Raw genomic sequence first — 57,671 nt, 5'->3', positions numbered from 1 at the left:
TGCCACTGAAAAATCTCCTTTCATATTCCTGAATAATCAGCCAATTTAAAATGACATCTAAATGTTTATTATTTATTAACCGCTTTCATTTTACGAAAAAAAATTTTCTATGTCAAATCATTTTACAAAAAAAGATTTTTTTGGTAACTTTAGTTATATCAAAGATCAAATTGATTCTTAAAGAATTAAACCGTTGCATAAAATAAGGGGGTAGTACTATTAAACAATCCATCCAATTATTAATTAAAAAATTGTATCGAGAAATGAGCTCAACTGAACAAACAATTGCTGACTATATTATTAAAAACAAAACCAAAATTGGCCACCAAACAATTAGTGAAATAGCAAATAATCTTGGTGTTGCTGACTCTACTATATTCCAGTTCACCAAAAAATTAGGTTTTAGTGGGTTTAAAGAATTTAAAATCGCTTTACTGATTCACTCCAATGAATTTAGCAGCGAAGATATCCACGAAAACATTTCAAAAGATGATACTGAGTTTTCGATTGCAAAAAAAGTTTTTAAATCCAATATTTCTACTTTGACTCTGACTCAAGAATTATTAACTGAAGAAGACTTTACTCGTGCGGTCTCTATTTTAAATACCTCACGACGGATGTTTTTATTTGGTATTGGTGGTTCCGAAATCATTGCAGCAGATGGTCACCATAAATTTCTAAGATCCTCAATGGATGTTTTTCACAATGCCGATTATCATGTCCAATTGATGGAAGCGACTCGCCTAACAGAAAATGATTGTGCCCTCATCATCTCTCACACTGGACAATCCCGTGAAATCATTGAAATTACAAAAATTATTAGAGAAAGTAAGGCGAAAATTATAGCTATTACAAGTTATCCCAGCTCTAAGCTTGCAAAATTAGCCGATGTTTCTTTAATTTCTGTTTCATCCGAAGCAGAGTATCGTACAGAAGCCTTAGCCTCTAGAATTTCACAACTGAGTATCATTGATTCACTTTACATCGCCTATCAATTTCAAAACCAAGATCGGTCTGCCCAATCTCTTTCCAAAATTCGAAAGGTCATTTCAAAATTTAATGAACCACAGAATGAATCTTGATTTTTATTTTCAAAAGACTAGCTACATTTGGTAGCTAGTCTTTCCTTAAATTTTTAATGAGTATTTTGTTGCCTTATTATTTAAATAAATAATTGTCATCTGAAAGGACTCCTATTCCAGACAAGAAATATTTAAGAATATTATAAATTTAGTTTTGCTAACATTTTTAAAAATAAAAATTGAAGCGTTTTCTTTGAATTATAGACCTATTTACTATAAAATTAGAATTAGTAAAAATAAAATATGAGAGGATGGTTTAAATGAAAAATGTTGATAAAATAGCTTTTATTCTTTTAATTATTGGTGGTATTAACTGGTTATTAGTAGGTTTATTTGAATTCGATTTAGTTGCTACTATATTTGGAGGTTCTACAACCTTATTAGCTAAAATTGTTTATGTATTAGTTGGAATTAGCGCATTGTATTCTATAAAACTTTTTGGTCCAATTTTAAATAATAATTCTACAAATAATATACATTAAAATATCATTCCTAGTTAAGAAAGATATTATATAAGGACCTGCTAAGTTCCTGTCGGAATTTAGCGGGTCTTTTATCTTTTTGCTAGTCTTTCACTTGTTGTTTTAAATTAACAGTTAGTAACGCATAAATCTTGAACGAAAGTTTTTTAAGTCAACTTAAAATGTTGAATTTTTTAAGCAACACCCCCTGTAGTAAAAATACATCCGATAATTTTTTAGATTCTAACGATTTCCTAATTAAATTTCTTTCTTATTTTTTACTATACTCTATAAATCGAATCTCTATCAATTACATTCATCTAAATTAGATCGGTTGCTTTTAAAAAATTAAAAATAGTCGTTATAGATATATTGATTCGCTTTTCATTTACTCCGATTTGTTCAAACATACTACTAAACGGAGTTAGTCTTATCCAATAAACTTATATCTTATCAAAATACCTTTAAGATCCTATTCCCTATTAAGATAGATAATTATAAACCCCTCTCAAAATTCTGAGAGGGGTTTTCGTTCGTCAGATGAAGTTTCAAATTTTTAATAATTTAAACTCACTTTAAATCTTCTCATTCCTTCAACTAACTTTTGTTTAGGACAACCAATATTTAATCTTAGAAAATTTTTACCATTACCTCCATAAACGCTGCCATCCATGATGGCTACCTTTCCTATATTTACTAGTCGATGCTGAATTTCATCCATTGATAAATAATAGTTTGAAGTATCGATCCACATTAAGTAAGTAGATTCAGATGGAACTACATACATTTCAGGAAAATTTTCTTTAATAAATTCACTAATAAATTTTATGTTTAAATCTAAATAATGATTGAGTTCATCGACCCATTGAGAATTATTATTATATGCACTAATTGTAGCTTCCATTCCTAAGATACTGGCTGAGCTTACCCCATCTTGTTCCTTCAAACGTAAACTAAACCTCTCTATATCATTTTTATTCGATAAAATTACGTAAGAATAAATTAATCCAGGAAAATTAAAAGTTTTAGAGCCTGAACTGACTAGAGCAACATTGTCTTTGGCCAATTTAATAATCGGTTTGTGTTGAACACCATTGCGCAATATATCCATATGTATTTCATCTGAAATAATATAAACGTTATATTTTTTACATAGACTCACGATTTGACTTAACTCTTCTTCCGTCCATACACGCCCTGTGGGGTTGTGCGGAGAACATAATAAGAGAATTTTATTTTCATCATCAGCTAATTTTACTTCCAAATCTTTAAAGTCAATCGAATAATACCCATCTGTATAATTTAAAGGATTTTCAACAATCTTTCGCTGATTTGCCTTAATTGTTTTAAAAAAGGCATCATAGACGGGTGTTTGAATAATTACACCTTCATTGATATTTGAGTGCATATCAATTAACTTCGATATAGAGTACATTACAGAAGGGCTGTATAGTATCTCTCGATTTTCTAAATGAGTTTGAAAGCGTTGACTAAACCACTTTCGAACAGAGTCTTTAAAATAGGAGTGGTTCCATCGTGTATAGCCAAATATCCCATGATCCAATCTTTTTCTTAAACTATCTCGGACATTTTCAGGCACTTGAAAATCGGTGTCTGAAATTGAAAAAGGTAATAGATCCGGATGTCCAAATCTATCTTCTATATAGTCCCATTGGGTACTATATGTTCCTTTGCGAATTTTTACCTTATCAAAATCCATGGCTAACTCCTTATCGTGATATTACAGATTTTTTTCAATATCTTGTCTCAGCGATTCTACATGTGTACCAATTATTACTTGTACGTTATTATTGTCTAATTTAATCACACCCAGTGCGCCTAAATCTTCTAATTTCTGTGAATCAACATTTTCTGAATTTTTAACGGACAAACGCAAACGAGTAACACAATTACTGATAGAGTTAATATTTTCAGATCCACCTAATGAATGAATCATTTCTTTTACATTATAATCTAAATTATTTGATTCATAATTCAATTCTTCTGTAGTATAATTTGTTCCTTTGACACGCGGAGAGCGACGACCTGGTGTGGCTAAATCTTTTTTAAGTATGATCATTTTGAAGAAGAAATAGTAAATTGCAAACCAAATCAAACCAACAAATATTACCATCCACCACCGAGTTTGTGTTCCTTGAAGAACGCCGAATATAATAAAATCGAATAAGCTTCCATCAGTATTACCAATGACAACACCTAAGACAGACATCGCTAGAAATCCTGCTCCTGTCATAATCACATGAAAAATCCATAAGAGTGGGCTAATGAATAAAAATAAGAATTCAAGCGGTTCGGTTATACCTGTAATTGCTGTAGCCACAACCCCTGAAATCAACAGACCTTTTACTCGATTTCTATTTTCGGGTAGAGCCGTATGATACATTGCTAACGCCGCTCCCGGTAAACCAAACATGAAGGTCGGCATCTTCCCCTGAGATAAGAAAGCTGTAGCTTCTCCTGAAATTTGTAAGCCAGATTCTAATTGCGCAAAGAAAATATTTAAGGCTCCAGAAATAGTCTCACCATTGATTATTTGCGTTCCACCTGCATCTGTAAATCGAATCATTGCGACTAGGATGTGGTGCAGACCAAAAGGCAATAATAATCTTTCAGAGGCTCCAAATAAAAACGGTCCAAAAACACCAGCACTACCAATCACCTTACCAATACCTTGAATAAAAGATGCAAAAAATGGCCAGAAAATCGGAAGAATTAAACCAACGATTGCCATAACCAAAGAAGTAATGATTGGTACAAACCTCGTGCCTGAGAAGAAAGCAAAAGCATCCGGTAATTTTGTCTTATAAAATTTAGTATGTAGTCTCCAAACAATAATACCGGAAATAATACCGCCTAAGACCCCCATTTGTAACGATTGAATACCTAAAATCATTCCTTGACCTGCTTCAGACATCATTTCTGAATTTGCAAGAGAAGCTGTTTCACCCAAATAAAAGTTGATTGATATATTCATGATAATATACCCAACCACTCCTGAAAATGCAGCAATGCCTTTTTCCTCACGTGCTAATCCTAAAGGGATGGCGATTGCAAATAGCAAAGGAAGATATGAAAAAGCAAATGCTCCGATTGTTGTTATAAATCGAAATAATACTTGCAGAAGATTATTATCTAAAAAAGGCAATGTTTCAATGGTAGCTTGACTTGTAAAAGCACTACCCAATCCCAACAATAAACCCATAAATGCTAACAAGGCTACGGGTAGCATGAAAGTTCTACCCAACCCTTGCAGAAATTCCATCATTCTGCCTGTTTTATTATGATTAGACATTATTTTTCCTCCGTTTCATTTAATACATTCATATTATCAGAATGCAAATGCTTACAAAAGTGTTGTCAATGGAATGTAAGGTCTTACATTTTATTGTGAGAGGATTCAGTCAAATATAGTTTTGAATAGATATCCAATATATAATCAATAATAATTAACATTGGTACACGGGAAGACATATCAATTTTTCCAATATAATTTGGTTTCGAGACTGCTATAATTGTATTTTTAGTTATTTTTTCTAAAGTAGAGTTTTTTGTCCCAACAATTGAAAGGACAGGTGTACGATTCGAAACTAAATTTTTAGCATAGTTTAAAATTCCTTTTGTTTCACCACTTAGACTGATTAAAATGGCTAGATCATTCGGATTTAAGTTTTTGCTAATAATTTCCAATTCATCCCAATCAATTCTGGCAGCTGCTTTTTTATTAAGAGTTAATAATTTGTAACTAAGATCGTTACCAGCGCTTGTGCTAGCTCCCATTGAAATTATTTCAATTGAATTAGCTTGATGGATCATATTTGCGGCTGTAATAATTCGTTCTCTATCAATGTGTTTAAATACATTTTCAATTTCCTCGTGAAGATGCTTTTTATATAACAATTCATTTGCTTCTTTTCTTTTAATATCAAACATATAATCATTAGTTTCAATAGTTTGATTGACAAAGAATTTGAACTCTCTATAACCTTCGAAGCCTAGCTTTTTGGTGGTTCTTGAAATAGAGGCTGTTGAAACATAAAGTTCTTGAGCAATATCTTCGATTGATAAATCATTGATTACTTGTAAATTATCTAATAGAAATTCAAGAATCTTATTCTCTAACTCGCTTAGTTCTCCACTTCGCTTTACTAACTGATTTTTAAAGTTTTTCATTTTTACTCCTTCTCGTTGTCTTATCAAAGGGAATATTTTGATCATGTATTTAAATAAATCATCTTTACAAATTACATAGTAAGGAAATTGATCCTACTTTATAGCAATATCACCAATTTTTGTAAGGAAAATTACTTATGATATCCCCTGATATCCATAAGAAAGAGACCCCTTATCTGTAAGTTTGTAAAAACTAAAATTCCTTCCACTTACAAGAGGTCCCTCAAAAGCTTTTACTAAATTAATCAATTAAAGAAAATTTTTAATGGTCTACTATTTTCTAAACGAATCTTTATTAATTTTAGTTGCACCAATGCTAAACTAGAAAAACCTATTAGTAGATGGAAAATCAATAGTCTTGGCATATATAGTGGCAATACAATAAAAAATAGACAATTCATTAGAAAGATGAAAATGCTTAATATTAGCTCATATTGCAAAAATAAAAGCGTTTTGGCTAATAATTGTTTTAAATTGCCCTCCACGAATAGTGATAAAGGAAAGATAATTATTATTATCAATAAAAAATTCGAAAATAGAAATAATAATAGGAAAGTCATAAATGTGAGTCGATTTATAACCATAATATTGATAAGACTAATTAGCATTAGAAGAAATATAAAACTAAAAGCAAATAATTTTGTTCCTTTTTTAAAATACGCTTTAAAAGAATGAATATAGACATCAATTACTTGTGCAAAATTATCTTTTGCTAAACCTTTAACAGAGGCATATAGGGCGATATGCGCTGCTCCGATTGTGACAATTGGCAAAAGAGAAAGAATAAAAAGAAGATTAAGAATAACTAAATTTGAAATCAACATGAACAGTTGATAAATTTTCGTTTTGAACCATACTTCTTCTTTCATATTTTTCCTCTTTTCATCTATTACTATAGATTGGTTTAGTCTTTCAATCGCTCCATGTTTCCTTGTATTTTTTGATTAAAGACTTTAACGATATCTTCCCAGCCATGTTCTCGTCTAAACTTCTTGAAATCAGCAATCTTTTGGTCGAATGTTTCTTTATCTTCTGATCGAATAGCACTTATGATTGTGGTCGTAAACTCATCATTAATGGCAGTAAGGTTTCTTGCTTCCACTGTACCGTGATCGGGATCGATTCCATCTATTTCAAATTTTGGAACCAACTTCCCTTTCCCCCATTCTTGGAAGGGTAGTATCGCTTTGACCCAACCAATATCTTCAGGGTCTTGATATTTCACAGCATTCCCATTGTCGTGGCCAAAGAATGGAATTTCTCCGATACGCGTCTTCTCTTTAAAGGCATCTAAGTCATCATTTTTCATTTTTTGGTACTTATCGTTTAAGTGGTAATAACCTACCTCGTCTTCATAAAACGACTCATCTTTAACACCAAAATTAACGGTAACGGCTCCCTCTTCACTAATCATATAAGTGAAGAACTGAATTGATTTGGCTGGATCCTTATTTTCTTTGGTAATATAAGTTGTTGTATAGCCGGATAACCCGCCTTGCGATAAAGCAGGCCCGTCATATTTGTCGCTTTGGAAAGCATCAACAGGTTTATAGGCAGATTCTGGAGCTTTATCCATTAGTCCCTGGAAAGAGGGCTGGTAAGCATGTGTCCCTTGCACAAACATTGCTGCATATTTGCCTATTTTTATCTTTTCTAAAACGGTATCGTAATCGTCAGCAAAACTATCATCACTGATAAAGCCATTTTTATGCGCTTCTCTTAAAACATCAATCCATTTCAAGTATTCTTCGTCCATATTCCGATCATAATAATTATTTTCTTCATCAACCCATGGCACACCAATCATGTCCTGAAGTGCACCTCCTATCGATCCTAAATGATTTTTCATTTCACCAAAACCAAGAGGAATTAACTCTGGAAACTTTTGATTGATTTTTTCTAATGATCGCTCAAATTCCGAAGGCGTAGTGAAGTCTAAATCTGGTATTTCTTTAAGCACGTCTCCTCTAACCACAAAAGCATTATGAGAAGGAATAACACCACTGAGTAAATCCTCTTCAGTATTTGAGAAACTTGCGTAACCATAGGTATTTCCATCATCCATTTTGTACCATTTGAGAGTATCTTCAGACGTTACTTCAAAGAAATAAGGATCATATTTTTCAGCTAATTTATTCAAAGGTAAAGACCACTTCTGTGCACTTTTAGATAGTTTTGACTTTCCTCCATCATACAATGAAATAATGTCAGGGATATTATCACTAGCGAAAAAGGTATTTAATGCCTGCTCGTCACCTGCTATGATTTCAATATCTAAATTTAAATCCTCTTTAATCTTTCGCGTGACAATGTCTTCTCCCCAAGGACTATCATTAAATCCAGCATTTTCAATAAACCATGTTAACTTGGTTGGCTCTTCTTTTGTATCTAACTTCCAAGCTGGAGTCTTTTCATCTATTTCATACCGACCATTTAGATCAGGTAGACTCTCAAGATCATTTGAATCCTTTTGTGCTTGATTACCACAAGCTGCCAATACTAGACTGGTTACACAGAGTATAGTCATTGATATCAACTTTTTCATTTTTATTCCTCCAATTTATAAGGCACTAAACTGACTCCATTAGACAACAACTTGTTTTTGTACTTTAAGTATCACCTTGCTCATTACAAATACTACTTATTTAAATTTTTTTAAGTTTATTACTCTTTAATCGATCCTGACATCGCTCCCGAAATAAAATACTTCTGGAATAAAGGATAAATGATTACTATCGGTAGAGCTGTAATGACAATCGTTGCCAATTGAACCCCTTTCGTTGTCGTAGCAGCCGCGTCAAAGCTAAAATCCTTTAAAGACCGCGTTTGCGAATTGACAATTATTTCATATAATTTCATTTGTAAAGGGTATAATTCTTCTCGTGAAATATATAATTTGGCTGTAAAGAAGTCATTCCATTGATAGACAGCATGCCACATTCCAATTGTAGCTAAGGCAGGTTTTGAAAGAGGAAGATAAATTTTAGAAAAAATCTGCCAATGACTCGCTCCATCTAACATGGCAGACTCTTCAAGAGAAGCTGGTATATCGCGATAGAAATTCATAAGAATAATCGCCGCATAATAGGTAAACATGGATGGAATTATATAGACCCAAAAGGAATCCAGTAAACCTAAGCTACGAATCAATAGATAAGTCGGTACCAAGCCACCTGAAAAGAACATTGTTCCTATTCCGATTGATTTATAAATACTTTTTCCTTTTAAATAGTGTTTACTAAGAGGATAAGCAAATAGTGCGGTAAAGAACACGTGAGTGAACATTCCAATAATCGTTTTTAAGATAGATATTATAAACGCTCGGAAAATCGTCTCGTCTTTTAGGACCGCTCGATAATTATTGAGGGTTAGTTCTTGAGGAAATAAGATATAATTTCCTTTAGCTATTACCTCACTTGTTGCAAAGGATGATGCAACAACATTCCAAACGGGAACCGCAATAATAATGGTGAATAATATCAATAAAATAGAGTTGAAAAAAGAAAAAAGATAGTCATCATGGAAATATTTTTTTATCGTTTTCATTCATCTTCTCCTTATAAAATAGATTGCCCATCATTTAACTTTTTGGTTACATAATTTCCTATCAAGAGTAGAATGAGTGAGATAACCGAAACCCCTAAACCGACTGCTGTTGCATAAGAAAAATCACCTTGAACAACTCCCATCTTATAAACATAGGAATTAATAACTTCGGCTTTTGAACGATTTTGAGAATTCATGAGTACTAAAGTTTGATCCAAATTTGAACCTAATAATCCACTAATCGTAAACAAAAAATTCAAGCTAATAATATTTTTTATACCTGGTAAAGTGATATATCTAATTTGAAGAAGCCGATTTGCCCCATCTATCTTAGCTGCTTCATAAAGATTCGGATCAATTCTAGCCATAGCCGCTAAATACAAGATCGTTCCCCAACCAGAGCTTTTCCATATATCTGATAAAACAGCTATCAACCAATACTTATCCGGATCTAGTAACCAGTTTGGATGATTATGAGTAATATTTAAACTTGTTAAGATTTGATTAAGCAAGCCATTCGTTGAAAGCCAACTAATCAACATTCCTCCTAAAATAATCCAAGAAAGAAAATGTGGCAAGTAAGTGATTGTTTGGATCACTTTTTTAAATTTCATATTAACCACTTCATAGATCATGATCGCTAATATAATCGGAATAACAAAACCAATAGCCAACTTCAAAAGGCTGATCCCTAATGTGTTTTGGACTGCATCCCAGAAGATAGGGTCATTAAGAATAATTTTGAAATTTTCTAAGCCTACCCACTCCGCAGAGGAAAAAGAATCCATCACGGTATAGTGTTTAAAAGCAATTAACAAACCATATATAGGTATATAACAAAAAATTAACATATATATAAGACCTGGAAGAAGCATTACTTGTAGTGGAAATTGTAACCTAAATTTTTTAAAAGTTTTTTTAAATTGAGTCATAAATTTATCTCCTAAGAAGTTTTGATAGTGTTAAACATTCTCATGATTGATATTTGATAACGCTATTCAATAAATTGATGGATTGAATGTGGAAATTTTACTATAATATTAAATTTAAAAAAACGCTTACACTAAATTAAAAAAATTATAACATATTTTTGTATAATATGCTCTCTTTTTTATTAGACTTATCTTCATTATTTTACTCTTAGGTAGAAGTTACGGAACTTCGAATATATACTATAAATTTCAAAATGTTGAAAAGCAAATGAATGAATGGTAAATTCTAATTCACCGATTTCATACTAGTCGTAACTCATTCAGCGTGAGGTAATATCCATACATATAAATAGTTAAAAAATATTTAATGTAATTCTAAGTAATCCAAATTATCTCATATATAAAAGCAGTAACTTAAAAAATTAAAAAAATTTTTAAACCTTTTTTAATGTTATTCATACCAAACGATTTAATTAATCATTATCAATTTTCTAAAAAAACTGGGAGTAACTGAATTTTCTTTAAAATTCATATGAATGATAGTACAATAAATTTATCAATTACAATTGATTATAAAGTATGATTTATTCAAATAATCAGGAGATGATTTAATATGTATGATCAGAGCGACCGTAATTTTCATTGTGATCACTGCCATAAAATAATCGAAACAGGTGAAATGTGTTGGACTAAATGGGCATTCCCACCTAGCCATCTTAAGGCTCAAGTAAAACCTCGAAAAGAATTTGAATGGAAAAACGCTCCGATTCTTTGTAGCCAGTGTTCAGATAAAGAACTGGATCTTTCTAAATTTTAAATTTACTTTTGCTAAAAACACTATTAAAAGTATTAACTCAAAGAATGAATGAAAGATTTTAAAATATTTTCTTTGCATCAACCATTTTTATTTAGGAGGTTGACCCATGAAAAAGAGAAATTTTACAAAAAATTCTATAAAGATGTAACCTTCTTTAAATTTCTTTTTTAAGTGCTTTTTACTACCCTCGTCTATTCTATCTATGACTATAATGAAACTTTTCATAAAATGATTTTGTTTTTTATGATAGGATTATTAGCTTAACCTTCTATAGGGCACTCTTTAAAAGTTGAACCCTAAAAATATATTCTAAAAAAACTTGAAATCTAATTTCAAGTCTTTAATAATTCTAAACTGATTACTAGGCTTTTCTTTGTGTTTTTAAGTCAACGGTAAGCAATTCGCAATTCTCGCAAACATATGCTTCTGTTTTAGGCCGACTAAATAAAGAAGATTCATCTTTTAAAGCAAAGCCCCCTCTAGCAAAAATACCTCCAACTAACTTTTTATCGGCAGGTTGCCATTTAATCGCATAACGGTCCCCTAGTAAACTTCCTTTTAACATTTCATTGCCACACTTTGGACATTGCATTTTATCATCTCCTTTTGAAAAAATTATAACATACCTGTTCCATCTGATTAAATAATAAAGTAGTCTCCAAAAGTTAAAAAAGAACTTCAACACTCAAAAATAGAAATGTTGAAGTTCTCTAATTATTGAATCAAAATTTTATTCACCAATAATTGTCACTGTGTACTTTCGAGTTCGCTCTCTTGTTCGATCAAAGTCAACAAAATAAACATACCCAGTGATCCCAACTGACAACTCATTCTTCCTAACCACTAAAGACTCACTTGAGCCAATGATTGAAGCTTTGATATGGGCATCAGCATTCCACAAGTTGGAACGATCCCCTCCGGGTAACCATTTTTCTAAATCGGGCCAGGATTCAATTTCGCAGTAATGTTCTTCACCTGGATAGCGATATCGGTCTGCACGATCATGATTAGGCACTATTTTTTGCAGACATTCATCCATATCTAGCAAGAGAAATTCGGTTCCATTTTCATCCCTATCGTGTGTGAATTCTTCAAAGAAGACGGAACAGGTGGTGTGACTGGTTGAAACGATACAAATTCCATTTTGCACACCACTTAAGTGGATTGTCTCTTTGACTTCTTTAGTGATATCGACGAAAGTCACTTGGTCTGCTTTAGTATCTACTTGATAATCTTTTATAAAGACAGTCATTTATTACCCTCCAATCCCTTTATTTACAGCCTCAATCATATCAATGATCATTTGTTTAGGATCAGAGGCTTTAACTATTCCACTGGTGCATCCTGTTCCATCAGCCCCTTGAGCAATGATTTGATAGACATCTTCTGCTGTACTTACTCCGGCTGCCTGCATAATGAGCACTTCGGAGTTAATTGTTTTAATTGCATGATTAGTTTTTTCAATATACGAACGATCGCTAGTCTTACCTGTTCCTATCAACTCTGTCGGTTCGCATAAAAGAATATCGACATCTAAGGTCGCTATTGCTTTGGCTTCTTCAACTGAATCCGCACAGACAATTGTAATTATGCCAAGTTCTTTAGCGCGTTTAATGGCAGCTGATAAATCAGCTAATGATAGAGGATGTTCTGCGTGATTCAAGAAAGTAGCTTTCACTCCGACATTGGCTAATGAATCAGGTAAAACTGCACCCATACCGCGCCCCGGTTCAATACCATCAAAATGTTGAGCGGTCACTATTATATTTTCTGTTTCTAAATTTAATCTGTATAAATCAGCATAAGGAGCCGTTACAAAGACTTGAATATGCGGATATTTTTTAGCCATTTGATCGGCAACTTTTGCATACTCTATTAACTTATCTCCAAACAAATAGGATTTTGGATTAAAAACAAAGAAGTGATTCTCTAATTTTAATTTCATTAATTTTCCTACCTTTCAATTAAGCCAAATACTGCATAATACTCCTCTAATTGTTTTTCAATACTCTTCTTCATCTGAATAATTAATGAAGGGTAATCTTTTACAGAAGGCATGTTTATTGCATTAAATCCCGCATTGATCATATCCGAAAATAAATTAATTTTAGTGATTCCTTCTCGTGCACATCTATTAAGATTTTCATATCCGGTCGAGGATCCACCATGAAGAACAAGGGGTATGTCAATTCTTTCTCTTATTTGGGATAAACGCTTGAAATTAATTTTAGGTGTTCCTTTATAGATTCCATGAGCTGTGCCTATGGAAATAGCCAAGGAATCAACCTTTGTCTGATTAACGAATTCAATAGCATCTTCAACTTCTGTATAAATCGACTCAACCAGTTCATGGTTTTCTAAATTTTCATTTGCTCCTACAAACCCTATCTCTGCTTCAACATCCACTCCGTGATCATGAGCATAATTGACAACTTCTTTGGTTCTTTTTACATTATTAGCAAAAGTTTCAGTTGAAGCATCGATCATAACAGAGTTAAAGCCTAAATCAATGGCTCTTTGGATGAAGTGAATGTCCTGACCATGATCTAAGTGTAGAACAATGGGGACAGTGGCTTTTTCTTGAATATGGGTACCGATCCAAGCCGCCTCTTCCAAAGAAAGCCACTCATTATGCGCTTGAGCAAAAGCTAAAATCATTGGCATATTTAGTTTTTCAGCGACTGCTAAATAGGCATTGGCCGTCAATCCGTCAATAAAATTAACGGCAGGAACAGCATAATGATTATTCTGTGCCTTTTTTAGCAGTTGGCTAGAGGATACTCTCATTTTATTTCTCCAACTCCGCTTTCAATTGAGCCCATAAATCATCAATTCCGACATTCGTTAACAAGGGTAAACCAAAAATTACCTTATCCTTGATTTTATCTGGAACTGTAGTCGTAGAAATCACCGCATCATATTCATCAATATGATTTACTTCCTCGGCAATTTTTGATTGATAAATTTGTACTTGATCATCCATGTTATTTTCTTTGAGCCATTGTTTGACTTTACCGGCTACAACGGTCGAAGTAGCAATTCCTGAACCACACATAATTAATAATTTTTTCATAATACTTATTCCTTTCTCCTAATTCGCTTTAGTAGGTCTAACTTTATTGACATAGTACAAACCGGCTAAACTAATAATTAAGATGACACTGATCATCACCCATGGCATATATTTTCCAGATAAAATAAATAGCAATGTTGGCCACAATCCCCCTTCAGCCATTGCGGTTATACTTTCGTTACCTCCTAAATCAAAGTTTGCTGCTTTAGCCGCCATTGTCACTAAAGGTGCTGCCCAAGAAGTGATGTATAAAATGGTTGCCATATAAATACTCCCACCAACAACTGTCCGAACAATATTGCCATTAAAAACAGCTGCCATTAAACAGACCACAAAAGGAATAGTTGCCAAGTCTCCAAATGGTAAGGTTGTATTGCCCGGTAAAATAACAGCAAGGAAAATAGTTATGGGTACTAAAAGTAAAGAGCTTGATAGAACAGCTGAGTGACCAACTGACAATGCAGAGTCCATACCAATGTTCACTTCTCTACCAGGGAAGCGATTTTGAACAAAAGTGTTCGCTGCTTCAGAGATTGGAGTCAAGCCTTCCATTAATAACGAAACCATACGAGGCATTAATACCATTACTGCTGAAGTCTTAACACCTAATTGTAATACTCCTCCTAGGTCATAACCAGCTAGTAATCCAATCACTAAACCAATCACTAAACCAACCACGGTACTTTCACCAAAAACACCAAATTTTTCTTGCACTGTCTCAGGGTCCGCTTGGATTTTGTTAAATCCTGGTATTCGATCAAAAAGCCAGTTTAAGGGTATAGCAAACAAGAAACCTGGAGCTGAAGTTCCATGAGGGAATGTGATATTTGGATATCCATAGAATTCTTTGATTTTTGGTGCAATAATATCAGCTAATAGATAAATCATTGTTAAGTAAGCGATCGTTGCGTAAATTCCCAATGCAAAATTTTGCGTGATCGCATAAACCAGCGAAGCCACAAAGGCTGCATGCCAGAAGTTCCACATATCCACCATTAATGTTTTAGTAAGTCCTAAAAATAACAGTAATATATTCACACCAATCCCGATTGGAATAGCCAAACTCCCTAAGACCGTACCATAGGAAATAGCAGCGGCAGCTGGCCAGCCTACATCAATGGTGGTTAAGTTTAAGCCGAATCTTTCAACCATGTGTTGGGCAGCTGGGCCTAAACTACCCCCGAGTAAATCGATCACCATATTTAATCCAACAAAACCAATCCCAACAATAATACCTGAGGTAAAGGCCTTTTTAGGGTGTGTTCCCAGTACCATACCAAAAATAAAAATCAAGATTGGCAAGACTACAATTGCGCCTAAATCAACGAATTTTTGAAAAAGTTCTAACATCTTATTTCCTCCTTTTAATTTAATCCATAGTCACTTAATAATTTAATGATTTGATCGACATTACCTGGTGCATCATCAAAACTTTCGATTTTTTTCATCACTTCTTTATTTTGAAGCAATTCCATTACTTTCTGCAAAATAGCTAAGTGTTGCTGACTGTCTTTGAGCGCTAACATAAACACTGTTTTAACTTCAATTTCTTTATCCGCTGTCGCCATTTCGTAAAAAGTTACGGGCTTATCGAGTGTCATAATGGCAATTTGGGATTGAATAACGTGTTCACTCTCAGTATGAGGTAGAGCAATACTATAGTCTTCAAACTGTAAACCGGTTGGATAAGTTTCTTCTCGTTCTAAAATAGCCTGCTTAAAGGAGGGCTTAACGACTCCTTCTTCAATTAAACGTTGCGATAAATTATTTAAGACCTCCTCTTTTGTATTTAAGTTTTTGACCTTTAAACGAACAATTTTATTTTCTAACATCGTCTTCCCTCCAATTAATCAATGTAAATACCAATTCTTCAGCTGTACTTGCCTTCCATAATTCTTCAATATAATTTTTATATTCTATTTTCCGATATAAATTGATTAGGATTTGTTTGGTGCTTTCTATATCTTCTTCTGCGATCGCAATTAAAAAAACGACCTTGATTAAATTCTTACCCCATAACATGGGCTGTTCTAAAGTAATGACACCTAATTGAGATTTAGTGACTTGCTTAGGATCACAATGGGGTAAGGAGATTCCTGTATATACCCCCGTACTGCCCATGCTTTCTCTTTTTTTAATGGATTCTATAAATAAGGGATTATTAAGGTTTTCTTCATGAGCAATTTTCGTCATATCTTCATAAATGGCTTCCATGGTTTTGGATTTTGAATGGATGAGAATGTTCTCCCCAATAAGTTCTCGAATCAGGTTGTTTTTTAATTCTGATCTTTCCCCAAATTTTGCCAATCGATTATTATTTAAGCTCTTGTAATAAAATGATTGAATCAGATTCATTTCTTGTGCCGTAATGACAGGACTCACTTCGAATACAGGTATACTCACCTCGTTTAACTTAACGGATGAGACAATGAAATCAATATTAGATAATTTAGCACGATCTAAATCTTCATAATCTGCTTTAACAATTTTATCAGTGTCTGAAATGACTCGTTTTAACTTACTAATGAGTAATTCAGAAGTAGCAATACCGTGGGGACATATGACTAAGATATTCATGGGTTTATGGATTTTTTCAACCGCAATTTGGAAATGAATGGCCAGAAAAGCTGCTTCATCATCTGTCATTTTGATATTAAATGCTTCGGTCAGCTCTCGAACTGAAAGCCAGACAATGTTATAAAGCACACTGTATTCTTTTTTCACTTCTTCTACGACAGGATTATTGACTGAAATTGACTTTTGCAATCTAAAAATCATTGGCCCAATATGGCTGATCAACATGTCTCTTAAGTGAAGGTCATGGGATAAATCAATGTCTAAAATTTTTGAAACTTTTTGAATAAGTGATTCGACACTTTTGTTTAACCTTGTATTGTAATCAATATTATTAATCTTGAACCCAACTGCTAATAAGGTAAAAGATAAGGCCTCAATTTCTGCACTAGGTATCTCTTCTTTTGTTTTTAAAAGCTGAGTTAAAACTTCCCGAGCATAAAAAAATACTTCAAAGTGATTCATATCAAAACTTAAACTGTTTTTAGAGGGTTCAAGAAAATATCCGATTTGAATCATGTTTATTTGAACGAGTAAATCAATTAACAGGGTATTGAAATAGCGTTGACTGAGATCGTAATTATACTTTTTACCCAATTGAATAATGACATTTTTACAGTCTAAAATCGTTTTGAGATCAAAAAATCGAGAAAGTGTCTCAATGTCTTCAAAATTTGAGCTATCAATTAAAGAATGTAGATAGTCTTTTGTAAATTTTCTTACATATGATTCATTTCCCATTAGTGAAAAAAGGCCATTTTCTCTATGGAAAGACAATTTTGCTTTGGCTAATAGTTTTTCGAATTTTTTGATATCTCTTCTCGCTGACCCTTCACTGATATATGCATTGTCTTCATAACTAGTAATATTCAATTTATGTCGGTTGATAAATAGCTCTTTAAACAAATATTCTTCGCGATCTTCTACTTGAGGATCAAATGCTTTACTGTTTTCTAAATCGTTTAATACGGAAGCTAATTTTTGGAATTTATTATTATCATTTATTATGATACCTTTTCGAGGTGTTTTTTCGATTGTGATATTAAACTTACTTATGAAAGCATTTATTGAATCGATATCGTTATAAATGGTTTTAGTGGATACATTATAAACCGCTGCTAGATCTTTAGCTGCAATATGTTCAGATTTTGAACGAAGGGTCTTAAGAATCATTATCTGTCTATTATTCAACTTTTCACCTCCTTTATAAATGGATCTATTCTTTATATTAATTATACCGTAAGCGTTTTTATTTTTGGAATCGGATTACTTCCACATTAATGTGGAAGTAGTAATTACTGCCTTTTTTAAGCATCAAAAACCCCACCTTTTGATAGAAGGTGGGGTTTTCTTAGAGTAAGTTTAACAAGCAATCTTTTATTCTTGATCTATAAATTTTAATTATTAAATATTTCATAAATTACAATATCGTAAAAGCTGAAATTGAATACACCATTATAGGAATATTTCAATAATTTTTTATTTTTAAATTATTATATTCCCATTAATTAGATACTTTTGCGGGTTTGGAAGCTGAGTAACCAAAGAGTGCAAGAAGTAAAATAACCAACCCATAGATTCCCACTTTACCAAATAATTGAGACAAGTAGCCGAGTATAATCCCTACTGTTGCAAAGTCCGTATCTCCAAAGGTAGTATTGGCAAATCCTAAATCACCTAATAAAGGTAACATTAAGGCTGGTAATAGGATAAGTGAAACACCATTAACAAATCCGCCAATAATTGTTCCGCGCAGACCTCCTTGACCATTATTTAAGACACCAGACCCTGCTCCAACGAAGAAAAGAGGAATTAAACCAGGGATAATCAGTGGCAAATTAGTAAATGGTAAAACTAGAAATGCTGCAAAGCCTCCAACTAAAGCTGCAAAGAAACCAATAATTACAGCGTTTTGACCATAGGGGAATATGGCTGGAACATCAAGTGCTGGTGTGGCATCAGGTACAATTCTTTCTGAAATACCTTGGAAAGCTGGAATAATTTCAGCCAACATCATCCTAACCCCTTGCAGAACGATTACAAAACCAGCTGTAAATGTTAGGCCTTGTACGATCGCATACATAATATAGTTATCTCCTCCTGCTAATTCAGTCACTAATGTCGAATCAGCGGCTAAGAAAACAACGAGATAAATAACGACCATCACAATCGCTGTGGTAATCGTACTATCGCGGAAAAAGCCGAATTTATCAGGCACATTGATATCTTCTGTTGACTTCTCTTCGTCTCCTACATATCGAGCAATGAGAGCTGTAAGGGAATAAGAGACTGCATTGAAGTGACCCATAGCAATATCATCACTTCCGGTAACTTTACGATAGAAAGGCTGTACAATTGCCGGTGATAATACCATTGCGCTTCCTAATAAGAATGAGCCAATTAAAATTAATTCTATCCCTTTAAAACCAGCCGTACCTAGAACAGCTGTAACAAGGGCAGCCATAAATAAGACATGGTGACCAGTTAAAAAGATATATTTATATTTCGTAAAACGGGCCAGAATAATATTAAAGACAAAACCTAATCCCATAATAATGGTCATTTCAGTCCCTAAAAGATCTTGGGCAAGACCAATGACCGCTTCATTATTGGGAATAACACCTTGCACATTAAATGCATTTTCAAAGGCAGGTGATAATGTTTCAAGTGATCCAGCAATAATACCACCACCTAAAGACATAATTAGAAAGCCAATTATGGTTTTGGTTGTTCCCGTTAAAATTTTACTGAATGAAGCCTTTTGTGCGATTAAACCGATTAATGCAATCAAACCAATAATAATTGCCGGCTGATTAAAAAAACTGTATATGAAATTCATCATTTTATTTCACCACTTTTAATTGTTTTCAAAATACGCAACTAATTGTGCTTTTAAATCTTCTTTATCCATGACATTATTTACATAAATGACCTCTTTATTAATGGATTGAAGATTATTTTTAAATTGTGAGGTTGTTACAATTAAATCTGCTCCACTGCTTCCAGCCGAACCAACATCTGTGGCCTCTACTTCAGCAGTTTTCCCTATTTCTTTTAAAATTTTATCGACATTAATTTTCAAAATAAGACTTGAACCTAAACCATTCCCACATACTGTATTAATTAACATTGCCATCGCCCTCTCTTAATTTAACCAATTTTTGTTCTACTTCAATCAAAATAATATGAAAAATCGTCATGGCGGCTTCTTCTACTAAATCTGACTCCTTAAAAGCAAAATTAATTGAATAATCTAATGCTTCAGCTATTGTTCCGCCAGTATTACCTAAAACTCCTACCGTCTGAATTCCCATTTCATTTGCTTTGTGGGCTGCTCTTACAATATTTTCTGAATGGGCGCTTGAAGATAAGACGATAAGCAAATCATTTTCATTACCTAACCCCTCGACCTGGCGAGCAAACACATTTTCATATCCATAATCATTTGCTGTGGCGGTCATCACACTTGGATCTACTGTTAGAGATATTGCTGGGAAACCACTCCTTTCTATTTTATAGCGGCCAATGATGTCACCGGTAATATGTTGTGCATTGGCAGCACTTCCGCCATTGCCAACCGTCATTATTTTATTCCCACTTTTTATGGTATTAAAGATAAGGTTCGATAAGTGCTTTAAATCTTTTGAACGATTATTGGCAATATCGTCAAATATTGCGGTTCTCTTTTTAAATTCTATCTCGTAATCCAAAATAATCATCCTTTATTTTACTTAGTATTCTATCCTTCTTTTCCTTTAATATAGTTTAGAATTTCTTGAGGTTCTTCAGCTTTTTCTAGTAATTCATAAAAGTGAACATCATCCAATAGATCGACTAGTTCGGCCAATGCTTTTAAATGCGAATTATTATCCACTGTACTTAAACAAAAAACATATTTTACGGGATCATGTAATTCATGGCCAAACACAACGGGTTCTTTCAAGGTCGTGATTCCGATTGCTGTTTCGATCACGCCATCTTCCGGTCGAGCATGAGGCAAAGCAACATGCTTGGTAATGACAATGTATGGACCATTGCTTTCAGTATTATTAATCATTGCTCGAATATAATCATCGGTTATTTTCCCTTCTTCTTTCATCACCTCAGCACTTTTTTGGATAGCTTCTTTCCAATCTTTAGCTTCAACTTTTAACTGTATGAGTTTATTGTTTGTTATTTCACTTAACATAGGCTGTTCCTTTCTTATTAAAATTTGATTCGTAGGGGCTGATAATAAATAAGACAGTTCTCTCATTAAACCTTTCTTATCTTTAACATCACTATATTTTTCAATAATCATCATCAATGAGTTTATATTTATAGTTTCTTTCATCATCATATTAGCGAATCTCTTATTAAAGTGCTTCAGCAGATTCGCTTTGTCGATATTGTTCATTACTGGATTAACTATAAACAAAGGCTTATCCGTTTCAATCAAAACGGTTGAGAAAACAACATCTATTTCTTTGATCACTTCATTCAATTGTCCAACTGAAACATTCTTTAAAAAATTTACTTGAGGAAATAATTTTGTTAATTCATTCCTGAGCAATACAGAAACACCGATACCACTTGGACAAACAATGACTCCTGTCAATTTATAATTATCAGTATCTTTAGTATCTTTTATGAAAGTTGCAAAGTGAATAGTTAAATACGCCAGATCATCTTCAGAAATAGATTTGATTACATCGATATTTAACTGTTGGAATAAATCCTCGATAATGGTATAAATATGTCCATATTTAGTTAAGATTTGATCTTTCAAGGGATTCACCATTGGAAAGTTAAAATACATCCTATTAATAGCTGGTCGAATATGCATTCGTAATTGACCGAAGATTCTCTCCCTATCTTTAAAAGCAATGGCATATGTTTTATTTAAGCGTTCTAAAACACTAGCAATTATCTGATCAATCATTGCTTGCTCTTTTGAGTCTTTGATGACTGTTTTAGTGGAGTAAGATAAAATCAAAGCGGTTAAGACTTCGACGTCATTAAGATCAAAAATATTTTTAGCTTGTAAGATTTTCTTTGACAACTTAAATTCGCTATTTTCATTCAATTTAAACCAGAATTTCTCTTTATTAGGCAAGCTAATCATGCTCTTTCGAAGTAAATAAAAAACAAAAGTATAAGTAATTATATGGATATTATTATCTGAAATAATTAGCTGATCTTTTGATAATTCTTGATTTAATTGCTTTCTAAAATCATAGAAAAGATGTGAAGCCTGTTTATCCAAAACGAGTTGAATAATGTATAAAGCTTCCTCATATGAAATAACTTCCACTATAAAATTTATCATTGCATAGAAAATATCTGTTTCTTCACCAATGAGCTGGTAGCCATTTTCTCTTGAATATTTAATGGATAGTTTAAAAGAGGATAATTTTTTATTTAATTTCTTTAAGTCATCTGTGACTGTACCACGACTAACTTCTAGTAGATCCACTAAATGGAATAACGAAATATTTTGATTGTGTAAATATAAGTAAAAGAAGATAATTTTCTGTCTTTCTTCCTCATCAAAAACATAATCAATATTACCCTTTAATAAATCACTAATAATATCTTGAACGTTATCTAGCAAAATTAACTTGCCACCTGATATTTTTTCAATGGCATTGTAATGATTATCAGTCAACCACTGATTAATATTATCAATACTATAATTGACTTGCCGTTTCGATAAATTTGTTTTTTGCTGTATCTCATGCGTAGTGATATCTGGATTATTAAGGATCAGTTTTAATATATATAAGGATCTTTTCCCAATCATAGTCGCTCAACCCTCTTTATATCATAATATTTGAAAACGCTTAACCATTCAATAGCTATTGATTCCAATTTGTGTAAAATCAAATGACACAAATTGTGTGCTGCCAGTTCAAATTTATTAAGATTGAACTTATATTCTTTAAGCTTAAATTATTTAAATAGTATTAAGCTATTGAATCATTAGTTTCTACCAAAAAAATAATTTATATTTCTAATTAACTTAATATTATTCTTTCCCTAAGATATTGTACCAATAATTCAGAAAGAACTAGCTACAAAAATGCAGCTAGTTTATGATTCGCTCTTCAATTAATTTTTTCTAGGGAAAAATCTATGTCTTTGAATATTTTTTATAATTGATTAGTTTAATTCTAAATTAACAATTTTTTGAATTCTTCCACGTCATCAAATTTAGTATTAAAGTAGGTCGGTACCTTATCAACATTTTTTAATTCGAGAGGTTTGTTATTGTTTATTTTTTTAATTCTAACTTCAAATGTATCTTTCGTTGTTAAAATTATCTCGAAATCTTGTTTATCACTCATAAATTGATAAATATCTTCAGATTTTTTCTTATATGTTCCTTGATCTACTTCTCTATTATCGATGTATTCAATGAAAGAATTATCTTCAGGTTGAATGGCTATTTGAACTATATAACCGTCAACACGATCGCTTTGGTATAACCCTTCTAAAACTGGTAGGCTATTAGATGAACAAGCTATTAAAAATAAACTTACAAAAAGCAATGAAAGAGATTTAAATTTTTTCATAAAACACCTCCATTCATTAAAATTATAGCATAAATTTTAATGAATGGAGTTTTTATAATATAATACTCCTTTTTCTAATTCAGCCTAATTATGATAAGTCATGAAAGGTTAATATAGTCTCTACTATTTATAGTGAGTAATATTTTTCATTAAGCTCAATCGATATACTAAGAACGGGAATAAAAGGATAATGGAGATAGCTTCATAGCTTTATAAAAAAATTATATATATTCTAAAAAAAGAACCCTAAACATGAGACTATGATCTAATCATTAAGATTAGTACATAATGTGAATAGGATTTTATTTAATTACATTTAAAAGCTACCTATGATTCTATAAATTTTAATCTTTAGAAACTGAAATTGGGAAAGAGGTTTTTGCTATTTCTTGAATCATAAGTGAATACTTCTAGTAAAAATAAATACCACGAATCCTATTCAGGGGTTTCATAATTATGACTCGAGATGCAGAACATTAATCTTTTGCCACTTTTAATAATTCCGTCATTCGGCAAAAGAAAATCGGGCTAAAAATAAAACTTAGCCAGAGTAGATTCTAGCTAAGTTCATCTTTTATATTTTTAATAATATGCTCTATTTTAAAAACGATCCCACTTCATTCATAAGATTTTGACTTTTTAGTTGATTCCTGATGATTCTTCCGTTACTCATAAATAGAATCTCATCTGCCAATTCTGATATAAATTCTAAATCATGACTGATAATCAAGACTATATTGTCTTGATTTGCATAATCTCTTAGCAATTTGCAAACATTCATCATATTCGAATAGTCCATGCCACTTGTCGGTTCATCTGCGATAAATATTCTCCTATTAGATGCAATGCCAGCTGCCAGAGAAACTCTTTGTTTCTCTCCGCCCGATAGAGATTGAGGATGGTGATCTTTTTTGTTTGATAAATTCAAATCTTCAAGCAATTTATTCGTTTTATCAAATTCGTTATTAAGTTCTATTTCTTCACAAACACTTGATGTGAAAAGCTGTGAATTTACATCTTGAAACACTAAATATGATTTTTTTAACCTCTGTTTGCTTGAAATTTTCTTTCCTAGCCAATAGATATTATCTTCTTTCGCCTTTTGTAAACCCACTAAATTTCTTGCAAAGGTTGACTTTCCAGCACCATTTTTGCCAATTAAGAAATATATCTTGCCACTATATAATTTTAGATTTTTAATATTCAAGATTTCTTTTTTCTTTACTTCATAATGTAGGTCGTTTATCTCTAAATATTTTTCAGAATTATTAGCTTGTGTTTTTTTGCATGTTTCTATGCTTTTTATTTCGTTTAAACTTCTTAGATAAAGCAACTTCCGTTCTTCTTCACTTAAATTGTAAAAGTCTTTAGCGCAATAGTTCTTATAAATTTGTCCATTTTTAATAATACTTACGTTATCTACTATACCATTGAGGTAATTGAGACGATGTTCGCTAATTAGAATAGTCTTGTTGAGACTTTTTAATTTCTTAAGTATTTCTTTAACTTTTAAAATGTTCTTTAAGTCTAAATTGCTGGTAGGCTCATCAAGAACTATAACATCAGAATTTATCATCATGGTACTTGCTAAGCATAAAATTTGCTTTTCTCCGCCTGAAAGTTCTAATACATTCCTGTTCAAAAGATGACTAATATCTAAAACTTCCATAACATTATTTAATATAATTTCCATTTTTTCTATTTGATAGCCTATATTCTCCAATGGAAATAATAATTCAGATGTAGAATTATCTGTAAAAAATTGAGATTTTGGATTTTGATATACTGAGGATACTAAGCTTACCAATTCCTTAATCGTCATTTCTTCTACATTTTTATTTTTAATCAAGATATTGCCTGATTTTTCACCCTCAAACATATTATCAATAATGCCATTTACTAGTCTGATTATACTGGTTTTTCCAGAACCACTTATACCCGTTAGAAGATGAACTTCGCCCTCATTTATTGTTAAATCAATAGGACCGATTTGATTCTTGTTAGGATAAATAAAGTTAGAGTTTTTGAATTCAATCATCGGTTTATCTCCTTATCAACAAATACACAAAGATTATCAAATAGATAGCTATCAATACGTCGAATTTGGTAAGGTGTGTTTCAAAATATCTATTCTTCTTTCCTTCTATGCTTATTCCCTTACTAAATGCTGCTTGGGAAAGTTCTTCTCCTATATTTGAAGTCGAAAATAGCAATGGTACTAAAAGGTGTTCAAGAGTCAGCGAAGGAGTCATAAAAGCTTTTAACCCATGTTCTATCCCCCTAATTTTCATTGCACTCTTTATATGGCTGTATTCATTCTTTAATTCTGGGAAATACCTGAACATAACTATGAGAGGAATGATTATAACTTTTGGAATTTTTAACTTTTCCATACTAGCCATTAAGGAGCTTACATTAGTAGAAAAAATAAAATATCCTCCGATAGTAAAAGGGATCAATAGTCTTCTCATAATAAGTGCCCAAGTGTGAAACACTTGAGCAACTCCTATTGTTTTACTTGTAAGATAATAAATGCCTGTCAATGAAAAAAAAGCAAATATAATTTTTACTCCAGTTTTTACTTTATTGATACTTGATAAAAGTAGAAGCACTAATAATAGGCTTAAAATTTCATGAGTCCCTGTAAAGGGTATTGTCAAAGTACTTGTATAAAATAGTAAAAGTCCAATTTTAGTTTCTGTACTTAATTTAAAACCTTGCATTAATCAATTCCAACTCTTTTAAAATGTTTATTTAGTACCTTTTCACCAAGTTGTCCACCAAATATGGCTCCTATAATTACACTTGCGTAAAGAGCAAATAATGACCAAAGAGGTAGATTAATAATAGCATTTGCATATGCTTTACCCATCGTTCCTACCGCCATTTGATAGTATAAGTCTTTAGCTGTAAAAATTAACAGAAATGTATTCATCGATGCGAAAGAAATGAACATATGTGATAACTTCATTCCTTTAATAGCCTTAAATCCTGATTTCCAACGTGCTAATTCTGCTAATATAGCACAGATTAAATAATTTACGATTGTTATCGGCGGCATACCCATCATTAAAAAAATGATACCAGGTAAAATTGTGAATATTAATGTAAGCCATCTCTTAGGACACTTAGCCATAAAAAACATGGTTACAATTCCGCCTACTAATGCATAGCAGAACGGATATGCCAAGTAAGTCACAACTAGCGTTCCTAGAGGCATACCGACTATCCAGCTTAATATAAAATATAGGGCTGCGAATACACCTGTCATCACTAAATCCTTTATTGTAATTTTATTTATATTCATAATTCCCTCCTCTTTTAATACCTATGTCCTTCTGTTATAAGCGATTTTTCAATCATCGTTCTATAGAGCTCTGATTTCTTCAGTAAATCTTCATGCTTTCCAACAGCATTAACTCTTCCTTGATCTAACACAACTATTTTATCTACATTTTCAATAGATTTTAATCTATGAGAGATGACAATTACTGTTTTATCTTTAATAAGTTTATTTAAACTTCCTTGAATGTTTAATTCATTTTCTACATCTAAAGAAGCTGCTATTTCATCTAGAATGATAATAGGTGTGTCTTTCAAGATAGCCCTTGCGATGGAAAGCCTTTGTCTTTCTCCCCCTGATAACTTAGATCCATTTTCACCTATAAATGTGTCATATCCATCAGGCAGATTCTGTATAAAATCTTCACATCCTGCCTCTTTCGCTGCCTTTTTAACTTCGTCATTCGTAGCTTTTACATTCCCTATTCGAATATTTTCCATAACAGAGGTATTAAATAGGATTACATCTTGAAAGACGATAGAGATGTATTTAAAAAGATGTTCTGTGTCTATATTCTTAATATCATGATCGCCTATACTGATAGAACCTGTGTCATAATCATAAAGCCTACTTATTAACCTCAAAATTGTAGTTTTGCCACATCCGCTTGGTCCAATTAAAGCTGTCACTTCGCCTTGATTCACCGTAAAGCTCAAACCATTAATAACCGTTTGATCCTCATCATATCCAAATGAAACATTTGATAATTCAATATCAAAATTAGTTAGAGGAATTTCCTTGCCTTCCTGGATGGAATGTTCTTTTATTTCTCCTATTCTTTTAATTCTTACATCTAAATAGAATATTTCGCCAAGATAACTTGCAAGTCCTAAAACTCCACCAGAAATTTTAGCCGCCGCTATTAAATATCCGAGAAAATATAGCATACTAATCTCATTGGTTAAAAGCAGGTTTACCCCAACAAAAATACAAAACCCGATTGGTAATATTCCTATATATTGCGCTAAACTTAATGGTATAACTTGAATGAGTTCAGATTTCCATTGTAATTTCTCCGACTCTATTAGCGATTTTTGAATTTCTTTTCTTGTGCTATCCTTTAATCCATAGGATTTGATTTCCTGGTTCATTTCTATCGTCGTTTGGAAATCTTCAGATATCTTCCTTAATGCCTCGAAATGCTTAGTTCTAAAAGAAATCTGCATTTTCTTCGTGGCAAAAATTACACCAACAGCTAAAAGTACTGGACCTATAATCGACAGTCCCATTTTCCAATTTCCACTTAGCATCATCACTGACATTAAGGCAAAGTATAATACAAAACCTATATAATTTCCTATCGCATGTGCCAGAGCATGCTCCACTTGAGCTACATCTTGCATAATCGTTTGAGCAAGATCTGATAAATCATGCTTCGAAAAGTAAGAAAGTGGCATCTTTCTTAAGAAATTAGCTATCTCAATACGCAAGTTCGCTGATTCCTTATATGTCTCGTTATAAGTTACCTGATAATTCTTATTAATAATAAAATACATAATAATCAAAATAAGGAATAAAACGATCGTAAACAGACTTGGTTTTTTTATCGTTCCCTCAAGCACTCCATTTGCAAATAACATTAAAACCATCATTGGAAAAAGAAAAGATAGATAGTAAAAAACAAATGATACAGTTGATTGAATGACACCCGTAGCCCCACTCTCTGTGAGCTTAAGTTTGTCCATTATATATTCTTTCATGCTATTCTCCATTCATTTGACCTATGATACATATCTTGCAAGTCTTTGTATCTTCCATTTTTTGCCATTAAACTTGCATGATTTCCTCTTTCGATAATAGCACCATTTTCAACAAACATAATCTCATCCACATTAGTAATAGTGGAAAGTCGATGGGCAATCATGATTACCGTCTTACCTTTCATTAAATTAGAAAAAGCCTGTTGGATTTCATATTCATTTTCTGGATCTGTAGCCGCTGAAGCCTCATCTAAAATAATGATCTCTGCATCTTTTAATATGGCTCTAGCGATCGCTACCCTTTGCATTTCCCCTCTTGATAAATATACTCCTTTAGACCCAATAATAGTGTTTTCTTTATCGGGAAATTTATCTAAAATACTAGTACATTGTGCTGCTTTTAATGCTGCTAGAACTTCTTGTCTATTTGCCTCAGGATTTCCTATTTTTACATTCTCATAGATAGTAGTTTTAAATAATTTTGAATTTTGGAAAACAAAAGCAATATTCTCTTGAATAGCTTTTTCTGAATAATTTGTAATGTTCTTTCCACCTATCCTAATGTCTCCTTTGTCAATAGGATAAAAGCCGGAAATTAGTTTTGCTATTGTGGACTTACCTGATCCACTAGGCCCAACTAAAGCATACGTCTTATGAGCATTTAATTTAAGGTTAAAGTCTTTTAAAACATATTTTTCATCATACTTAAAAGAAACATTTGAAAACTCTATGTCATAACTTCCCATCTTATTTACACTACCTTGAATAAGCTTCGCATCATCCATATTTCCCATTAACTCTTCGAGTCGATCAATCGCTAACATAGCACTATGATTATCAGAGCCTGCAAACATAACTGCCATGAAAGAAAGTAAGGCTATATCTGAAAAAATTGCAAAAAATACTAATTTTGCTAATAGCAGTGTCGCTGACTCCCCTCTTAAAATAAATAAAGCTGCAAAAGGAACCGCGAAGGCATAAAAGCTATTGAATAGCACTTGAAATCCTACATATGGTTTCCTACAGGATTGAGAATAGGCATATACGTTTTTTCGATAGTCATTAATCGAATCTATTAAACTTTTATAATAATCTACGCTCACACCAAATAGTTTAATGACTTGCATGCCTCGTACATACTCAACTGTTGATGCGCTCATTCTCTCCAAAGCTTCAGAAAAATCATCCATTAAATCGGGAGAGTTATACATCGCTTTAAATTGAAACACACCCACAACAAATGTAATTACCAGTAGAATCCCCAGCCGATAATCAATAAAAAAAGTTAAAGCTAACATCCCAACGGGTGTTAAAAGTGCTGTTATATTATCTGGAATTAGATGGGCAACGGTTTTATGTGTGTTGCCAGCGTTATCATCGATAATTTTTCTAATTTGACCAGAATTACTTTTATCAAAAAATGAAAAAGAAGCATCTAGTAGTTTATATAAACCGGCCTTTCTAAGATTAGTTTCCAGTCTAAATCCTAAATAGTGAGAAGACATAATTCCCACTATCGCTACAAATCCTCTTAAAATCAGTAAACTAATTACTATGATGCTGTAATGCACGCCTAAAGTTATATCTGTATTTACAACAAGTGCTTCTAATGTTTTCCATAAGTAATAATAAGCAATCATATAGATAAGCACCGCAATAGCAGATAAAACCATAGAGTAATAAGCATATTTTTTTCTCTCGGGTACATATCCCAATAACCGCTTGTACATATTGATCATATTAATCCCCCTTTATCTCAAATAGACTATTTATACTTGACTAAGAATAATCTATACACTAATATGTTTATTATAAATAAAGTGTTAATAATAATCTATACAAGACACTAACCTTGTCTAATCAAGCAAAATATGTCCAATCGAGTTAGGTGAGAAAATGATCAGTAAGCATTTAAAGACTTTAGGATTTCATGAGTTTGTACCCTTTGATACAAAATATGTTGGGAAATTTTATAAAATTAAAAATGATTTCATTTCTGGAACTTATTGGTTTTACAAAAAGAATGATTTCATTCTAGATATTCAAGATCTACAAATTAAAAAAGATTATGTTTCTTCTACCAATTATTCTGTTGTTGACAGTTCCTTTTATGTATCAACTTACTTTAAACAAGCAAATGGAGATTGTTTATCACCCTACGTTCCAATGACTAATAATTCTTTGCTTACTCATGTTGCCACCAAAAATTCAACCTATAATACTATCCTACATGGCGGATTTCCTTATTTAGCGATTGGTCTTAAATTTGATGCAAAGAGTTTAAGTAATTCACGTTTTGATATTTCATTCAAGGATTATCAAGAATTCGAAAAAATCTTTCTTCAATATAACGATAAAACGACTAAAAATATAAAAATGATTTCAGACCAGATTTTAAATCTTGACAAATCCTTACCAGGCGTAGATTTAATATTAGACGGTAAAATTATGGAATGGATTGGCGTTTCTATTTCTTCCTATTATGATAATCTGTCCGCAAAAAGTCTTTTAACTAAAGATGATATATTAGCGATAGAAAAAGCAACAAATTACATTGACAACCATTATATGCTTGATATTAACCAAGGTTTATTAGAAAAAATAACACTACTCAGTGGAACAAAATTGAAAAAATGCTTTAAAATAAAAACCGGTTTAACCATTACTGAGTATGTGCAAAGAAAACGAATCGACATGGGCGAAATCATTTTAGCCAGTACCGATTTAAATGTCAAAAATGTAGCTGAATCGGTTGGCTATAGTTCTCATAGTAGATTCAGTGAGTTATATAAAAAATATAAAGGAGTTTCCCCAAGTAAGGTGAAATTTAATAATGAAATTTAATGCTATTTTCGTTATATCGCAACATCTGTTCAATCTGTCAAAATATTTATAAACAATTAACATTTTTTTTGTACTCCGCTTATTATAACCAACGTTAAAATGTTGAACGCCAGTGGCGTTTTAAAACAGCACATAAAAAGGGTCTGAAAGAATGTTGACAAACTAGTTCTTTTAATTTTTTTCTCCCATAAGTTTTTCTTTAAACAAAGAAAAAAACAGTAAACCTTTTGATTTACTGTTTCGCATCAATTGTTTCTTATTAGATACTATTTCACTCCATTAACATACTTTTGAATGGCGTCGCAAGCATATTCAGCTGTTCCCATACCAAATCTATCTATATTAGTTTTAAATTCTGGATTTTCTTTATATCCATAACCAATACTTGAAAAAACTTCGAATGAACAATCAAAAGAATATTGACAAATTAAATCATGTAAACGCTGAGAAAGTTCGATGTTTTCTTTCGAAGTGGTTTTTAACCCTTTTACCTTGTTTTCTGCAAATAAAGCGAATATTTGATTAAACTTTTCTGTTAATTCTTGTTCTTTTCCTTTTTGCTTTTCCATAGATTTTTCAACTACATCTTTTCCATACTTATCTATTGCCATTTCTTTATATTTCTGATGGTCTTGGTAAACAAACCCTCTAAACTTTTCTTTCGTTGACATAGTAATCTTCCTTTCTTCATAATCAATTGTTTTTTGTAGTGTTTCTATCAGTGTTAAGCGATTTTCGTTTTCCTTTTTCATTAGAATTAACTGTTTCTTTAAGTGATTAAGTATTTCAATATCATCTTTTGTCATTAGGAATTTAATCTGTTTTAATGAAAATCCTAAATATTTATAAAATAGTATTACTTGCAAACATGCCATCTCTGCTTCTGTGTAATATCTGTAGCCATTTTCTGATTTTTGAGGAGATAGCAAACCAATCTCATCGTAATAGTGTAACATTCGTACCGAAACGCCACTAATTTCGCTTGCTTTTTTTATCATGTACATGCATTCACCTCCTAACAATTTATATTCTAAACTATGACATTATGTGAGAGTCAATGCATTTTTAATTTTTTTTTGCTTTAATTTTCTTTCTTGTCCAGTATTCTCTTTCTTTTATCCTTTCACACACTCGGAATTTTCAAATTTTTTTCTCAGTCTTTTTTCTGATTTTTTTTAAGGTAAGCGGTGATTTTCTTTATTTACTTCTATAGTTTCTTCTCTAATTTGTACCAGGTTCTTTTCTGTCGACTTTACTTTTCTTTATATTAATACCATAAAAGTACTTCTTCGTATTAATAGGACTTTGTACATTGTTGACGCTGAATATTGGAGGGATTGCCATAAAAAATGACTACTTTCTTTGATTAACACTATTTATTCTTATAGAGCTAGTGCAAATAGTGTGGACTATTAATATCCAATGAAATAACTTTTTTCTGGCAAAAAAAGACGATAGAATTTTACTTTCTATCGTCTTAAATCCTCTTTTTATTTTCTTATATGTTCACTCGCACTTCTTTTTTAAATTTTTTATTAGATGTTTAACATTCCTGTTTTTACTAATTTCTTCAAATATTTTGTCATTACAAAATATATTAAGAACGGATTGTACAATCATTTTATTACTTCGATTGGCCTTATTACCTATAATAATATTTTTATCAATCCAACCATCAATGCGATTAAAATAATCATCTCCCTTTAATACAAATTCTGTTTCTTTCATCAAAATTAATTCATTTAAAACTCGTTCTGCATACTTTGAACCATTTTCAATATCATGACTTTCTAGATATCTTTTAGAAGCTGAGAGATAATAAGTAATAACAAGTCCTTTATTTAACTCTTTAATATTAAATAGATCTATTAAACTCTCTATTTTGTTTGCTGTTTCCTTCCAATTTGATTGATTCGTATTCATTTGTTGATTTAATAGATTATACAGATTGAATAATTCTTTATATAAAAATATCTGTAATTTCTCCTGTGCAATCTCAAATTCTTGCTTATGAATATACGAACTAATAATTAATGAGTCGTTTGAAATTAGCCACTCTGTTTCAGGTAAAAGTTCCAGCACTTCGTCAGGCTTACCTATTTGTAATAGGCATACCGATTGAAGACTTGTTGCCATATTTTTTAGAGTAAAGTCTTCTGTTTCTTTCCTGACTCTTTCAAACAAGCGAATAATATACTCCATGTGTACTTTTATAGAATCCCTATCTTCCAAAAATTCAATATGGTTTAATAAAAACAGTCCAATTGAATAAATCAAAGGAAAGCAAGAGTAGTATTTATTAACAAGGTCTTTACAAGTCTTCAAAACATTTTCAAAAGAATCAGTGGCTATTTCATCCATTAAATTATAAATAATTTTTCTGATTTGACTGTCAGATAAATTTGGCTCATACCCTATTAGTTCATCAATTGTTATATTAAAGTAGGAAGCAATTTTAGGCAATAATAAGATATCGGGGTGACTTTGTCCTGTCTCCCATTTTGAAACAGCTGCCTTTGATACCATCAGATAGGAAGCTAGTTCATCTTGAGTTATGTTTTTTTCTTTTCTTTTTCTTAAAATTACTTTTGATATACCAATCTCGGTCATAGGAACTTCTCCTATACTATTTGTTTATTATTCATTATTATCACAGCAGAAGGAATCAGAATAACCGTTAAAATTATCGTAATTAAAATAGAAGTGTGAAAAACATCAATACTAGTACCTTTCAATAAATCTAAAGGATTGGTCACCAAATATATTGGGAAATATGTTACCCAATCACTTTTTATTGATAACAACAACTGAAGAAGAATACTTACTCCCACAAAAGATAAGGAACCAATAGTTGAACCTGTAATAATTCCCCCTAAAAGTTCGATGGAAAGTAGTAAAACTCCGAATAAAAAAGGGAGACTTAAAGCAAATAGAAGTATGTCTAATCTTATTGTATTATCAAAAAAATATCCTGTATAAATGAATGTCATAATAAAAGCGACTATACAAGAAGTCATCCATATTATAACACCGACAAAGAATTTAGCCATTACCACAGCCTTTCGTGATAATCCTTTTGAAAATAAATTGATTAAAGTGCCTCTTTCCAGTTCATGACTCATTTGACTACTAAATACTAAAATAAGTGTTAACATTCCCATCTGGCCTATGTTTTTAAAAAACTGTGCCCACGAATCCATCTCCGTTGGAGTAGGTATTTTAATAATTGCTCCATTAGTTGAAACGGACTCTAATATTATTGGTGTCAACTTTGCTATTAAAGGACTAATCAAACCGACTAAAGCGAAAACTATAAACATTATAAAAAGTTTTTTATCTCTGTAGTATTCTACCATTTCTTTTTTAATAAAAATTAGGCACATGTTCATTCGTGTGTCACCTCTAAAAAAATATCTTCCAAGCTAGGTTCAATAACTCTCATCTCTTCAGGAAAGATTTCTAGAGCATAAAGCTCTCCCATAATTTTTTTACGGTCATTTTCGTCTATCTTTTCAATAATAACTTTATTTTTATCTTCAACTATAGTTCTATTAAATATTTTTTCAGATTTCAAAAAGTGCTGTTTATCTCTTGAATTGAAAAAATTGATTTCAATATTCGATTGCCTATTTATCTCTTTTAATTTAGGGATTTCACCGCTCAAAACATTTGTACCTTTATTTAAAATTACAACTTGATCGCAAATTGCTTCCACATCAGATAAAATATGTGTCGAAAATAAAACCGTTGTCTGACTTGAAATTTTTTTTATTATGTTGAGAATTTCTTTTCTTCCAGCTGGATCTAATGCTGAAGTAGGTTCATCACAGATCAATATTTTTGGCTGATTTAATAAAGCTTGCGCTATTCCTAATCGCTGCTTCATCCCTCTAGAAAATCCTTTAACTCTTCTATCGTCATTTTCTAGCCCCACTAACTGAATTAGCTTATCGCTTCTATCATTTATTTCTCTTTCTGATAATCCAGTAATTTGACCACATAGTTGTAAGTATTCTCTGGGTGTCATATAACCATAAAACTCAGGAACATCTGGTAAGTACCCGATGTACTTATTTGTAGAGGTTTCTCCAAATTGTACCTTTTCATTAAAAACTCTTATTTCACCGCTATCAATTTTTAGAAAACCTAAGATAATATTCATAGTTGTCGTTTTCCCAGCTCCATTTGCTCCTAAAAATCCTGTTATAGAGTTTTGGAGAACATTGAAACTTAGACCATTTAGCACTTTGTTATTTCCAAATGTTTTTATTAAAGAATTTACTTCTATAGCATTTATCATTTTTCTTCCTTTCCAATCATTAAATAAAGAATAGGACCTATGATTTGAATTAAAACTACTATTAGTATCCAAAAACTCTTATTTCCAAACTTGAAATTATTTTGTTTAAATAAACTCTTCAAAGCAAAAACCAGCAGAAATATTTCAATTACGACTATGGGTATCAAAATTGGCAAATATTCTTTTAATGAAACCATTACTATCCCTCCGTTTACTATCTTTATAAATAGACTATCAGTTAACATAGTTAACAATCAAGCGATTCTTCGTTAACTATTATGGTTCAAATCAACTATATGGAAACATTTTACTTTTAAATTTATGAATGTAGATGATTTTTTAAAATTAAGAAGACGATAGTGAATTTGACCGTTTCAATTGTTTTCTTTCTATCGTCTTTGACTGTTTTATTTAATTGTTAAACACTTTTAACTTCTATCAATATCAAAGGAATCATCCTATTAAAATCCATATTCCCTCCTCTACAAATTCTAATCTATCTCTACTTTTTTTACCTCACAGATTAATTCTCGCAAAAATCACTCTAAAAATAGGCAAATCTATATCTTGTTTTTCGATAGAAACACTAAAAGCCTGATTCTCTCATTAATATTTGCCCTTATCCTAATTATGAGACGACCCCACAAGTTAAATTTCAAGAATTTTCAAAAAGTCTTATCTTAATACTTTGCTGGTACTTTCCCTAGAATCTGATATCTACTTTTTACTTTTTATTATTCCAATTATTAATACTCCTATGGAAATCCCATATAATATGCCAGTAACGAAGTCACTAAATCCTGAAACTCTACTTAGAGTTAATGCTAACACTAAAAATAACATTTCAATAGGTAGATACGTGTTTTTCTTAACTATTTTTATTCTACTCTTACAAATTTACATTTACTATATATACTAATATATACCTTTTATTAATACTCACATTCAATCATTACTTTAAAAAGAACGCAACTTCCTACTTACTTTCCTAGTAGAAGCTCTGAACCCCAGTATCTATCCTTATGTCAAATTATTTAAAGAGTCTCACAAAAATGATCTTACCGTTATATTATTTATTATAAATAATTATCTTTCTTAATTCAGGAGAATTTTTTACATCTACAAACTACTATTAACATGCTTAATATATCTTTTCAAAAACTTCACAAACCATAGGTGCCTGCTCATAAAATTTTTTACCGAAATCTTTGTATCCACTTTCAAAAAATTGATCATGTACTCTTCTCCAATAATTATAACTTCTATCCCCTTCCCCTTCATGCCATGCATGTTCAGGGCTTATGAGATTATAAGGCATGATATACACTACCTTTGTTTGCGTAATACATACAGGCTCTCCTGAACCATTTAATATTATGTTAAATTCCCCAACTTCTGGAAGAAGGTCATCTTGTTCATACAATTCGTATGCAGATGTTGTCGCCGTCTTTATTCCTTTGTTAACTAGCTCAGCTAATTCGTCGGCCATTTGCTTAGTATTACCAAAGCTCCACGCATCATATTCAGTTTCTTCGTCAAGTTGTTTTTCTTCGCAAAATTTCTTCCAATACTTTTTTATAAGATCACTCATTCTATTTTTCCTTTTCTTATTCTATTTATTAATTCCAAAGTCTTGCTTATTAAGTTTATTTGATACCATTACATGTTTTACTTTTCTGATAAGGAACTGAAACCCACTTAACATCGTATCTATTTTCCGTTGTCATAATTATGACATAAAAACCAGGTGCTTAATCCGGAAGTCCCATACTTTATAGTTTCATTAACATATTTACTTCATGACAATCCGTTTCTTCAATTACCTCCGTCTCATAAAACCCAACCTTAGTATATAGTTTTTTAGCTGCATCATTACCAAAAAGGTAAGTTGTAGAAATCTCTGTCGCATCATATTCCCTTTTCATCAATAAAATAAGTGCCTGTAAGGATTCCTCTCCTAAACCTCTACCCTGGAAATTTTTATCTATAGCATAGTTCCACAAAAACCATTTAGTTGAATCGTATTTTCTGAGCATTGCAAAACCAATTACATTGTTTTCATAAAAAATATCATAGGCAACAACGTTATCTAAACTGCATCCCTTACAAATCTTTTCATGAGAGGATATTTGTTTGTTTTGATTTTTATCTAACGAGATTTTTATAATCTTAGATTTTTTGAAAATTATATTTTTATTCATTGTAAGTAAATCTACCCTGTTTTAAATTTTTGTTTCTCTAATAGAGAGCTGAATACCCAGCATCCATCGAACCTCTTAGCTCATTGGCTCCCGCCCATAACCAACTTTTAATCTCATCTGAAGTAATCAATTGCTTTCCTCTTTTCAATTCGTACTTCATATTCATAGTTACAAGCTACCTAAATATTATTTAAATATAGAAGTAATCTCTTTAATGAAAAATTATTTACTATTTAAATGTTTTTCAAAGCTTGTATTCCCTTTCATTATAGGTTATTAAGACCTTTTGTACAAAAAAATTTTAAAAGAGAGTGAGGATTATATCAAGCCTATTTTTAGTTACTCTATTCCTTTAACAGTGTATAAATGGGACCGGTGTTTAAAATAAAATCTATCCATTTTAAGCTGTTTTCCGGAGATTAAGGATAAATAATAGCTTTTTACTTCGGTCATTTATTAAATATCTATTTAAATTTCTAAAAAATCGCGATATTACAGTTAATATTTATATATCTTCCTGTTGTAAATAAGCCCTATTCAAATCTAAAACCATAAACGCATTTACAGCCCGAACAACGACTTTTAATACAAATAAATTAAACCTTTATAAAAATCTTCAAAAAAAGAATTCACAGGAAAAGCATGACGCTTCTCGAGTGAATTCTCTGGTATTAAACTAAATGACAATTATAAAAATAAATTGTGATCGATTTAGGTGGGAAACTATAGATTAGTCATCGTTTTACCGAAATACATTAACTCCCATACGGCAGATGGCTCTGTCACTGTTTCTACAATCTCTCCATCAATCAATTTATCAACAGTCACTTGACCGTTAAACCGCAGATAAGCTCCGTCAAAACCTACTAATGAAGCAAATTCCTTGGCTTCTCCGGTAAGTGTATCAATCATTCGATGCTTAGCGATATCATTTTTTCTCTCATAAGTTACACGGTAGTGCTTTTTGCCATCGTTATAATCAAAAACAATTTTATTGGCAACAGGCTTTCCTGTATACTCGTCAATATGCTCGTCCTCTTTAGTAAAAGTCACATATTTGTACGTGTCATCATCGCCAATAATGATCTCATTGTTTTCTGCCAGCATAAAAGTAATCAGTGGCTCATAACCGTATGACTCTTCGCTATACGTATGCGCAGTAATCAGATTATATTTTCCTACTCGGGCACGTCCCCAATACCAATGATGGATAAGTTCTGCCATGTTCACATTGCCCCAATTATGGTCATGATAGCCGGTACCGGTAAGCGTCTTTGTAACGCCATCGATCGTTATCTCGGCTTCCACATTTCCTTCAGGTACAGATGGCAACCATGCAAAATACTTCTCTTCTTGATCACCAAAATAATTAAATGAGTTGCCCTGTCTCCACGCTCTGATGTTTCCAGTTAACTTAATATCAGCAACAATATCATCTTTTTCAAAATGAATCTCATATTCTTTGAGATTACCTCTAAACGTACAATCACCGACACGTACATCGCAAGTCTCATTAGAGGAGCTAAATTCGTCTGCCGGAGCGAAAACGGCTTGTTCAATTTTTTTACCATCTGGTGTTGTTAATTCAAAAGAAACCATCGGCTTTAATGGCCCTTGAGCGTCAAATACAGTCTTAGAATAAAATATGATGACCAATCCGGTACCATCGCTTAAATGAGAATCAAAATACCACCACTCAAAAGTATTTTCCTCTCCATTTGTTCGGAATCCGTCTTCCCATTCGGCAATAACGTCTTTACGGTTACCAGCCTTTTCATAATGTCTTGGTTCAATTCCATACTTTACCGCAAGTTTCTTTTCCATATGAATTCTCCTCCTTATTTTATGCATTTAAGTAGTGAAACATTTGTATACCATGTAGCATTTGTTACACATTTAGTGTATCATTGAAACTTGTGATAAATCAAGATACATTGATAGGCATTCTGTTACAAATTTTAAGGAGGAACATGTAAGAATGAAAAAAAATAAACAAAAAGAACGAAGCAGTCTCTGGATCATTGAAGCACTCTTTTTGCTGATGAAAAACAAACCATTTCATGAAATTACCATAACAGAAATTACGGAGAAAGCGGGTATTTCACGTTTAACATATTATCGAAACTTTAACAGCAAAGAAGATATTATACTTCGATACTATGACATCATGTTTGAAGATTTTCTTTTAATGTTTGATAATATCAACAAGGAAGAATTGGATTTAAAGAAACTTATTATTATGTCTTTTGACCGCTTTGAGGAAAATCATGATCAAGCCCTCCTACTGATCCGAGATGATCTTACTCACTTATTATTAGCACCTTTTTCAAATTATATTACACGAGCCTTAGAAAAAATAAATATTCCAAGTTCGCTAAACTATTTTCAGCTTAAATTCATAGAAGGCGGATTATTTTATACCCTTTTTAATTGGACGAAAGACAGTAAAAACTATACTCCCGAGCAATTAGCTGACAATATATTAGATATCGTTAAACATTAATCTCTAATCCTAATAATGATAGCCCCTAACTATTAAAACCATCAAAGACGTAAAATAGAACAGATTTAGACATAAAAAGGACGATAGATTTTAATTCTACCGTCCTTTTTTATGTCTATATAAGCTTTTTTACAACATGGATTTTATTTAACTTTTTTAAATAATTCAACTACTTTAACTTTATTTTTGTTTTCATAAATTTGATGGTACTCACTTCCAAAAGCATTTATTAAAACTTTAAAGTCCTTATTAGTAGTCTCCTTAAAAGCTATACCCTGAATATCTTTAAACTTAATATTTTTTATTAGTGTTGTAGTTCCCATCATCACATTAACTCCATCTTTTCCGATTCCGGGTGTGGAAGTAAATGACGTTAAATATATAATTGCTGAAACGACGATAATATAACCTAACAATGTATGATCTAATTGATAGCAAAGATAGAAGGAAACAAGACCGAACAGAATTAATATCAGTATCAAATTCATTTTTTTCGCAATATAGACATCATTCTTCCTAGAAACATAAAAATTATGAATACTACCTGCTAAAAATAAAATGATCAGCATGCTTTTTATCACTTCATTCACCTCAGTTAAGTCTATTTTTTCACTTAGTTTCATTTATAGAGCAGACTTATTCAATACTCACTCTAAAAAGAAAACAATCTATATTTTATTTTTTTATTAAAATACTTGAAATCCATTCACTCTCGTAACTGTTTTCCGTTGTCATAATTATGACATGAGATCGAGTCGCTTAAAAAATAAAAAAAATTTGCCTTTCACTAAATACCATTTCTTTATTTATTGTTGCTAATAATCACAACTTCTATCAATTATCAATTACTTAATATTTTCTTCAGCTGATTCTTCTATTCTATTAATAAAAAATTCTTTATAATTTATACTCTGATAAATTTCTACTTCATTTATAATAGTAACTAACCTTTCTTCTATGTAATCCTTCTGTTCTTTTAGATTTTAAATCTTCTAATTTTAGTTCCTCTTTTTTATTCTGTGAAAAATCGCCCAACATTGCTCTACAAATGAATAATCAATTACAACAGTTATATTTGTAAATGGATTTACTAACTCAAATCTAACTCTTGAATATCCGTGGTCTCCATACATATGTTCTGCATCATCTATTAAGTTCTTAGAAATATTTCCTTTGATTAGTTTCTGTAAATACTCCAATACCATAGGTGGATCAAACTCTAATGGCTCTATTCCATCAATATACTTAAAAAATTCACTACTAACTTTATAACATCTTAAAAATTAAGAGCTCTTTTAAAGCAAAGTTTCATTCATTAGTGTTTGCCTGAGTGATGTTTTAGGATAATAACCTCAAAATTTTTACTCGCTTTAGAATCAACTCTAAGCTCATATGTAAATATTTTATTAATATCGCTCCTTTATTTATTTATTTAAACATAATACTTTTGTAAAGACTATCAACTATACAGCCAAATTATTCTTTCACTTTCTCAGTAACTTAAATTCGCTTACTAGAAAACAGAACTTCAAAATATTCTTCATCAAAATACTTGATTATGTATTACCTTAAAAGATAAACTCCTTATCCAACTAATTTTTATGTTAAATCTTAAATATATAGCTGAATTGTAGAAACTAGTTAAGAGTGATAGAAATTCATTCTCACGATTACTAAACGTAACATGTTCTCCTTTTCCTTGTAAAATAATAATTATTTTTTCACGAAGACTTGTGTTACTATGTGTAATTAAACTTTTTCAAATTTATTTTTATCTAAAAAAATCTATTGAACACAAAATATAAGCTATCTTCTGCAATCGTTTAATTCCAACTGATAAAGTTCATAACACATAAAATGTTGGCTCATATTTGAAAAGACTCTTAATCAATTTATTTCTTGAATTCCGTTATATAAATTCTCCAGAAATTTTTAATTCAGTTACCATGTTAGAATATTTGTATCTCCTTTGATATCCATTTTTATCTTAATTTTTTCTTATTAACAATTAATTTGCTTTCTTTTAAGAAAGATTGAAAGAGCTAATTTTATCGTTACTAAGTATCATTATCACTATTAAATGCATTACACATATTTATTTTTCTCAAAATCTATTGTATCAGATTCTTGATTTATAGAATATAAAAATAACTTTACATCTTGTTCAATTGACTTCATATTCGAGTAAAATTTTTTCATGATATTATTTCTATCTAAATAAAAATTAGGTTTAAATGACATTTTTATTGTCTCTTTAATTAATTGTGGAGTTAACTGAAGTAAATTAAATTGTAGCTTATCAGCAATATTTTTAAATTCGTCGCTTTGATTAATCAATTCTTCATCAAATATTAATCTATTTTTACTAAGAATCTTATTAGGCAGTATTACTTGTTTTACATTATAAAGATCTGGTTCTTTTTTTAACCTATAATATTCTTTTTCACTTATAAGACTCTTATCTATTCTCTCAATTACTCTAGTATTTATATTAAACTGATATTCATAAAAATTTCCTATTACCTCATTAATATACTCGTCTTTATTAAAAAGATAACCAACTTTCTTTAAGTGAAAAATAATATTTGTTAAAATTACTTCTTCATAAGGAAAATATAATAATTGATCTAAGTTTATCGATTCTAATTTTTCAATACTCTCATTTGTTAGGTCTATGTCTTTATAAGATTGTAACTGTCTATTAAGATCATCAATCCTTTGAATTTTAAAATCGTTAAATAGATCTAAATCTACCATATATTCGTTGAAATAATTAACTATTAATAGTAGTATTTTAGAACTTAAATCGACATATTTACTCAATTTTTCATAAGAAATAATAAAATAATTAGTTGCTTTCTTTACAAGTATTAAATTCCTAATCTCACCAAAATCTTGAACTTGTCCCTTGTCTACATCTAACTTATTTATTAATAAATACCCATCTTTGTTATTATTGTTTAAATCTTTACTATTTATAACCTTAAGTTTTTTATTAGTCTTATACGTATCTATAAATAAATCGGGATTATTCCTATTATTGATATAATAATTGAATTCTTTTAAATAAACTAATAAACTTGCTATTAAATTCTTTACTTCTCTTTTAGAATAAAATTTACTTTCACTTTTTAATAATTTCTCTAGTTCTGATATGATGATGTCAAAATTTTTAAATAAATAGAAACCAACTATACTTTTACCTTCAATTATCTTTTTTAACTCCACATCCGATATTGAGTTTAGTTTTTCAAAACTTCCATATATATTTTCAAAATATTTTATAACGTTTACTAAAAGTTTATCAAGTTTTTGTTTATCTAAAACTCTTTCAACTTTCAAGCCATCAAAAGAAGGTATTAGGTCACTAATCGTTTTTTCTATAATTTTTATTAATCTATTCTTGTCATTAGGTGCATCTGAATTATAAACCGTTATACGCTTTCCTCTTAAATTAAATGGTAAATCCTCTATCCTTCCATACTTAGTATTGAAAAGACATATTACCCTCTCCCAACCTAGTTCTGAAACTCCGTACCCCAGTTCAAAAATTACATTTGCATTTGGTGAATCTCCATCTGTTAAAGATATATCTGCAACCATAAATGAGCATTCTTTTATTTTATTCAAAATAGTATTAATAATATCTGGACTACCTAGCTCACCTAAAGTATCCTTATCAAGTGAAGTTTGAATCTCTATCTCTTTATTTAAATTTTTAATTGCTCTTTTCAAAACTTCTTCAATAAAATTTCTGTTTTTATTTGGTGGCAATTCAGACTGCCACGAATAAAATACTTTATTACTGAACATACTTACCTCCTTACTATTTTACTCACTAAAATAGTAACATATTAAAATATCACTATACTTGAGTTGCTTTTAGGACAAATCTCTACATCTACAAAAAGAAAAATCAAATCACAAATATTAGAAGAAATTATATTGATTTCTTCTAATCTCTTTTCTAGTTATCGTTTAATTATTGTACATCTTTAAAATATAAATACGATATATTTGCCATGACATAAATGATAGCACTATTTTATTTCACTAACTTTTCTTTTAAATAAATCACCTTTAAAAATAGTCAAAAAGCTTATCAATCATTATTTTTTTAATAGAAGACCTAAAACCCATTCAACATCGTTATTATTTTCCGTTGTCATAATTATGACACGAGTAAATTATGTTGAAAAAATAATCGTTCTAGACCGTTATTTTCACACGATTAAGGAAAAATATTTTCCCTCCAAACTGGAATTTATTTACTTCTCTTTCTTATACGAAATTATTGCACAAACTACTGAAATTGCTGCGCATACCATAATAAACCAAAAGCTTCGATCCATATAATATCCTCCTAAAAATTCTATTTTTTTATCAAAAACTACGTTTTCGTTTTTGTGCAATAAAGGTGCAAACCCTGACGGAGATACAACTATTACTACTTTACTATTATCCATTACCAACTTCTAATCTCATCTCAAGCAATCTTTCACTATCCTCTTTTTAATTAGTCGTTCATTTTAATCTTTAAAAGCAACCTTATGGCATTTAATGCTAAAAAAAAATTACTTTAATGTTTAAGTATTAGCAATTTGAATGTTAATGTAACTTGTATTCCCATTCATTATAGGTTATTAGGACCTTTTGTTCAAAACTATTTAAGCTCTGACTGAAGCTTCATTCAAACCTATTATTAATCACTAAAATCGTCTAATAATATATAAATGATAGCCACTATTTAAATAAACTTCTTCTATTTTCACATACAATAAGAATTTACTATTCTACCAATATAAAGATAAAATTTTCATTTCTAGTTCAATCATTATCCAACATTATTAGAATAAAACTTTTTGTTATTTACAAACGAATAGCTGTTTTCAGAAAATTAAGTATATTTTTTATCAGTTAATAACCTGATTAGATCATTTATTCAATGATCTATTTTCGAACTTTCAAATTCGTTAATTTTAGAACTAATCTTTATATGAAAAAAGACGATAGCTATTTAATCTACCGTCTTCGTTCAATTATAACTATTTTCTCTCTTGTTATTTAATCTGATCGTTCTTCAATTTTACAAATGTCAGATAACAATATTTCTCTTCCAAATTCCAATACGACTTTCTTTTGATCAGATGACTCGATAGAGGTTTTAAGAAAATCCTCATTTCTAAAATCAACAAAACCTAATAAACCACGTTTCATGGCGACTTCAATTGAGACTGGCTTTCTGTAAAAATCCTCTAACCTCCTTTGAAAGACATCTTCCTTTTCTAGCTCAAATTGTTTTGAACTTTGACTAATATCCACTATATATTTCTTGCCTATTAGACCGTGTGTTTTAATGTTTTTGTCTTTAAGCAAATAAAAAATAAAGTTTTCATCTTCATTTTAAATATAAGCGTTAAATACACCATCATTCCAACCCGCTAAATCAATATCATAGAAACCACCTATATAAGAGGAATCAAGTTCTGATTTATTTTGATCAAGGGAAATATCTTCTAATTCGTTTGTATAGTCTATTAATGTATCCACACTCATTGCAAAAAGTTCAGAAAGCTTTTTAAGATTTGTAATATCCGGTATGCCATTATTACTTTCCCACTTCGCTACTGCTGAACGTGAAACATTTATTTTTTCAGCCAATTCCTCTTGACTGTATTCTTTTTTTCTTCGTAATTCTTTTATCTTATCGCCTAGTTGCATATTATCACTCCTATTCATCTTTTATAGTTATAGTCAACCATAAAAATTCTCATCAATAAATCTACTATCAAGAACTTTAGTGTTACTTTGAGTAACAAGTACCTATACTTATTAAAATATAGTATAACTCTTCATTATATCAGCATTTCTTGTAAGTTGTTTTTATCTAAGAAAGAGCCTGTAATAAAATACGAACTCCTTTCAGCTTTTCTTAAAGATAACTATACGAAATTTATTCTATACATAAAACTAACACCCGTGAAATGATACCAAGAATCCGTTATGTAACTCTAATTTTTGAAAGTACTTAAAAGATAGAAAGCCCAATTTTTTATTTAAAAAAGCTTATTCAAATAAAAAAGGGGATTAAAAAAAGGGAAGAAACGCTAAGTTTCTCCCCCCTTCATTATTTGCTCAATACTTTGATAATTTCTTCATACTCTGGGTATTGTTCGATAAGTTCATGGTAACTAAACAATTCAAAATCCTCATACTCAAACCCGGGTGAAACCATACACGATACAAGTGAAAAACCCTCTTTAACAGTTGAACCAAAGATTGTACCTTTAGGAACACGATATTGTAGCACTTGACTGCTTGTAACATCCAGTCCTAAAATAGCTTTGGTATAAACACCCTCTGGTGAAATCATATGAACGGTTAATGGCTGTCCATAATGATAGTACCATATTTCATCAGCAGTTAAACGATGAAAATGTGAGGGGTTTTCTTTTTCCAATAGAAAATAAATACTCGTGAACAGAGAGCGTTCTTTTCCATCAATTTTTAGTTTGTCTTGTGATCTTTCAACTTCACTAAAATATCCACCCTCAGGATGTTCTTTCATATCTAATGTCCTTACCCATTCTTCAATTGTTTTATTCATAATAAGCTCCTCACATTTTTTATTAGTTTAACATACAAGCTGTGCCGAAAATTGCTTTCTTCCTCAGACTCTATCACTGATTATTATTCTTTGTGTAATTTTAAATTTGGACTTTCTTGCCCTTATTGTTAGCGCACACATTAAAAGACCTACCGCCTGAATAGACAGTAGGTACTTTTTTTATACAGATACCGATAAGTAAGTTCCTGGTCCATCTGTTTTAATATGTTGACTTCCTGCATCAATGAAAGCAGACTCGCCTTTATTCAATGTCAGTGAATGATTGTTATCCTCGAATGTAATCGATCCCTCAATTACCGTAATCGATTTAAAACTTTCTTTTGAGATCGATTGAGTAAAGCTTCCGCCTACTTCTACTTTTTGAACGTTAAAGTAAGATGAAGAAGCTAAGAGTTGCTTGGTATGGTTTTCATATGTTTTTGCTACTTCTGCAGGTTCAAAATCAGTATTTAACGGAGTTAGGGTTGCTACATCTAAAGCTTTATCAATATGCAAATCTCTTAGATTACCCTCTGCATCTTTTCGGTGATAGTCATACACGCGATAGGTGGTATTTGAGTTTTGCTGTACTTCACATAAGACAATACCTTTACCGATGGCATGAATGGTTCCAGCCTCGACAAAAATTACGTCGCCTTTTTTGACTGCTACGTGGTTTAATTTATCTAAGACCGTCTGGTCTTCAATCGATTGTTTAAAGGCTTCTTTACTGATTGGCTCTTTCGTTCCGTAATACACTTTGGCCCCTGGTTCGGCTTCTAAGATGTACCACATTTCGGTTTTGCCATATTCATTTTCATGTTTGAAGCCATACTCATCATTCGGGTGAACTTGAATCGATAATTCGCCTAGGGCATCAATAAACTTGACTAATACAGGAAATCGGTCAAAAGTTTGACCCTTAGTGCCAAGCGGTGCTTGGTTTTTCTCTTCAAGATAAGCTTTAAGCGTAAGCCCGTCATGTGGTCCGCCTAAAATATAACTAGGACCATCCGGATGTGTCGATACTTCCCAACTTTCTGCTAAGGGATTTAAATCCGTCTTCTTACCATAATTTTCTTTTAATTTTTGTCCACCCCATAAATAATCTTTATAGGAAGGTCTTAATTGGTTGATTGTCATGTGTCTTTTGCTCCTTTACAGACTTTCTTTTGTTGTACTTAACGCTTTCATAATTTCGAGTTGTGTCTTTTTCTCTAATAATTGCGTTAACCTTTTCGGTTGTTCAGTTAGTTCATGTAAAACGGTGAAAATTCCCTTTGTTTGGACAAGGCCAAGATCCTTTTTATGAAGCGCTAAGAGTAAGATCAACTGGGCCTTACCTTTCCCCCATTCAAGCGGTTCTTTTAAAGTGACAATAAAAATACCACTCTTTAAAACATGTTTCACATTACCGTGAGGGATTGCGACCAGTGGTGCAATCAGGGTACTCGAACTTTCTTCTCGGTCAAAGACCGAATTTTTATAATGAGGACTGATATACCCTTTCTTTTCCATTTGTTCACACATAAAGGATAGGCAGGCTTCCTTGGTTGAAACCTCTAATTGCGGTTCAATTAAAAAAGTGTTGGTATAATCATGCAAATCAAATAATGCAGTCTGTTGCTTGGTTTCTTTTTGCTGGACAAAGGATTGAAGTTTTTTCATGTCTTTCGTTTCCATCATGGGTGATACTACCACTTGGGGAAGGTTTAAATCTTTAATTTCTTTGGTTGATATAACTAAATCAATTGCTTCTTTTAAAGGATAGTCTTTTAACTCTTCTTCACTGAGTAAAGCTACTATCTTCAGGTCAGGGAAGCTCCGATTAATTTTTGCTTTTAATAACGATGAAACCCCTATCCCATAATCACAAGTAATAATTGTTTGATATTCTTGTTTGTGTTCATTCAATCGTTCCAGTGCTGCCTTAAAATGAATGGTTAAATAAGCAATTTCTTCTTCAGGAAAAATGATATCATTCGTTTCCGCATAATCTTCTAAGATAAATTGGATGATCAAAAATAAATAGGCATAGGTATATTTGATTTCTTTTAACAAAGGATTTTGAATATGAAAATTACTAATCACCCGTACGATGGCTGCTTCCAAGTGTAAGCGAAGGTTTTTCCTAAGATAAAGATCTTTTGATAAATCGACAGCTAGAATCTCGCTGACATTTTTAATCAACAAATCAATAATCTTTTCTACGGGTTGAATAATTTTATTTCGAGAATCCTTCGCTCCACTGTATTGATTCATTTGTAAACTTGCAATATGGAGGGCTAAATAACCAATCTCATCTTTGGGAAAAGCAATTGATAATTTGTTACTAAGCTCTGCGGCAATTTGTTCACTTTTTGCATAAGCCTCTGTACCTGCAATTAACTTCTTTTCTGTAGCTGTCAATTCGAGTGTGGCATGCTTTTTAATTCGTTCGACCATAAAGAGCAAATGAATGATAATGTTATTTAGTGTGTTACTTGCTTCTTGGTCCAATAAAGCAGCGTCTACGCTTGCAATGGACTCTTTAATTTTAGGTAGATCACTTTTTTGAAAGAATTCCGCTAGATAGACTTCTTTATCTTGGTTTTTTGTATACTTCTTTACTAGTTGAGCCAATACTTTACGCTTGTTTCGCTCATCGCCTGTAATTTGAATGCCAATACGCGGTTCAATGCTTAAGTCTAATTGTTGAGGTTGAATCGCGCGTTGCATCGTTTTTAAATCGTGTCGAATGGTATTTTTGGATTCATACAATTGTTCTGACAACTCATCGATCGTTACGACTTGTTGGTTCATTAAGAGTTGAAAAAGGATTTTATTTTGACGGTTTTCACTTTGCCACTCAAATTCAGTTTGATAGTCTTCGAAAATACCTAATAAACGTTCCTTCACTGCTTGATCCGCTTCGAGATAAGTCCCCACACCTGGCTGTCTTTTTAGAACAACCTCTGCTTGACTGTTTGCCCTTAACCATTTTTCAAGCACTTTTAAATCATTGCGGATGGTTCGTTCTGAGCAGGCAAATTTTTCTGCCATTTCTTGTGTGTTTAACGGGACAGTCGTTTGTAATAAATCCCGCAATAATAATTTTTGTCTTTCTCTCATAAGCCTTACTCCATTCAAAATGAAATACCCCAATCTTTATTATAGTATTAATTTACCATAGATTGGGGTATTTATTTAGATTTATTGGATAGTAGCTAATAAACGCATAACTTCTTCTTTATTTTTGGCTTCCATTAAATGCTTTCTAAAATCATCATCCATTAATTTTCTAGAGAGCATCTGAAGAATCTTCAAGTGCATATCCCCTTTTTGCTGAGCAGGTACGGCAATCATAAAGATTAAATGAACAGCTTCGCCATCTAAACTCTCCCAATCTAATCCCGGGGTCGACCGTGCAAATACGACACTGGCCTCGTTCACTGTGTCACTTTTGCCATGAGGGATGGCAATCCCCTTCCCAATACCAGTCGTTCCTTCCGCTTCACGGCTCGTAACAGCTGTTTTAAAGGTCTCAACTGATGTTATTTTATTTTCCTCTGCAAATTTATTGATCATTGCATCGATCGCAGCTTCTTTAGTTGGTGCTTCTAAATCTAACATGATTTGATTTTCACTTATAATATCTGTTAATTGATGCACTTCTGCTTCTGTACTTGAGAGTGTATCTTGTTTAGCCGCTGTTTCAGTAGGCGTTGTTTTATTATTAAGTGGTGTACTCCTAACAGGTGCTTTAAGTTTTGGTTTCAACACTTGAAGCATGATTAAGGTCACCATCACACCTACAATGGTAGCTGCAAAGAACATTAAGACATTATCTACTGCTCCTAATACAGCCACGATTGGTCCACCATGCGCTACACTATCGGTGACGTTTGACAACATCGCTACCACACTACCCACCATGGATCCTACAACAATACTAGGTATCACTCGAAGTGGATCGGCTGTCGCAAATGGAATCGCCCCTTCAGTAATTCCAAAGAGTCCCATCGTAAAGGACGCTTTACCCGTTTCTCTTTCGGCTTTACTGAATTTATTACGCATAACAAATGGTGCAAGTCCCATTGCGATTGGTGGAATAGCGATTGCTACGGCAATTGGCCCCATAATTTCATAGTTTCCTTGTTCAATCATTCCTGATCCAAAGAGGAAGGCTACTTTATTAAATGGCCCACCCATATCGACGGCAATCATGGCGCCTAAGATCATGGCTAAGATAATTTCGCTCCCACCTTGTAGGCCCAGTAAGAATTCAGACATGGAGGTAAAGAGTGCCGTTACCGGAACACCTATCACAGTAATGAAGATGATTCCAACCGCTAAGGTGGAAAGGATTGGGATAATAATAATCGGCATAATGGACTGAACAGCTTTTGGTACTTTGATTTTCTTCAAACCTAAAGCGATAAAACCGGCTAAGAAACCTGTAATTATCCCGCCTAAGAATCCGGCATTCGCTTCACTTCCGTATAATGCGCCATTAGCCGCAATCATCCCACCAACAAAACCTGGCACTAAACCGGGTCGGTCAGCAATGCCATGTGCAATGAAGGCTGATAAAATAGGAATCATCAAGCCCATAGCTGTTGCCCCGATTGTTAGAATAATCGACCAATAGCTATCTTCGGGAACAACTAATCCCTGTTGAGTAGGTTCTCCGCCAAGTGATAGAGAAATCGCAATTAACAATCCCCCTGTTACCACAAATGGTACCATATGTGAAACACCAGCCATTAAACTTCTATATAATAACTGTCCGATTCTGCCTTCTGAAGATCCAGATGGTTCTGTTTCTCTTTGTTCACCTTTAACGATTGGTGCATCATGGTTCAAAATACGATTTATTAGGTCTTCTGGACGTTGAATCCCTTGTTGTACACCTACTTGTACGACTCGCTTCCCTGCAAATCTAGCTAAATCAATTTTGGTATCGGCTGCTATAATGACTCCTTCAGCCTCTTCTATCTCTTGGGCAGTTAGTTCATTTTCGACACCAATTGAACCGTGCGTCTCAACCTTGACGTCAACTCCTAATTCTTCCCCCATTTTTGTTAAATTTTCGGCTGCCATGTAGGTATGGGCTACACCGACAGGACAAGAAGTAATGGCTACTATGCGCTTATCACTCATGTTCTTTTCCTCCTTTTACTTTGTAATTTTAGTATAAATAAAAAAGACTCCTCTCTTAATTTTTTATTTTTCATTAGTTGTGGTAAATCCCTTATCAAAGCCTTTCGTTAGACTTGTGAAAATGATTTTAAAAAAATAATCACTGTCTGAAACCTTATCAAAACAAGGCTTCTGACAGTGATTACCTGTATTTACTTAAAAATAGCAATGATAAGTGTAATCTTCATTGTCTCAACATTTATAGATTTAGAGCAATGATAATCGATGGGGTTAAATTTCACGCATCAATCTCTGCTTTTAAATTATAGTATTATCCTAGATAAAGGCCTTTTAAATGCAGTAAACAATCTAACCAATCCCACCATAAAATATTCCCATAATATATACAAAAATCGTCAAACCAACAAAGACATATCTGCCCATTGGCTCAAACCATGGCCCCAAAGTCTTATTGTACCCTAATTGCACTTGCTTTCTAGCAAAGTCCGGTCCACATACCCAATAAAACATAATTCCAGCCAACATAGCTCCTAATGGAATCACATAGATACTCACGATATCCATCCATATTCCTAAAATAGCACCATTTTCGACAAATATTCCTATGATTACCGCTATACTCGCAACGATTCCTACCGCTTTAGCTCTTGAAAAGTGGAATTTTTCTTGAAGCGCTTCGATTGGAGCTTCAAATAAATTGACCAAGGAACTGATCCCTGCAAAGAGCACTGCGATAAAGAAAAGAATGCCAAAGAGGTTACCAGCTGGCATTTGTTTAAAAATCGCTGGCATGGTGATAAAAATCAAGGGAGGACCCGCGGTTGGATCCATATTAAAAGCAAACACAGATGGAATAACAATGAGTGCGGCTAACATCGCTGCAATTAAATCACTTACTGCAATATAGATGGCAGAAGTGACTACATCTTCCCTTTTACTTAAATAACTCCCATACACCAAAGTTCCCGAACCGGCTAAAGACAAGGAGAAAAATGCTTGGCCTAATGCATAGACCCATGTTTGAGGATTTTTTAAAGCTTCCCATTCGGGTTGAAACAAATAGGAATACCCTAGACTTGCTCCCGGTAAGAAAAAAACGCGAATACTTAAAACCAAAAACATTATAAAAAATCCGGGCATGAGCACTTTATTTATTCTTTCAATCCCCTTTGAAATACCTACTCGCATAATTCCAAAAGTAAAGATTAGTGCTGCTAGATGCCAGCCAATACTTCCAAAATTCCCAGCGATCTTTTCAAAATAGACTGAACTATCCGCAGCTTGAATCATCGAACCGGAGATTGCGCCATAGGTAAACCTTAAAATCCAGCCAATGACAACCGAGTAGCCGATCGCGATCCCTAAAGACCCAATTGTGGGGATTAAGCCAAGCCATTCACCATATGTCTTGCCTCTTCTAGCCATTGCCTTCTTAAAGGCCATTAAAGGCCCTGCTTTCATCGCCCTTCCAAACGCAATCTCACCAATTACTCCCGTAAAACCAATGACAATCACAAAAAGAACATAGGGGATTAAAAAAGCCGCTCCTCCAAATTGCCCGACACGATAAGGGAATAACCATATATTTCCCATCCCTACCGCTGAACCGACTGATGCTAATATAAAACCTAACCTACTTTGAAAACCATCTCTTTCTCTTATTATCTTTTTCGTTTTCTTGTCTTTCAATTATTTCACTCCTCGTTTCCTCTGTTTAGAAGTGTCACTATCTAATCTTATAAACTTATTTTTCAGCGGAAATGGAGCTCACATCAATATAAAGACACAAAAAGACACTGCGTCATCAATTTTGAATTAATCTATGCAGTGTCTTTTTTAAAACTATCTATTGAAAATCACACTGGCATAGGCTCCATTTATACATGAAAAATAAAGTGAGCCTAGCCTTCTTACTTCAGAAGTTAGACTACTCAACTATGCCAAGCCTGCCATGAATGAATGTTGAATTTCATTTGTGTGATTTCCTTTCTTTATTTTATTTATCTAATTATCTATTAAGCTTACTAGAAAGTCAAATGAGAAACACCCTAAAAGATATTACGATAACAGCTAAAGAATACTGCATTTATTAAGGAGTACTCCTCTTCATTAAGAGAGTTTAAAGAAGATTTCATTATCTACACAAATTGTTGTGTCTATTAGATTTAGCTACCAGATAACCGTTCATTTGGTGAAGTGTATTTGCTAATCTAAGTAAGTCTTCTTAACTTATCAGCAGTAAATTTATAATCATTATAAAATTTTATTACAGAATAAAAATAAATTACATAAAAATTTGACAAATAACTTTGAGAGTATTAGAATTTGCATAGAGATTGTATGCGTTTTCTTATTTAACTAGATATTGGGTTGAAATTAGTTTAAATGATAAGCAGATAATCTAGGAAAAATTAATTAAAATTATTAACAAAAGATAGTTCCTTAAATTTTTAAGATGTGAGGAATTTATATTTTGAAATAGACTAAAGTAAGTTTCTTTAGTCTATTTTTTTTAGGAGGAAAAAAGTTTGTAGTCTCAAATAAGTATGTCTAGTTTAAATTTCAGTTGGTAAATATTTTTCAAGCTTGCTAATTTTTGATAACTATTTTGCTAAGTATAATTTAGATATATCAACAACCTATACTTAGTGTTTAATTTGTATCAATTGTTTCTATTAATAATGACTGGATATGAAATTTCATAAGTTTATATTATAGATCCAATGAAAATCATTTCTAATACTCCATTTATACATACGATCGGAAGGTACTATATTGAAAAAAAATAGATTTAAACTTACGATACTACTCATACTAACCCAATTAGGTAGTGGAACTTTAGCTTTTATACTATCCCTAAAGATACTGCAGCAAAATAAGAGCGCAACTGACTTTGGAATAGTAGTTATGGTTAGTGCTATATTTAGCATATTAACATCTTTAATATCTGGTAAATATATTGATCGCTTCCCTAAAAAAACAATGATGATCCTTGCTCAATTTCTGAGTATAGTAGGATTAATCCTTTTTATTTTCGGAACAGGATTTAGCGACAAAATTAATTTATATTGGGTGATCGCTCTTTCAATAGTCCTTCAAGTGAGTGATTCAATTTTTACTACTACTTTAATGACAAGTGCTGTTAATATTGTAAATAAGGAAGAAGAGTTAGATGAATTCAATTCAATTGTTGAATCAATAAATGGGATCTGTGCCTTAATAGCACCGTTTATTGCATCCTCTATCTTTATTTTCCTAAAAATAGATAGCTTCATATTTTTAGAAATATTTTTTGAGCTATTTGCTGTATTACTAATACTTAATTTACCGCTGCATGATTCCTTAATTGAAGAAAATTTTGATGATAGTGATAGCGATTATAGTTTAAACTACGTACTAAAGTATGCTTGGAAAAATAAACTTATTCTAATACTAAGTTTAAGTATGTTAGGCATCAATTTACTTTTAGGATCACTTTCAATAGGCCTCCCCTACTTAATATTGTCTTACTTTGAGAGTAAAACAATATTTATCGGTATCTTTCAAATAACATTACCAATAGGAATGATGCTGGGAGCTATCATTTATCCTAAATTAAATTTTAAAAAACCCTTCTATAACCCAATTATAAAATCGTGGTTCATATTAGCTCTATCTGTTATTCTATTAGGGTTTACCATACTTATTTTTTCAAACCATTTTTGGGCATTATCAATTATATCCTTCATTCTTATTATTATTGCTGGTTTCAGTATATCAATAGGAAAAATACCCTTATTAGGATATTTTCAAAAAACAGTTCCTCAAAAAATTCAGGGGCGCTTATTTAGTTTACTAGATGTCATGATAGAGTCGAGTATTCCTTTAGGGGCGGGTATATATGGACTATTATTCGACAACTTTAATATATACACAATATTTATATTATCTGGATTACTTTTAATGATTTTTATTAAAATATCAGAAAAAAAATTGAGAAAGCTAACTATAAGCATGAATGATTAATTATAAAATAATTAATCTTTAAACACTTACAAAATAGTAATCATCATTTCAATACAGCTATAAGAGAAGGTTCGTTTAAGTATTATGTGAGCGACGCCCACTATTTGGATTGCAACTTATTGTGAAAGATCAACTATGAATGTTATTTATAAATTTAATTCAGTCAAGAGCTGAGTCAGTACCTCTTGACTGATTTACTATTTAGATAATATCTTTTAAAAGCAATTAAGTTGAATTTAAACAATAAATCTCTTTGTCCAATGAAGTCTTACTAAGAAAAAATTAAAAATAATGAATTTGATAATTTTTACTCTAATAACAAACTATTAGAATAGTAAATTCTGTAATAAGAATTGAATTATTTTATTTTTATTGGGGATACTCATTCTTACTCTCATATTCTTTCAAAGTATGATTCCCCTTTCCGCTTTCTAATTTTTCAAATTAATTTTATTTTGAAGTCAATCCGATGTTCTACTTATAATCATAATTTATATACTTTTTTATTCGACATTATTATTTCAGATTTTCTTTGTTAAGCATGTATTAATTAAGCTAAGTAAGTTCTCTTAAGATTATACAAGTATCGAATTAACTCTCTCATGGATGATATGAAGGACCATCCTTCAGGCGTATAATTACCCTCTGACTCAAACACTTGATAATCATTATAATTTTCTTCATAGCTGCAGCTTAAGGCCACTAGAATGAATGATAAGATCTTAAGAAATTGTCCTCTGAAATTTATTTTTTTATTTTAGATAAATAGTGTTTCATTCATGTGGATATATCTTTGATTTTTCACATGATAAAAAGGCCCCCGTTAAGAGGCCTTTAAATTTTAAATATTGTTTACCTATGGGTTTACTTTACGAAACTTGCATAATTAACTTTTGAAAAATCAACAACAATTTGATTACCATTGATATCTTTTATAATATCTGGTTGTTTAGAAATAATAAGTTTCATTATTTTTCGAAGAGCACGTTCATCATGAGATCTTGATTCGAGTTCCATCATGACTGTTAAACTAGAACCATGATTGAAAAAGAGTTCAATTTTTCTATTTTCCACTCTTTCATCTCCTCTCCTATTTAATGTCTCTACTATACCAATCTCCACCTCTTTCGTATAGGGTAATTAAGAAAGGGGTTATTCATATTCTCGCGAGACAATAAATTAATCATAATCCTCTATAAGCCAAACTCTTTAAACTAAGAACATTATTAACATTATATATTTTATTAAGCCCAGTTGAGTATAGATTTCACCTTACTTTAATAAAAATTTAGATATTTTAGGTTTTACACTCAAAAAGTTAATGTCATCAAAACATCGTTCTCCTAGTATTTTAACCCATATTCGTTTGTTTTTTGATTTAATGGAATTATTAAATTTTTTCAAAGCAATCATAATATAATAAAATTTAAGCTTATATCATTTTAAATTTACACTAAGTTTCGATCAGTGCCTGATATATCACTAAATAATTTTAATGGTTAAAGTTTTATAAATAAATACCTGTCCATACTACATCATATACCTAGTTATTTTTTTAATTCAAAATTTTGGTTATATAGTCAATGCCACCAATGCAAAATAAGGTAAAATCAGATATTAAAAAATAAAAAAGGCTTTCTATCAAGCATTAGAGCCTGTTAGAAAACCTGGCTCTATGTCAAATAGGGTTGATGCCCTTATGGAGACTAAGCAACGAATAGTTGCTTGGTCTCTTTTTCTTTTCTTCCTGACACATACAATCTTGATATTAAAAGTATTCTATTTTTAAAATGAGA

Annotated in this window: 52 protein-coding genes (1 of these 52 running past the window's edge); 6 read left to right on the top strand and 46 right to left on the bottom strand. The window is 31.7% G+C overall.

Translation table 11 applies throughout. From position 1 onward, the window contains the following. Positions 1-6, bottom strand: the beginning of a protein-coding gene (locus HF969_RS08190; RefSeq protein ID WP_090290297.1) for a D-isomer specific 2-hydroxyacid dehydrogenase family protein. 993 nt of this gene lie to the left of the window's left edge; only the first 6 of its 999 coding nucleotides appear in the window; the start codon lies at positions 4-6; the stop codon falls past the left edge of the window. A gap of 212 nt (positions 7-218) precedes the next feature. Between HF969_RS08190 and HF969_RS08185 the strand changes: the two genes are divergently transcribed. Further along, positions 219-1,082 carry a MurR/RpiR family transcriptional regulator gene (locus tag HF969_RS08185; RefSeq protein WP_090290296.1) on the top strand — a complete coding sequence of 288 codons (864 nt, stop codon included), beginning with the start codon at positions 219-221 and terminating at the stop codon, positions 1,080-1,082. 260 nt (positions 1,083-1,342) lie between these two features. After that, on the top strand, positions 1,343-1,564 hold the full coding sequence (locus HF969_RS08180) for a DUF378 domain-containing protein (RefSeq protein ID WP_090290295.1): 222 nt from the start codon (positions 1,343-1,345) through the stop codon (positions 1,562-1,564). 535 nt (positions 1,565-2,099) lie between these two features. On the opposite strand, the gene HF969_RS08175 is transcribed toward HF969_RS08180, so the two are convergent. The 7 genes from HF969_RS08175 to HF969_RS08145 all read right to left on the bottom strand — a co-directional run bounded on the left by HF969_RS08175 (position 2,100) and on the right by HF969_RS08145 (position 10,212). After that, complete coding sequence (locus HF969_RS08175; RefSeq protein ID WP_090290294.1) at positions 2,100-3,263, bottom strand: MalY/PatB family protein; 1,164 nt, start codon at positions 3,261-3,263, stop codon at positions 2,100-2,102. A 21-nt stretch (positions 3,264-3,284) separates the two neighbouring features. Then, positions 3,285-4,856: a maltose/glucose-specific PTS transporter subunit IIBC gene (malX, locus tag HF969_RS08170; protein ID WP_090290293.1), complete on the bottom strand. Its 1,572-nt coding sequence runs from the start codon at positions 4,854-4,856 to the stop codon at positions 3,285-3,287. An 83-nt stretch (positions 4,857-4,939) separates the two neighbouring features. Then, positions 4,940-5,734, bottom strand: a complete 795-nt coding sequence (locus tag HF969_RS08165) for a MurR/RpiR family transcriptional regulator (RefSeq protein ID WP_168427193.1) — start codon at positions 5,732-5,734, stop codon at positions 4,940-4,942. A 245-nt stretch (positions 5,735-5,979) separates the two neighbouring features. Beyond that, positions 5,980-6,603 carry a DUF624 domain-containing protein gene (locus HF969_RS08160; RefSeq protein WP_090290291.1) on the bottom strand — a complete coding sequence of 208 codons (624 nt, stop codon included), beginning with the start codon at positions 6,601-6,603 and terminating at the stop codon, positions 5,980-5,982. Between the two features lie 35 nt (positions 6,604-6,638). After that, on the bottom strand, positions 6,639-8,279 hold the full coding sequence (locus HF969_RS08155; RefSeq protein WP_090290290.1) for a type 2 periplasmic-binding domain-containing protein: 1,641 nt from the start codon (positions 8,277-8,279) through the stop codon (positions 6,639-6,641). Positions 8,280-8,398: 119 nt separating this feature from the next. Next, a complete protein-coding gene (locus HF969_RS08150; RefSeq protein ID WP_090290289.1) occupies positions 8,399-9,280 on the bottom strand; it encodes a carbohydrate ABC transporter permease in 882 nt (293 codons plus the stop codon). A gap of 11 nt (positions 9,281-9,291) precedes the next feature. Further along, positions 9,292-10,212 carry an ABC transporter permease gene (locus HF969_RS08145; RefSeq protein WP_090290288.1) on the bottom strand — a complete coding sequence of 307 codons (921 nt, stop codon included), beginning with the start codon at positions 10,210-10,212 and terminating at the stop codon, positions 9,292-9,294. A 613-nt stretch (positions 10,213-10,825) separates the two neighbouring features. Between HF969_RS08145 and HF969_RS08140 the strand changes: the two genes are divergently transcribed. After that, entirely contained in the window at positions 10,826-11,029 is a 204-nt protein-coding gene (locus tag HF969_RS08140; protein WP_090290287.1) for a hypothetical protein, read from the top strand. 361 nt (positions 11,030-11,390) lie between these two features. Here HF969_RS08140 and HF969_RS08135 read toward each other — a convergent pair whose 3' ends face one another. The 18 genes from HF969_RS08135 to HF969_RS08050 all read right to left on the bottom strand — a co-directional run bounded on the left by HF969_RS08135 (position 11,391) and on the right by HF969_RS08050 (position 30,012). After that, positions 11,391-11,621 (bottom strand): PF20097 family protein, encoded by a 231-nt coding sequence (locus HF969_RS08135; RefSeq protein ID WP_090290286.1) that lies wholly within the window; start codon positions 11,619-11,621, stop codon positions 11,391-11,393. A 138-nt stretch (positions 11,622-11,759) separates the two neighbouring features. Further along, positions 11,760-12,281, bottom strand: coding sequence for a YjbQ family protein (locus HF969_RS08130; RefSeq protein ID WP_090290285.1), 522 nt, complete (start codon positions 12,279-12,281; stop codon positions 11,760-11,762). A gap of 3 nt (positions 12,282-12,284) precedes the next feature. Continuing rightward, positions 12,285-12,974: a triose-phosphate isomerase gene (locus HF969_RS08125; RefSeq protein WP_090290284.1), complete on the bottom strand. Its 690-nt coding sequence runs from the start codon at positions 12,972-12,974 to the stop codon at positions 12,285-12,287. An 8-nt stretch (positions 12,975-12,982) separates the two neighbouring features. Next, positions 12,983-13,816, bottom strand: a complete 834-nt coding sequence (locus HF969_RS08120; protein WP_090290283.1) for a class II fructose-bisphosphate aldolase — start codon at positions 13,814-13,816, stop codon at positions 12,983-12,985. A gap of 1 nt (position 13,817) precedes the next feature. Then, on the bottom strand, positions 13,818-14,102 hold the full coding sequence (locus tag HF969_RS08115; RefSeq protein ID WP_090290282.1) for a PTS sugar transporter subunit IIB: 285 nt from the start codon (positions 14,100-14,102) through the stop codon (positions 13,818-13,820). Positions 14,103-14,120: 18 nt separating this feature from the next. Next, positions 14,121-15,452 carry a PTS galactitol transporter subunit IIC gene (locus HF969_RS08110; RefSeq protein ID WP_090290281.1) on the bottom strand — a complete coding sequence of 444 codons (1,332 nt, stop codon included), beginning with the start codon at positions 15,450-15,452 and terminating at the stop codon, positions 14,121-14,123. 14 nt (positions 15,453-15,466) lie between these two features. Continuing rightward, positions 15,467-15,934: a PTS sugar transporter subunit IIA gene (locus HF969_RS08105; RefSeq protein ID WP_090290280.1), complete on the bottom strand. Its 468-nt coding sequence runs from the start codon at positions 15,932-15,934 to the stop codon at positions 15,467-15,469. Then, positions 15,921-17,867: a BglG family transcription antiterminator gene (locus tag HF969_RS08100; RefSeq protein WP_090290279.1), complete on the bottom strand. Its 1,947-nt coding sequence runs from the start codon at positions 17,865-17,867 to the stop codon at positions 15,921-15,923. Before HF969_RS08100 ends, HF969_RS08105 begins: the two co-directional genes overlap by 14 nt. A gap of 313 nt (positions 17,868-18,180) precedes the next feature. Then, positions 18,181-19,518: a PTS ascorbate transporter subunit IIC gene (gene ulaA / locus HF969_RS08095; RefSeq protein WP_210727914.1), complete on the bottom strand. Its 1,338-nt coding sequence runs from the start codon at positions 19,516-19,518 to the stop codon at positions 18,181-18,183. Between the two features lie 15 nt (positions 19,519-19,533). Further along, positions 19,534-19,812, bottom strand: coding sequence for a PTS sugar transporter subunit IIB (locus HF969_RS08090; RefSeq protein WP_090290278.1), 279 nt, complete (start codon positions 19,810-19,812; stop codon positions 19,534-19,536). Continuing rightward, on the bottom strand, positions 19,796-20,386 hold the full coding sequence (locus HF969_RS08085) for a D-sedoheptulose-7-phosphate isomerase (RefSeq protein ID WP_245694856.1): 591 nt from the start codon (positions 20,384-20,386) through the stop codon (positions 19,796-19,798). The genes HF969_RS08090 and HF969_RS08085 overlap by 17 nt, the downstream gene beginning before the upstream one ends. 29 nt (positions 20,387-20,415) lie before the next feature. Then, entirely contained in the window at positions 20,416-22,458 is a 2,043-nt protein-coding gene (locus HF969_RS08080) for a BglG family transcription antiterminator (protein ID WP_090290276.1), read from the bottom strand. 370 nt (positions 22,459-22,828) lie between these two features. Beyond that, complete coding sequence (locus HF969_RS08075; RefSeq protein ID WP_090290275.1) at positions 22,829-23,230, bottom strand: hypothetical protein; 402 nt, start codon at positions 23,228-23,230, stop codon at positions 22,829-22,831. Positions 23,231-23,825: 595 nt separating this feature from the next. After that, entirely contained in the window at positions 23,826-25,268 is a 1,443-nt protein-coding gene (locus HF969_RS08070; protein WP_090290274.1) for an ABC transporter ATP-binding protein, read from the bottom strand. A gap of 4 nt (positions 25,269-25,272) precedes the next feature. Continuing rightward, positions 25,273-25,953, bottom strand: a complete 681-nt coding sequence (locus HF969_RS08065; RefSeq protein ID WP_090290273.1) for an energy-coupling factor transporter transmembrane component T — start codon at positions 25,951-25,953, stop codon at positions 25,273-25,275. Further along, positions 25,953-26,537, bottom strand: a complete 585-nt coding sequence (locus tag HF969_RS08060) for an MptD family putative ECF transporter S component (protein WP_090290272.1) — start codon at positions 26,535-26,537, stop codon at positions 25,953-25,955. Before HF969_RS08060 ends, HF969_RS08065 begins: the two co-directional genes overlap by 1 nt. 14 nt (positions 26,538-26,551) lie before the next feature. After that, complete coding sequence (locus tag HF969_RS08055; RefSeq protein ID WP_168427192.1) at positions 26,552-28,273, bottom strand: ABC transporter ATP-binding protein; 1,722 nt, start codon at positions 28,271-28,273, stop codon at positions 26,552-26,554. Then, entirely contained in the window at positions 28,270-30,012 is a 1,743-nt protein-coding gene (locus tag HF969_RS08050; RefSeq protein ID WP_090290270.1) for an ABC transporter ATP-binding protein, read from the bottom strand. Before HF969_RS08050 ends, HF969_RS08055 begins: the two co-directional genes overlap by 4 nt. A 157-nt stretch (positions 30,013-30,169) precedes the next feature. On the opposite strand from HF969_RS08050, the gene HF969_RS08045 reads away from it, so the two are divergent. Further along, positions 30,170-31,117 carry an AraC family transcriptional regulator gene (locus HF969_RS08045; RefSeq protein ID WP_090290269.1) on the top strand — a complete coding sequence of 316 codons (948 nt, stop codon included), beginning with the start codon at positions 30,170-30,172 and terminating at the stop codon, positions 31,115-31,117. Positions 31,118-31,383: 266 nt separating this feature from the next. Here HF969_RS08045 and HF969_RS08040 read toward each other — a convergent pair whose 3' ends face one another. From HF969_RS08040 to HF969_RS08005, 9 genes are all read right to left on the bottom strand, one after another. Beyond that, complete coding sequence (locus tag HF969_RS08040; RefSeq protein WP_090290268.1) at positions 31,384-32,121, bottom strand: MerR family transcriptional regulator; 738 nt, start codon at positions 32,119-32,121, stop codon at positions 31,384-31,386. A gap of 502 nt (positions 32,122-32,623) precedes the next feature. Beyond that, the gene (locus HF969_RS08035; protein ID WP_090290267.1) at positions 32,624-33,727 is read right to left on the bottom strand and encodes a helix-turn-helix domain-containing protein; all 1,104 of its coding nucleotides are present in this window, start codon (positions 33,725-33,727) and stop codon (positions 32,624-32,626) included. Between the two features lie 11 nt (positions 33,728-33,738). Then, positions 33,739-34,506 (bottom strand): ABC transporter permease, encoded by a 768-nt coding sequence (locus HF969_RS08030; RefSeq protein WP_090290266.1) that lies wholly within the window; start codon positions 34,504-34,506, stop codon positions 33,739-33,741. Beyond that, positions 34,503-35,417, bottom strand: coding sequence for an ABC transporter ATP-binding protein (locus HF969_RS08025; protein ID WP_210727913.1), 915 nt, complete (start codon positions 35,415-35,417; stop codon positions 34,503-34,505). The genes HF969_RS08030 and HF969_RS08025 overlap by 4 nt, the downstream gene beginning before the upstream one ends. Continuing rightward, on the bottom strand, positions 35,414-35,614 hold the full coding sequence (locus HF969_RS08020; protein WP_090290265.1) for a PLDc N-terminal domain-containing protein: 201 nt from the start codon (positions 35,612-35,614) through the stop codon (positions 35,414-35,416). The genes HF969_RS08025 and HF969_RS08020 overlap by 4 nt, the downstream gene beginning before the upstream one ends. Positions 35,615-36,558: 944 nt before the next feature. Next, a complete protein-coding gene (locus HF969_RS08015; protein ID WP_090290263.1) occupies positions 36,559-37,008 on the bottom strand; it encodes an ASCH domain-containing protein in 450 nt (149 codons plus the stop codon). A 181-nt stretch (positions 37,009-37,189) separates the two neighbouring features. Next, positions 37,190-37,618 carry a GNAT family N-acetyltransferase gene (locus HF969_RS08010; protein ID WP_090290262.1) on the bottom strand — a complete coding sequence of 143 codons (429 nt, stop codon included), beginning with the start codon at positions 37,616-37,618 and terminating at the stop codon, positions 37,190-37,192. A gap of 37 nt (positions 37,619-37,655) precedes the next feature. Continuing rightward, entirely contained in the window at positions 37,656-37,784 is a 129-nt protein-coding gene (locus HF969_RS10075) for a hypothetical protein (RefSeq protein WP_281241378.1), read from the bottom strand. A 557-nt stretch (positions 37,785-38,341) separates the two neighbouring features. Further along, positions 38,342-39,442 carry a lipocalin-like domain-containing protein gene (locus tag HF969_RS08005; RefSeq protein ID WP_168427191.1) on the bottom strand — a complete coding sequence of 367 codons (1,101 nt, stop codon included), beginning with the start codon at positions 39,440-39,442 and terminating at the stop codon, positions 38,342-38,344. Between the two features lie 154 nt (positions 39,443-39,596). Here HF969_RS08005 and HF969_RS08000 point away from each other — a divergent pair, with 154 nt between their 5' ends. Then, a complete protein-coding gene (locus HF969_RS08000; protein ID WP_090290260.1) occupies positions 39,597-40,121 on the top strand; it encodes a TetR/AcrR family transcriptional regulator in 525 nt (174 codons plus the stop codon). Between the two features lie 143 nt (positions 40,122-40,264). On the opposite strand, the gene HF969_RS07995 is transcribed toward HF969_RS08000, so the two are convergent. The 10 genes from HF969_RS07995 to HF969_RS07950 form a co-directional block, all read right to left on the bottom strand. Continuing rightward, positions 40,265-40,744 carry a hypothetical protein gene (locus tag HF969_RS07995; RefSeq protein WP_090290259.1) on the bottom strand — a complete coding sequence of 160 codons (480 nt, stop codon included), beginning with the start codon at positions 40,742-40,744 and terminating at the stop codon, positions 40,265-40,267. 1,462 nt (positions 40,745-42,206) lie between these two features. Further along, a complete protein-coding gene (locus HF969_RS07990; RefSeq protein WP_090290258.1) occupies positions 42,207-43,934 on the bottom strand; it encodes a hypothetical protein in 1,728 nt (575 codons plus the stop codon). A 455-nt stretch (positions 43,935-44,389) separates the two neighbouring features. Continuing rightward, positions 44,390-44,587, bottom strand: a complete 198-nt coding sequence (locus HF969_RS07985) for a hypothetical protein (RefSeq protein ID WP_090290257.1) — start codon at positions 44,585-44,587, stop codon at positions 44,390-44,392. Between the two features lie 598 nt (positions 44,588-45,185). After that, on the bottom strand, positions 45,186-45,443 hold the full coding sequence (locus HF969_RS07980; RefSeq protein WP_090290256.1) for a hypothetical protein: 258 nt from the start codon (positions 45,441-45,443) through the stop codon (positions 45,186-45,188). A gap of 81 nt (positions 45,444-45,524) precedes the next feature. Beyond that, complete coding sequence (locus HF969_RS07975; RefSeq protein WP_168427190.1) at positions 45,525-45,842, bottom strand: helix-turn-helix domain-containing protein; 318 nt, start codon at positions 45,840-45,842, stop codon at positions 45,525-45,527. A gap of 406 nt (positions 45,843-46,248) precedes the next feature. Beyond that, positions 46,249-46,728, bottom strand: a complete 480-nt coding sequence (locus HF969_RS07970; RefSeq protein ID WP_090290254.1) for a cupin domain-containing protein — start codon at positions 46,726-46,728, stop codon at positions 46,249-46,251. A 180-nt stretch (positions 46,729-46,908) separates the two neighbouring features. Then, the gene (locus HF969_RS07965; RefSeq protein WP_090290253.1) at positions 46,909-47,871 is read right to left on the bottom strand and encodes a type I phosphomannose isomerase catalytic subunit; all 963 of its coding nucleotides are present in this window, start codon (positions 47,869-47,871) and stop codon (positions 46,909-46,911) included. Positions 47,872-47,886: 15 nt separating this feature from the next. After that, positions 47,887-49,839, bottom strand: a complete 1,953-nt coding sequence (locus HF969_RS07960; protein ID WP_090290252.1) for a BglG family transcription antiterminator — start codon at positions 49,837-49,839, stop codon at positions 47,887-47,889. Between the two features lie 81 nt (positions 49,840-49,920). Further along, entirely contained in the window at positions 49,921-51,870 is a 1,950-nt protein-coding gene (locus tag HF969_RS07955) for a fructose-specific PTS transporter subunit EIIC (protein WP_090290251.1), read from the bottom strand. Positions 51,871-52,218: 348 nt separating this feature from the next. Beyond that, positions 52,219-53,559, bottom strand: a complete 1,341-nt coding sequence (locus tag HF969_RS07950; protein WP_210727912.1) for a sodium-dependent transporter — start codon at positions 53,557-53,559, stop codon at positions 52,219-52,221. A 1,086-nt stretch (positions 53,560-54,645) separates the two neighbouring features. Between HF969_RS07950 and HF969_RS07945 the strand changes: the two genes are divergently transcribed. Beyond that, positions 54,646-55,875 carry an MFS transporter gene (locus HF969_RS07945; RefSeq protein ID WP_168427189.1) on the top strand — a complete coding sequence of 410 codons (1,230 nt, stop codon included), beginning with the start codon at positions 54,646-54,648 and terminating at the stop codon, positions 55,873-55,875. 864 nt (positions 55,876-56,739) lie between these two features. Here the strand turns inward: HF969_RS07945 and HF969_RS07940 are convergent. Continuing rightward, positions 56,740-56,949 carry a hypothetical protein gene (locus HF969_RS07940; RefSeq protein WP_090290249.1) on the bottom strand — a complete coding sequence of 70 codons (210 nt, stop codon included), beginning with the start codon at positions 56,947-56,949 and terminating at the stop codon, positions 56,740-56,742. Between the last annotated feature and the right edge of the window lie 722 nt (positions 56,950-57,671).

Source organism: Facklamia miroungae (assembly GCF_012396555.1).
Classification (GTDB): Bacteria; Bacillota; Bacilli; order Lactobacillales; family Aerococcaceae; genus Facklamia; species Facklamia miroungae.
This window is presented reverse-complemented; position numbering and strand designations above follow the sequence as displayed.

Coding starts and splice junctions, on each gene's coding strand:
- HF969_RS08015 (WP_090290263.1), bottom strand. CDS start 37,008: ATGAGTGATCTTATAAAAAAGTATTGGAAGAAATTTTGCGAAGAAAAA.
- HF969_RS08165 (WP_168427193.1), bottom strand. CDS start 5,734: ATGAAAAACTTTAAAAATCAGTTAGTAAAGCGAAGTGGAGAACTAAGC.
- HF969_RS07965 (WP_090290253.1), bottom strand. CDS start 47,871: ATGACAATCAACCAATTAAGACCTTCCTATAAAGATTATTTATGGGGT.
- HF969_RS08125 (WP_090290284.1), bottom strand. CDS start 12,974: ATGAAATTAAAATTAGAGAATCACTTCTTTGTTTTTAATCCAAAATCC.
- malX (WP_090290293.1), bottom strand. CDS start 4,856: ATGTCTAATCATAATAAAACAGGCAGAATGATGGAATTTCTGCAAGGG.
- HF969_RS08020 (WP_090290265.1), bottom strand. CDS start 35,614: ATGGTTTCATTAAAAGAATATTTGCCAATTTTGATACCCATAGTCGTA.
- HF969_RS07995 (WP_090290259.1), bottom strand. CDS start 40,744: ATGAAACTAAGTGAAAAAATAGACTTAACTGAGGTGAATGAAGTGATA.
- HF969_RS08070 (WP_090290274.1), bottom strand. CDS start 25,268: ATGATTGAATTCAAAAACTCTAACTTTATTTATCCTAACAAGAATCAA.
- HF969_RS08090 (WP_090290278.1), bottom strand. CDS start 19,812: ATGGCAATGTTAATTAATACAGTATGTGGGAATGGTTTAGGTTCAAGT.
- ulaA (WP_210727914.1), bottom strand. CDS start 19,518: ATGATGAATTTCATATACAGTTTTTTTAATCAGCCGGCAATTATTATT.
- HF969_RS08045 (WP_090290269.1), top strand. CDS start 30,170: ATGATCAGTAAGCATTTAAAGACTTTAGGATTTCATGAGTTTGTACCC.
- HF969_RS08080 (WP_090290276.1), bottom strand. CDS start 22,458: ATGATTGGGAAAAGATCCTTATATATATTAAAACTGATCCTTAATAAT.
- HF969_RS07985 (WP_090290257.1), bottom strand. CDS start 44,587: ATGGATAATAGTAAAGTAGTAATAGTTGTATCTCCGTCAGGGTTTGCA.
- HF969_RS08150 (WP_090290289.1), bottom strand. CDS start 9,280: ATGAAAACGATAAAAAAATATTTCCATGATGACTATCTTTTTTCTTTT.
- HF969_RS08005 (WP_168427191.1), bottom strand. CDS start 39,442: ATGGAAAAGAAACTTGCGGTAAAGTATGGAATTGAACCAAGACATTAT.
- HF969_RS08175 (WP_090290294.1), bottom strand. CDS start 3,263: ATGGATTTTGATAAGGTAAAAATTCGCAAAGGAACATATAGTACCCAA.
- HF969_RS07970 (WP_090290254.1), bottom strand. CDS start 46,728: ATGAATAAAACAATTGAAGAATGGGTAAGGACATTAGATATGAAAGAA.
- HF969_RS08055 (WP_168427192.1), bottom strand. CDS start 28,273: ATGAAAGAATATATAATGGACAAACTTAAGCTCACAGAGAGTGGGGCT.
- HF969_RS07960 (WP_090290252.1), bottom strand. CDS start 49,839: ATGAGAGAAAGACAAAAATTATTATTGCGGGATTTATTACAAACGACT.
- HF969_RS08120 (WP_090290283.1), bottom strand. CDS start 13,816: ATGAGAGTATCCTCTAGCCAACTGCTAAAAAAGGCACAGAATAATCAT.
- HF969_RS08180 (WP_090290295.1), top strand. CDS start 1,343: ATGAAAAATGTTGATAAAATAGCTTTTATTCTTTTAATTATTGGTGGT.
- HF969_RS08075 (WP_090290275.1), bottom strand. CDS start 23,230: ATGAAAAAATTTAAATCTCTTTCATTGCTTTTTGTAAGTTTATTTTTA.
- HF969_RS08050 (WP_090290270.1), bottom strand. CDS start 30,012: ATGATCAATATGTACAAGCGGTTATTGGGATATGTACCCGAGAGAAAA.
- HF969_RS07955 (WP_090290251.1), bottom strand. CDS start 51,870: ATGAGTGATAAGCGCATAGTAGCCATTACTTCTTGTCCTGTCGGTGTA.
- HF969_RS08040 (WP_090290268.1), bottom strand. CDS start 32,121: ATGTACATGATAAAAAAAGCAAGCGAAATTAGTGGCGTTTCGGTACGA.
- HF969_RS08010 (WP_090290262.1), bottom strand. CDS start 37,618: ATGAATAAAAATATAATTTTCAAAAAATCTAAGATTATAAAAATCTCG.
- HF969_RS08025 (WP_210727913.1), bottom strand. CDS start 35,417: ATGATAAATGCTATAGAAGTAAATTCTTTAATAAAAACATTTGGAAAT.
- HF969_RS08000 (WP_090290260.1), top strand. CDS start 39,597: ATGAAAAAAAATAAACAAAAAGAACGAAGCAGTCTCTGGATCATTGAA.
- HF969_RS07975 (WP_168427190.1), bottom strand. CDS start 45,842: ATGCAACTAGGCGATAAGATAAAAGAATTACGAAGAAAAAAAGAATAC.
- HF969_RS08160 (WP_090290291.1), bottom strand. CDS start 6,603: ATGAAAGAAGAAGTATGGTTCAAAACGAAAATTTATCAACTGTTCATG.
- HF969_RS08135 (WP_090290286.1), bottom strand. CDS start 11,621: ATGCAATGTCCAAAGTGTGGCAATGAAATGTTAAAAGGAAGTTTACTA.
- HF969_RS08115 (WP_090290282.1), bottom strand. CDS start 14,102: ATGAAAAAATTATTAATTATGTGTGGTTCAGGAATTGCTACTTCGACC.
- HF969_RS08155 (WP_090290290.1), bottom strand. CDS start 8,279: ATGAAAAAGTTGATATCAATGACTATACTCTGTGTAACCAGTCTAGTA.
- HF969_RS08105 (WP_090290280.1), bottom strand. CDS start 15,934: ATGTTAGAAAATAAAATTGTTCGTTTAAAGGTCAAAAACTTAAATACA.
- HF969_RS08065 (WP_090290273.1), bottom strand. CDS start 25,953: ATGCAAGGTTTTAAATTAAGTACAGAAACTAAAATTGGACTTTTACTA.
- HF969_RS08030 (WP_090290266.1), bottom strand. CDS start 34,506: ATGAACATGTGCCTAATTTTTATTAAAAAAGAAATGGTAGAATACTAC.
- HF969_RS10075 (WP_281241378.1), bottom strand. CDS start 37,784: ATGAATATGAAGTACGAATTGAAAAGAGGAAAGCAATTGATTACTTCA.
- HF969_RS08060 (WP_090290272.1), bottom strand. CDS start 26,537: ATGAATATAAATAAAATTACAATAAAGGATTTAGTGATGACAGGTGTA.
- HF969_RS08110 (WP_090290281.1), bottom strand. CDS start 15,452: ATGTTAGAACTTTTTCAAAAATTCGTTGATTTAGGCGCAATTGTAGTC.
- HF969_RS08140 (WP_090290287.1), top strand. CDS start 10,826: ATGTATGATCAGAGCGACCGTAATTTTCATTGTGATCACTGCCATAAA.
- HF969_RS08145 (WP_090290288.1), bottom strand. CDS start 10,212: ATGACTCAATTTAAAAAAACTTTTAAAAAATTTAGGTTACAATTTCCA.
- HF969_RS08130 (WP_090290285.1), bottom strand. CDS start 12,281: ATGACTGTCTTTATAAAAGATTATCAAGTAGATACTAAAGCAGACCAA.
- HF969_RS08035 (WP_090290267.1), bottom strand. CDS start 33,727: ATGACCGAGATTGGTATATCAAAAGTAATTTTAAGAAAAAGAAAAGAA.
- HF969_RS07990 (WP_090290258.1), bottom strand. CDS start 43,934: ATGTTCAGTAATAAAGTATTTTATTCGTGGCAGTCTGAATTGCCACCA.